General features: G+C 68.9%; 51 protein-coding genes, 2 pseudogenes and 1 CRISPR repeat array (1 of these 54 running past the window's edge). Of the genes and pseudogenes, 20 read left to right on the forward strand and 33 right to left on the reverse strand.

Annotated features, from left to right (window positions below; all coding sequences use genetic code 11):
• Positions 1–599: 599 nt before the first annotated feature.
• Positions 600–2,741, forward strand: a complete 2,142-nt coding sequence (locus RLT59_RS37755) for a DEAD/DEAH box helicase (protein ID WP_399127073.1) — start codon at positions 600–602, stop codon at positions 2,739–2,741.
• A 232-nt stretch (positions 2,742–2,973) separates the two neighbouring features.
• On the opposite strand, the pseudogene RLT59_RS37760 reads toward RLT59_RS37755, so the two are convergent.
• A pseudogene (locus tag RLT59_RS37760) lies at positions 2,974–4,063 on the reverse strand (IS630 family transposase).
• A gap of 722 nt (positions 4,064–4,785) precedes the next feature.
• On the opposite strand from RLT59_RS37760, the gene RLT59_RS37765 reads away from it, so the two are divergent.
• Both RLT59_RS37765 and RLT59_RS37770 read left to right on the forward strand, forming a co-directional pair.
• Complete coding sequence (locus RLT59_RS37765; protein ID WP_311308006.1) at positions 4,786–5,616, forward strand: IS5 family transposase; 831 nt, start codon at positions 4,786–4,788, stop codon at positions 5,614–5,616.
• Positions 5,613–6,035, forward strand: coding sequence for a prefoldin domain-containing protein (locus tag RLT59_RS37770; RefSeq protein ID WP_311308007.1), 423 nt, complete (start codon positions 5,613–5,615; stop codon positions 6,033–6,035). The genes RLT59_RS37765 and RLT59_RS37770 overlap by 4 nt, the downstream gene beginning before the upstream one ends.
• A 40-nt stretch (positions 6,036–6,075) precedes the next feature.
• On the opposite strand, the gene RLT59_RS37775 is transcribed toward RLT59_RS37770, so the two are convergent.
• The 3 genes from RLT59_RS37775 to RLT59_RS37785 all read right to left on the reverse strand — a co-directional run bounded on the left by RLT59_RS37775 (position 6,076) and on the right by RLT59_RS37785 (position 8,295).
• Positions 6,076–6,459, reverse strand: coding sequence for a hypothetical protein (locus tag RLT59_RS37775; protein ID WP_311308008.1), 384 nt, complete (start codon positions 6,457–6,459; stop codon positions 6,076–6,078).
• Between the two features lie 122 nt (positions 6,460–6,581).
• Positions 6,582–6,743: a hypothetical protein gene (locus tag RLT59_RS37780; protein WP_311308009.1), complete on the reverse strand. Its 162-nt coding sequence runs from the start codon at positions 6,741–6,743 to the stop codon at positions 6,582–6,584.
• A gap of 868 nt (positions 6,744–7,611) precedes the next feature.
• Positions 7,612–8,295 (reverse strand): HAD family hydrolase, encoded by a 684-nt coding sequence (locus RLT59_RS37785; protein WP_311308010.1) that lies wholly within the window; start codon positions 8,293–8,295, stop codon positions 7,612–7,614.
• Positions 8,296–8,422: 127 nt separating this feature from the next.
• Between RLT59_RS37785 and RLT59_RS37790 the strand changes: the two genes are divergently transcribed.
• The 3 genes and pseudogenes from RLT59_RS37790 to RLT59_RS37800 all read left to right on the forward strand — a co-directional run.
• The gene (locus RLT59_RS37790; protein ID WP_311308011.1) at positions 8,423–9,625 is read left to right on the forward strand and encodes a helix-turn-helix domain-containing protein; all 1,203 of its coding nucleotides are present in this window, start codon (positions 8,423–8,425) and stop codon (positions 9,623–9,625) included.
• 261 nt (positions 9,626–9,886) lie between these two features.
• Entirely contained in the window at positions 9,887–10,303 is a 417-nt protein-coding gene (locus tag RLT59_RS37795; RefSeq protein WP_311308012.1) for a hypothetical protein, read from the forward strand.
• Between the two features lie 337 nt (positions 10,304–10,640).
• Positions 10,641–10,799, forward strand: a pseudogene (locus tag RLT59_RS37800) (transposase); the annotation flags it as partial.
• A 2,035-nt stretch (positions 10,800–12,834) separates the two neighbouring features.
• On the opposite strand, the gene RLT59_RS37805 reads toward RLT59_RS37800, so the two are convergent.
• The 6 genes from RLT59_RS37805 to RLT59_RS37830 all read right to left on the reverse strand — a co-directional run bounded on the left by RLT59_RS37805 (position 12,835) and on the right by RLT59_RS37830 (position 17,221).
• A complete protein-coding gene (locus tag RLT59_RS37805) occupies positions 12,835–13,518 on the reverse strand; it encodes a hypothetical protein (protein WP_311308013.1) in 684 nt (227 codons plus the stop codon).
• A 228-nt stretch (positions 13,519–13,746) separates the two neighbouring features.
• Positions 13,747–14,532, reverse strand: coding sequence for a hypothetical protein (locus RLT59_RS37810; protein WP_311308014.1), 786 nt, complete (start codon positions 14,530–14,532; stop codon positions 13,747–13,749).
• A 133-nt stretch (positions 14,533–14,665) separates the two neighbouring features.
• Complete coding sequence (locus RLT59_RS37815; RefSeq protein ID WP_311308015.1) at positions 14,666–15,175, reverse strand: hypothetical protein; 510 nt, start codon at positions 15,173–15,175, stop codon at positions 14,666–14,668.
• On the reverse strand, positions 15,172–15,606 hold the full coding sequence (locus RLT59_RS37820; RefSeq protein ID WP_311308016.1) for a hypothetical protein: 435 nt from the start codon (positions 15,604–15,606) through the stop codon (positions 15,172–15,174). Before RLT59_RS37820 ends, RLT59_RS37815 begins: the two co-directional genes overlap by 4 nt.
• 270 nt (positions 15,607–15,876) lie before the next feature.
• A complete protein-coding gene (locus RLT59_RS37825; RefSeq protein WP_311308017.1) occupies positions 15,877–16,092 on the reverse strand; it encodes a DUF6207 family protein in 216 nt (71 codons plus the stop codon).
• 529 nt (positions 16,093–16,621) lie between these two features.
• A complete protein-coding gene (locus RLT59_RS37830) occupies positions 16,622–17,221 on the reverse strand; it encodes a hypothetical protein (protein ID WP_311308018.1) in 600 nt (199 codons plus the stop codon).
• Positions 17,222–17,344: 123 nt separating this feature from the next.
• On the opposite strand from RLT59_RS37830, the gene RLT59_RS37835 reads away from it, so the two are divergent.
• Positions 17,345–17,893 (forward strand): hypothetical protein, encoded by a 549-nt coding sequence (locus tag RLT59_RS37835; protein ID WP_311304304.1) that lies wholly within the window; start codon positions 17,345–17,347, stop codon positions 17,891–17,893.
• Here RLT59_RS37835 and RLT59_RS37840 read toward each other — a convergent pair.
• Together RLT59_RS37840 and RLT59_RS37845 are read right to left on the reverse strand one after the other, a co-directional pair.
• Positions 17,850–18,641, reverse strand: coding sequence for an IS5 family transposase (locus RLT59_RS37840; RefSeq protein ID WP_311308019.1), 792 nt, complete (start codon positions 18,639–18,641; stop codon positions 17,850–17,852). The genes RLT59_RS37835 and RLT59_RS37840 overlap by 44 nt on opposite strands.
• 165 nt (positions 18,642–18,806) lie before the next feature.
• A complete protein-coding gene (locus tag RLT59_RS37845; RefSeq protein WP_311308020.1) occupies positions 18,807–20,102 on the reverse strand; it encodes a hypothetical protein in 1,296 nt (431 codons plus the stop codon).
• Positions 20,103–20,330: 228 nt separating this feature from the next.
• Here RLT59_RS37845 and RLT59_RS37850 point away from each other — a divergent pair, with 228 nt between their 5' ends.
• Both RLT59_RS37850 and RLT59_RS37855 read left to right on the forward strand, forming a co-directional pair.
• Positions 20,331–23,264, forward strand: coding sequence for a DNA/RNA non-specific endonuclease (locus tag RLT59_RS37850; protein ID WP_311308021.1), 2,934 nt, complete (start codon positions 20,331–20,333; stop codon positions 23,262–23,264).
• A 35-nt stretch (positions 23,265–23,299) separates the two neighbouring features.
• Positions 23,300–23,905 carry an SMI1/KNR4 family protein gene (locus tag RLT59_RS37855; protein ID WP_311308022.1) on the forward strand — a complete coding sequence of 202 codons (606 nt, stop codon included), beginning with the start codon at positions 23,300–23,302 and terminating at the stop codon, positions 23,903–23,905.
• Between the two features lie 118 nt (positions 23,906–24,023).
• On the opposite strand, the gene RLT59_RS37860 is transcribed toward RLT59_RS37855, so the two are convergent.
• From RLT59_RS37860 to RLT59_RS37960, 21 genes are all read right to left on the reverse strand, one after another.
• Positions 24,024–24,377, reverse strand: coding sequence for a hypothetical protein (locus tag RLT59_RS37860; protein ID WP_311308023.1), 354 nt, complete (start codon positions 24,375–24,377; stop codon positions 24,024–24,026).
• A 251-nt stretch (positions 24,378–24,628) separates the two neighbouring features.
• Positions 24,629–25,828 (reverse strand): ParB/RepB/Spo0J family partition protein, encoded by a 1,200-nt coding sequence (locus RLT59_RS37865; protein WP_311308024.1) that lies wholly within the window; start codon positions 25,826–25,828, stop codon positions 24,629–24,631.
• Positions 25,825–27,051: a ParA family protein gene (locus tag RLT59_RS37870; protein WP_311308025.1), complete on the reverse strand. Its 1,227-nt coding sequence runs from the start codon at positions 27,049–27,051 to the stop codon at positions 25,825–25,827. The genes RLT59_RS37865 and RLT59_RS37870 overlap by 4 nt, the downstream gene beginning before the upstream one ends.
• A 155-nt stretch (positions 27,052–27,206) precedes the next feature.
• A complete protein-coding gene (locus RLT59_RS37875; protein WP_311308026.1) occupies positions 27,207–27,497 on the reverse strand; it encodes a hypothetical protein in 291 nt (96 codons plus the stop codon).
• Complete coding sequence (locus tag RLT59_RS37880) at positions 27,494–27,742, reverse strand: hypothetical protein (RefSeq protein ID WP_311308027.1); 249 nt, start codon at positions 27,740–27,742, stop codon at positions 27,494–27,496. Before RLT59_RS37880 ends, RLT59_RS37875 begins: the two co-directional genes overlap by 4 nt.
• A gap of 162 nt (positions 27,743–27,904) precedes the next feature.
• Positions 27,905–28,402, reverse strand: coding sequence for a hypothetical protein (locus RLT59_RS37885; protein ID WP_311308028.1), 498 nt, complete (start codon positions 28,400–28,402; stop codon positions 27,905–27,907).
• Between the two features lie 27 nt (positions 28,403–28,429).
• A complete protein-coding gene (locus RLT59_RS37890; RefSeq protein ID WP_311308029.1) occupies positions 28,430–28,591 on the reverse strand; it encodes a hypothetical protein in 162 nt (53 codons plus the stop codon).
• Positions 28,592–28,886: 295 nt separating this feature from the next.
• The gene (locus tag RLT59_RS37895; protein ID WP_311308030.1) at positions 28,887–31,409 is read right to left on the reverse strand and encodes an FtsK/SpoIIIE domain-containing protein; all 2,523 of its coding nucleotides are present in this window, start codon (positions 31,407–31,409) and stop codon (positions 28,887–28,889) included.
• 164 nt (positions 31,410–31,573) lie between these two features.
• The gene (locus RLT59_RS37900) at positions 31,574–32,092 is read right to left on the reverse strand and encodes a hypothetical protein (RefSeq protein ID WP_311308031.1); all 519 of its coding nucleotides are present in this window, start codon (positions 32,090–32,092) and stop codon (positions 31,574–31,576) included.
• A gap of 48 nt (positions 32,093–32,140) precedes the next feature.
• Entirely contained in the window at positions 32,141–32,641 is a 501-nt protein-coding gene (locus tag RLT59_RS37905) for a hypothetical protein (protein ID WP_311308032.1), read from the reverse strand.
• Positions 32,638–32,886 (reverse strand): hypothetical protein, encoded by a 249-nt coding sequence (locus RLT59_RS37910; RefSeq protein WP_311308033.1) that lies wholly within the window; start codon positions 32,884–32,886, stop codon positions 32,638–32,640. Before RLT59_RS37910 ends, RLT59_RS37905 begins: the two co-directional genes overlap by 4 nt.
• Positions 32,883–33,473: a hypothetical protein gene (locus tag RLT59_RS37915; RefSeq protein WP_311308034.1), complete on the reverse strand. Its 591-nt coding sequence runs from the start codon at positions 33,471–33,473 to the stop codon at positions 32,883–32,885. Before RLT59_RS37915 ends, RLT59_RS37910 begins: the two co-directional genes overlap by 4 nt.
• Positions 33,470–33,763: a hypothetical protein gene (locus RLT59_RS37920; RefSeq protein WP_311308035.1), complete on the reverse strand. Its 294-nt coding sequence runs from the start codon at positions 33,761–33,763 to the stop codon at positions 33,470–33,472. The genes RLT59_RS37915 and RLT59_RS37920 overlap by 4 nt, the downstream gene beginning before the upstream one ends.
• Positions 33,764–33,853: 90 nt before the next feature.
• Positions 33,854–34,213: a hypothetical protein gene (locus tag RLT59_RS37925; protein ID WP_311308036.1), complete on the reverse strand. Its 360-nt coding sequence runs from the start codon at positions 34,211–34,213 to the stop codon at positions 33,854–33,856.
• A 64-nt stretch (positions 34,214–34,277) separates the two neighbouring features.
• Positions 34,278–36,986 carry a hypothetical protein gene (locus RLT59_RS37930; protein ID WP_311308037.1) on the reverse strand — a complete coding sequence of 903 codons (2,709 nt, stop codon included), beginning with the start codon at positions 36,984–36,986 and terminating at the stop codon, positions 34,278–34,280.
• A gap of 227 nt (positions 36,987–37,213) precedes the next feature.
• Positions 37,214–37,774 carry a DUF6197 family protein gene (locus RLT59_RS37935; RefSeq protein WP_311308038.1) on the reverse strand — a complete coding sequence of 187 codons (561 nt, stop codon included), beginning with the start codon at positions 37,772–37,774 and terminating at the stop codon, positions 37,214–37,216.
• A gap of 303 nt (positions 37,775–38,077) precedes the next feature.
• Positions 38,078–38,338 (reverse strand): hypothetical protein, encoded by a 261-nt coding sequence (locus tag RLT59_RS37940; RefSeq protein WP_311308039.1) that lies wholly within the window; start codon positions 38,336–38,338, stop codon positions 38,078–38,080.
• Complete coding sequence (locus RLT59_RS37945) at positions 38,335–38,517, reverse strand: hypothetical protein (protein ID WP_124286784.1); 183 nt, start codon at positions 38,515–38,517, stop codon at positions 38,335–38,337. The genes RLT59_RS37940 and RLT59_RS37945 overlap by 4 nt, the downstream gene beginning before the upstream one ends.
• Positions 38,510–38,704, reverse strand: a complete 195-nt coding sequence (locus RLT59_RS37950) for a hypothetical protein (RefSeq protein WP_311308040.1) — start codon at positions 38,702–38,704, stop codon at positions 38,510–38,512. Before RLT59_RS37950 ends, RLT59_RS37945 begins: the two co-directional genes overlap by 8 nt.
• Positions 38,705–38,830: 126 nt before the next feature.
• Positions 38,831–39,325 (reverse strand): hypothetical protein, encoded by a 495-nt coding sequence (locus RLT59_RS37955; protein ID WP_311308041.1) that lies wholly within the window; start codon positions 39,323–39,325, stop codon positions 38,831–38,833.
• 186 nt (positions 39,326–39,511) lie between these two features.
• Positions 39,512–40,375: a hypothetical protein gene (locus tag RLT59_RS37960; RefSeq protein ID WP_311308042.1), complete on the reverse strand. Its 864-nt coding sequence runs from the start codon at positions 40,373–40,375 to the stop codon at positions 39,512–39,514.
• 293 nt (positions 40,376–40,668) lie between these two features.
• On the opposite strand from RLT59_RS37960, the gene RLT59_RS37965 reads away from it, so the two are divergent.
• The 11 genes from RLT59_RS37965 to cas6e all read left to right on the forward strand — a co-directional run.
• Positions 40,669–41,442 (forward strand): GntR family transcriptional regulator, encoded by a 774-nt coding sequence (locus RLT59_RS37965; protein ID WP_311308043.1) that lies wholly within the window; start codon positions 40,669–40,671, stop codon positions 41,440–41,442.
• Between the two features lie 241 nt (positions 41,443–41,683).
• Positions 41,684–42,916 carry a tetratricopeptide repeat protein gene (locus RLT59_RS37970; RefSeq protein WP_311308044.1) on the forward strand — a complete coding sequence of 411 codons (1,233 nt, stop codon included), beginning with the start codon at positions 41,684–41,686 and terminating at the stop codon, positions 42,914–42,916.
• A gap of 1,501 nt (positions 42,917–44,417) precedes the next feature.
• Entirely contained in the window at positions 44,418–47,018 is a 2,601-nt protein-coding gene (locus tag RLT59_RS37975) for a coiled-coil domain-containing protein (protein WP_311308045.1), read from the forward strand.
• Positions 47,015–47,152 (forward strand): hypothetical protein, encoded by a 138-nt coding sequence (locus RLT59_RS37980; protein WP_311308046.1) that lies wholly within the window; start codon positions 47,015–47,017, stop codon positions 47,150–47,152. Before RLT59_RS37975 ends, RLT59_RS37980 begins: the two co-directional genes overlap by 4 nt.
• Before the next feature lie 137 nt (positions 47,153–47,289).
• Complete coding sequence (locus RLT59_RS37985) at positions 47,290–47,838, forward strand: hypothetical protein (protein WP_311308047.1); 549 nt, start codon at positions 47,290–47,292, stop codon at positions 47,836–47,838.
• A 628-nt stretch (positions 47,839–48,466) separates the two neighbouring features.
• Positions 48,467–49,655: direct repeats of the CRISPR family, unit length 29 nt; unit sequence CGGAACACCCCCGCGTCGGCGGGGAGGAC.
• A gap of 239 nt (positions 49,656–49,894) precedes the next feature.
• Positions 49,895–52,738, forward strand: a complete 2,844-nt coding sequence (gene cas3, locus RLT59_RS37990) for a CRISPR-associated helicase Cas3' (RefSeq protein WP_311308048.1) — start codon at positions 49,895–49,897, stop codon at positions 52,736–52,738.
• 599 nt (positions 52,739–53,337) lie between these two features.
• Positions 53,338–54,924, forward strand: coding sequence for a type I-E CRISPR-associated protein Cse1/CasA (gene casA / locus RLT59_RS37995; RefSeq protein WP_311308049.1), 1,587 nt, complete (start codon positions 53,338–53,340; stop codon positions 54,922–54,924).
• A 75-nt stretch (positions 54,925–54,999) separates the two neighbouring features.
• A complete protein-coding gene (casB, locus tag RLT59_RS38000; RefSeq protein ID WP_311308050.1) occupies positions 55,000–55,602 on the forward strand; it encodes a type I-E CRISPR-associated protein Cse2/CasB in 603 nt (200 codons plus the stop codon).
• A 2-nt stretch (positions 55,603–55,604) separates the two neighbouring features.
• Positions 55,605–56,768, forward strand: a complete 1,164-nt coding sequence (gene cas7e / locus RLT59_RS38005) for a type I-E CRISPR-associated protein Cas7/Cse4/CasC (protein WP_311308051.1) — start codon at positions 55,605–55,607, stop codon at positions 56,766–56,768.
• Positions 56,765–57,541 (forward strand): type I-E CRISPR-associated protein Cas5/CasD, encoded by a 777-nt coding sequence (cas5e, locus tag RLT59_RS38010; RefSeq protein WP_124286777.1) that lies wholly within the window; start codon positions 56,765–56,767, stop codon positions 57,539–57,541. Before cas7e ends, cas5e begins: the two co-directional genes overlap by 4 nt.
• Positions 57,538–57,671: the start of a type I-E CRISPR-associated protein Cas6/Cse3/CasE gene (gene cas6e, locus RLT59_RS38015; RefSeq protein ID WP_311308052.1), read on the forward strand. The gene runs 517 nt beyond the window's last position; 134 of the gene's 651 nt are visible here — the first part of the coding sequence; it begins with the start codon at positions 57,538–57,540; its stop codon lies beyond the right edge, outside the window. Before cas5e ends, cas6e begins: the two co-directional genes overlap by 4 nt.

Here is a 57,671-nt window from a genome sequence, read left to right on the forward strand (position 1 = left end):
CGCTGCGCGATGGGAAGTGAACCGGGCTGCTTCGCAGCCCGGCCGAAGTGATGGAAAGCCGCTTCGCGGCTTTCTGATTTCCGCTTCGCTCCAATCCACGGGCCTCCGCTTCGCTCCAGCCCGAACAGCGGGGCGGGTCCGCTTCGCTCCCCCACCCGGTTCCGGCTCCGCCGGAACGGCTGGCTACAGGGTGACGGTGCATCACCGCTGGTCTGTGTAGCATCCCGAGAACACATCTACCCCCGAGCCATGACACCCCATCACCCTGGACCGAGTGCCTACCCCGGACCTGAGGGTGCGGATTCCGCTTCGCTCCACCCGCACCAGACAGACCATCACCCCTGCTCGGGGCGACTCCATCGCCAGGACGAGATCGCCTGAAACTCCCTCTGGTGAACACCGACCCGCTACGATGATACCCGTGCATCAACCTCACATGCGTCACATCATGCATCATCGATGTGCTGTGTAGTATCCCGAACAGATTGCCACTGCCTTTGATGGCCGACCGTTCATTCCTGGATTCTCGGAGATCCGATATGGCGAGTGCAGAGAGATTCACGCTCCGACCTCACCAGATCGAAGCTGTGGATGCTGTCGTGCGCGGGCTTGATATCCCGCCGGGGAAGAAGATCCCACCCGCCGGGCTGCGGGCCACTGTGGTGGCGGCGTGCGGCACGGGCAAGACGTTCATCGCCGCGCACTCCGCGCTCCGCCTGGCCCGCAACGGACGGGTCCTGGTCCTCCTGCCGACCCTGGATCTGCTGACGCAGACCGTGCGGGAATGGCGGGCGGGCGGCCACCACGGCCCGGCAGTCACCGTCTGCTCGCTGGAAGACGACCCGCATCTGTGGGACCTCAAGGTTCGCTCCACCACCAGTGCCCCGCAGCTGGCGCTGTGGCACGGGCGAGGGCCGGTGACCGTCTACGCCACCTACGCCTCCCTGCCCGTCCTGGCAGAAGCCCACGAGGGGACCTACGGGCTGCCCATGGACGTCTTCGACCTCGTGGTCGTCGACGAAGCCCACAGAACAAGTGGATCGGCAGGAAAGGCGTGGGCCGCCGTCCACGACCAGGACGTCATCCCCGCGATGCGCCGGCTCTATATGACCGCTACGCCCAGGATCTGGAAGGAGCGGCCGCCGCGGCTCTCCTGGGCGGAGCGGCAGGACAGGGCAGGGGTGCTGCGGGACCGGTTGCCGCAGGAGCTGGCCTGCTCGATGGATGATCCCAAGGTGTTCGGCCCGGTCGTCTACGAGTTGTCGCTCGCATCGGCCGTGTCCCGGGGCCTCCTGGCGCGGTATCAGGTCGTGGTCGTGGAGCTCACCGACCCGGTCGTCACCCCGGCCCGGCTGTCCGGGCCGCAGAAGCGGGACGAGGACGTCCGCGGCGAGCGTATGGGCGCGCTGCAGGCCGCGCTGCTGGAGACGATGGCTGAGCACGGGCTGCAGACCACCATCACCTTTCACCACCGCACGGCCGAGGCGGCTGCGTTCGCGGAAGGGCTGGGCCGGGTCGCGAGGCGGCTCCACGCGGCGGACTCGGAGCGGTATCCGGAGCGGGTGTGGGCCAACTGGCTGTGCGGGGACCATGAGGCCGACCACCGGCGCCAGGTCCTCGCCGACTTCGGCCGGCGCGCGGGGCATGCGGTGCTGTCCAACTGCCGCGTCCTGGGCGAAGGCGTCGACATCCGGGCCGTCGATTCCGTCGCTCTCCTCGACCCGAAGGGGTCGGCCGTCGACATCGTCCAGGCGATCGGACGGGCGCTGCGGCAAAAGCCCGGAGAGGGGAAGATGGCGACGCTGATTGTGCCTGTCTTTCTCGCGCCGCGTGAAAAGCCGGAAGACATGCTCACTTCCAATTCGTATAGGCCCTTGGTGAAGGTTTTGGAGGGGCTTCGGGCGCACGATGAGCGCGCTATCGAGCTGCTTGCCATTCCGCAGGAACAGCAGAAGGCGGTCGTTGATCCGTCGCCTCCGATCGGCCCCCCGCCGGAGGAAGGGCAGGAGGACACGCGGCCGCTGCTGCGGTTCGCGGCACCCCGAGATCCGGTGATGATCGCGAAGTGGGTGCGGTTCAACGTCATCAGCACCGAGCGCCAGGACTGGCAGCGCGGCTACGACGCCGCCCGCCGCTACTTCGAGCGCGAGGGCGACCTGGACGTGCCCTACGAGCACACCGAGGGCGCCTACCCCCTCGGCAGGTGGCTGTCCGACCAGCGCCGCTCCTACCGGGCCGGGACCATGAACGGCGAGCGCGCCGACGAGCTCGAAGAGCTCGGGATCGTATGGGACACCGCCGACGCCGCCTTCGAGGAGAACCTCGCCGCCGCGCGTGCGTACTACGCGGAGGCCGGAACCCTGGCCGCGCCCCGGCACGCCACCGCCCTCGACCGACCCATCGGCCAATGGCTCACCAACCTCCGCCGGCCTCGGCGGCCTCGGCAAGGACACCGACCGGGCACAGCGGCGGGCGGAGCAGCTCGCCGCGATCGACCCGGACTGGAACCCGCGACTGCTCGGATGGACCGTGGACTGGCAACGCTGCTACACCGGCCTGCACGCCCTCCTAGGGGCCGGGAACACGCTGGAGGACATCCAGCCCGGAGTCACCTACCGCGGCGACGACATCGGCCGCTGGGTCCTCCGGCAGACGCGGGACCGGACACAGCTCAACGCGGAACAGCGGCGGCGACTGGAGGAGCTGGGAGTACGGCCACGGGCGGCTGCAAAGGCCCGTAAGAGTGCAGCGCGGAGTGCGACGAAGGCTGGGGCCGGGAAGGACTCCGAAGCCTTCCAACGAGGCGTACAAGCCCTACGGCAGTACATCGCGCGGGAAAGGAAGACCACCGTCGGAAGACAGCACGCCGAAGAACTGCCCGACGGAACGACCGTGCGCCTGGGTGTGTTCCTCAGCAACCACAAAAACAGGCGCGACAAGCTGAGCGAGGACCAGCTCACCACCCTCGCCAGCCTAGTGTCCTGAGTCGTTAATTCGTGTGCAGTATGCGGCGAGTGTGTCGAGGATGTCGTCGGCGGTCTTCGTCCAGACGAACGGCTTGGGGTTCTTGTTCCACTCGTTGATCCAGCGGCGGATGTCGCGTTCGAGTTCGATGACGCTGCGGTGGGCCGAGCGGCGGAGTTTGCGGGAGGTCAGCTCGGCGAACCAGCGCTCGACGAGGTTGAGCCAGGACGCCGAGGTGGGGGTGAAGTGCAGGTGGAAGCGGGGGTGCCGCAGCAGCCACTTCTTGACCGGTTCGGTCTTGTGGGTGGCGTAGTTGTCCAGGACCAGGTGAAGTTCGAGGTCCTTGGGGACGGCGGCGTCGATGACCTTCAGGAAGCGGAGGAACTCCTGGTGGCGGTGGCGGCGGTAGTGCTGGGCTATGACTGATCCGGAGGCGATGTCGAGGGCGGCGAACAGGCTGGTCGTGCCGTGCCGGACGTAGTCGTGCGTCATCTTCGCCGGCTGTAGTCGGTGCCATCGGCAGGACGGGCTGGGTTCGGTCCAGGGCCTGGATCTGCGACTTCTCGTCCACTGCCAGGACCAGCGCGTTCTCCGGCGGCGACAGGTAAATGCCCACCACGTCACGGACCTTGGTCACGAACTGCGGATCGGTCGACAGCTTCCACGTCTCCACGATGTGGGGCTTGAGGCCGAACGCCCGCCAGATCCGCGAGACGGCCGACTGCGACATGCCCTGGGCCTGGGCCATCGAACGTGTCGACCAGTGCGAATCGCCTGTTGGTGGGCTCTGGCCCAGCGTCCTGGCGACCAAGGCTTCGACCTGCTCATCCGTGATCTTCCGCGGTGCACCCGAACGCGGCCGGTCCACCAGACCCTCCAGCCGGTCCGCGGCGAACCGGGACCGCCACTTGCGCACCGTCTCCCGCGAGACACCCAGGTCGTCCGCGACCCGCGCGTTCGACCGGCCCTCTGCACACGCCAGCACAATCCTCGACCGCAGCACCAGTGCCTGCGACGCCGTCTGCTTGCGTAACCAGCCCCGCAGCACGCTGCGTTCGTGATCGGATAGCTCCAGCGACAACGGCTTCGGACCAGGCATCGCCACACTCTACAACCGCACGCGAACTAACGACTCAGGACACTAGGGCTGGAGTGGGCGTGATTCCTGTTCCAGCTCTGGAGAGCGTATGGAACACCAAGCCCGTTTCGCTCCCTACGATCCGCATCATGAACGAGATCCCCGCTTACCTGTCGGTCAAGGTCAACTGCGGCAACAGCGACTACGACAACGGGAGTGTTCAATGAACGGCGTCTCCTTGATCATCGGATCCGCCGTTCATTGAACACTCCCAATTCAGAATTGCGCGACCCGAAATGTTTCAGCCACGGCAAGGACGCTCCGATATGGGGCCGCTTTAATTCGACGTGCAGAGGCGCCGGAGCCGATCGGCCGCCAGGCCGGGCGGCGGAACCGCCCACCGGCATCAGCCACGCTTCCTTGGTTTTGATCGTCACGGTCGGCACCACCCGAGACTCAGAGCCGCTGCTGCCGCCTACGGTCCGCGCCGGTCCCGCAGAGCCGCACGCGAAGCCGCCTCAGCCCCCACCGGTCACCCGCGAGGGGCTGCGCGACACGCCCGGCCCGCCCTCCGCTGCCTGCCTGTTGCCGATGCGTCGGCGGGTACGGATCGGGGTGGGTTGGCGTACTACAAACACCTAAGAGTACGGGATGTGGCGTTCTGCCGGTCTTGTCATCGCTCGATGGTGTGACGTTGGGGCATCGTCGCCGGTCAGGCGTTCGAGGTTCGCTTGGGTTGTGGCATGAGCATGCGCAAGCCGTACCCGAGCGATCTCACCGACGAGCAGTGGGAGCTCGTTGACCCCGTGATCACGGCGTGGAAGGCCCGGCATCCGTCGGTCAGCGGGCACCAGGGCAAGTACGCGATGCGGGAGATCGTGAACGCGATTCTCTACCAGAACCGCACGGGCTGTCAGTGGGAGTTCCTGCCCCACGACATGCCCCCGCCCGGAGCGGTGAAGTACTACTTCTACCTCTGGCGCGACGAGGGCACCGACCAGGACATTCACGACCTGCTGCGCTGGCAGCTGCGGGAGAAGCGGAAGCGGTTAGCCGACCCGAGCCTGGTGGTCCTGGACACGCAGAGCATCCACGCCTCCGTCGGCGTCCCCGCCACGACGACCGGCAAGGATGCCGCGAAACGTGTGCCGGGCCGGAAGAGATGCCTGGCCGTGGACGTCTTGGGCCTGGTCATCGACTGCGTCGTCCTGCCCGCCTCCGAGCACGAGAACACCGCCGGCATCGCCCTGCTGGACGGCGTCGCCGAGCAGTGCGACACGGTGACCAAGGCTCTGGTCGACCAGGGCTTCAAGAAGAGCGTCGTCGAGCGCGGCAAGAACCACGGCATCGACGTCGAGATCGTCGAACGCAACCCGGACCAGAGCGGGTTCGTCCCGCAAGCCAAGCGGTGGATCGTGGAGCAGACGAACGGGATCCTGATGTTCTACCGCCGTCTCGTCCGCGACTACGAACACGCTCCCGCCTCCTCCCGCTCCCGCGTGCTGTGGGCGATGGCCTCCGTCATGAGCCGCCGCCTCACCGGAGCCACCCTCGCCTCCTGGAGGACCGCATGAGCGAGAACCCACAGGTCAAACCCATCCTGGAACACATCGAGACCCGCGAGCGCGAACTGGCCGACCAAGCCGAGCAGTTCCGGGCCCGCATCGAGGACCTCACCCGGCAGCTCGGCGAGATCGACGCGGAGAGCGAGAACCTGCGGATCACCCGCAAGACCCTCCTCGCTCTCCCCGCACTCTCATCCGGCACCGAGCCGGACCGCCCCGACATCCCGGACCACCCCGCCTACCAGCAGATCCTCACCGCCCTGGCCGACGCGGGCCGGCCGATGCGCGCCCGCGACCTCTGCCAGGCCCTCGACCTGCCGATTCTCCCGAAGAACACCGAAGGCATCCGCTCCAAGATGAAACGCCTGGTCAGCCGGGGCATCCTCGTCGAACCCGAACCCGGCCTGTTCGTCCGACCCGGCGCATGAAGGCCGCCCCTCGCCCGCGACCAGCACCCCTTGCCCAATCTCAACTACGAAACGGACAAGAACCAACGTTCCGCACTCTGAGAGCGACGTCGATGGTCTGGGGGTCGTACTTCTTGCGCAGCCGGTCTTCGCTGAGGTTCAGCTTGGCTGCGAGGGGGCCGAGTGGTTTGCCCTCGGACCTCTGGCGGACGACGAGTGCGGCGACGGCTTCCTGCATGAGCGTGTCGAGGTTGTTGACGAAGGAGAGTAGTTCGGTGGCCGGTGCAGCGGTGTCGGAGGTGCGGTTGATGAATGCGTCAGCGACCACGATGACGTCTTCAGCGATGTCGCGGAGCCCTTCCGTGCAGCGGGTGGCCCGGTTGGCGTCGATGGCGGGGCCGTTCCGGGCGGGCCGATCGGAGCCGGAGTGCGAACGGATGGACACGGGAGTCCTCTTTCGGGGGTGCTGGGGCGGGTATCTGTGCCCGCCCGCCCGGTTGGCGCGGTGATGGATCTGAGGCTCGTCGTGGGGCGGGAGCAGTACTCCCGCCCCACGACGTCGTCAGGTCAGCGCAGGCGGACCCGGCGGCGGACCAGCAGTGATCCGTGAGAGGCCGTCAGGAAAAGCGCCAGGAAAGGCAGCACCCCGGAGGCGAGAAAGCCCGGGATCGCGAGCATGGGAAGAGAAATCAGGACGACGAGCAGACTTCCGCGCACCGTGACAGCCATGACATCCCACTGTGACGTTTGAACCAGGCGCAGAGCAGGGATGATACGTTCACGGCTCAGATTCCGCGCAATCGTAGAAGCGTGTGCCGGAAGATGAGTTTGGCGTCGGTGGAGAGACACAAGGATTCCTTTTCCTTCGGTTTCGAGCTGATGTTGAAGAGCGACAAGAGACCCCGGTGAGGCGACCAACCAGCAGCCGGGGTCTTTGCCTGCCCGGCCAAGACCGGGTATCGGAATGTACTACCTTCCGCACGCGCTTGGTGCCGGAAAGTAGCGTCGTGGGTATGGGTGCCCACCCCCTCTACAGTGATCAGATAGCGGAATTCCGTTGCGAAATGGGTCACCAACCGATCGGATTCGGTCAGCGGAATCGGGCAACAGCGGCGAAGACATTGAATTCACCGATCCCGAAGTACACCCGCGTGAAGCACCGCCACCCCTGCGCTCCCCCTGCGATCCCCCTCAAGCGACCTGCGGGGTCCGCGAACTTGTCAACGAATCCACCGCAGCCGTACACCCCCGGTACCTCGAACGGGTGACGGGCACGGCCTCAACACCGGTCTGCGGATCGGGCCGAGTGACGAGCTGGCTGCTGCGCTGCCACGAGAGGCCGCAGAGTCGAACCCGGTAGGCGGAGCAAAATGCGCTTCTCCATGCGGTTCAGCAGTCGCAGCGCCCCGCCGGGATGAGTGTCCATCCCGTATCTCAGCGTCGTTGAAGACGCGAAGGACGGACTTGACTCCCGAGCTCCCCACGCGCGTTCGGCGCGCGCCGGAAGGACGGGCGCGGGCGCCTGGTCCGATCCCGCGTCACGGCCGGCGCAGCTTCAGGTGATCACCGTCTGTTCGCTGGCTTCGCGTCGAGAGGGTCAGGTCAGCAGCGCAAGCAGCGGCGCCAGGTCCCGGAGATCGGTGACCGCCATGGTGGGCTCGGCCTGCTGGAGTTCGGGGAGTGCAGTTCTTCCGGTGGCGACCGCCAGGACAGGAACACCGGCTTCCCGGCCGGCCGCGATATCAGCCGGAGTGTCACCGATCAGCAGGACATCAGCCGGGCTCAGCGGTGTTCCCCATGTCCGGGCGGTCCGTGTCATTGCCGTTCGGACGAGTTCGGCCCGTTCATCGTGGTCCTCGCCGTAGCCGCCGCAGGAGAACTGGATGTGAGCGTCGAGTCCGAAGACGGCGAGCTTGATCTCGGCAACCGGGCGGATGTTGCCGGTGACGACGCTTTGCAGGGCGTCGTCCATCTCGGCTACCGCCGCGAGCGCGGCGGCCGCGCCGGGCAGGGCGTGGCCGCGGTCGCGCAGCTCGTGGGCGTGTGCCTGGTGGCGTTGGGCCGAGCAGCGGGCGAACGCTTCGAACTGGGCCCGGTCGGTGTCGATGCCGTGGAGGCGTGCGGTCTCGCGGAAGATGACGGGTTCGGTCATGCCGTCGACCAGGGCCTGCTGCTGCATGGGCTGCCCGGTGACGTGCTCGAAGCACTGGCCGAACAGCTCCCGCCCGACCCCGCGGGTGGCGATCAGGGTGTGGTCGATGTCCCAGAGAACGAGCTTCACCTGCGGCCTCCGAGTATCTGCGGTCAGTAGCGGAGCTCTACGGTGTCACACGTTGGGTGAATGCCGGTCCCCCACGTCCAAGGCGGTTCTACGCTGGCCGGACACCTGCGATCGAGGGAGGGCCACGATGGACCGGCCCACGCTGCCCGTCAGCGACCGTATCCGTCAGAGTCGGATCGAGCAGGGGCGCACCCAGGCGGTGGTAGCCGGCCTGTGCGGGATCAGTACGGAGTACCTGTCCCAGATCGAGCGCGGCCTGAAGACCCCGGCCCGTGAGGTCATGGCCCGGCTCGCGGCCGAACTCCGCCTGCCTGTCGCCGCTCTGATGGGCGGTGTCCCCGTGACCGCGGAATCCGTACCGCCTGCCGTGGGGTCCCGGGTGACGCAGGCTCTGCTGGGATACCACGGGCCGCCGTCAGCCCCGCTCACCGCCGCCAGCCTGCGGGAGCGGGTCGAGAGTATCTGGCGGATCTGGCAGTCCTCCCCCACCCGTTTCACCGTCGCGGAGAGCCTCTTACCGGACCTGATCCGCGACGTCGAGGGAGCCGTCAGGGCCTTGCGCGCGAGCCCCGATGCCGACGAGCGGCGCGACGTACTGCGTTCGGCCGCTGATCTCTACGGCATGCTGCGGTCCTACTGTCGCCGTGCCGGCCGCACAGACCTGGCGCTGATGTCGGCCGACCGGGCGCTGCGCGCGGCGGAGGACGCGGACGACGCTTTGCGTATCGCGGTGGCGCACTGGAACGCGGGGCACGCGCTGCTCTCACAGCCCGGCAGTGAAGCCGACGCCGTTGACGTCGCGATGACCGCCGCGGCCCAGCTCGATCGGGCGACCAAGGACACGACCGAGACGGTGGCGGTGAAGGGGGCGCTCGAACTCGTCGTCGCGGTGGCCGAGGCGAAGACAGAACGGTCCTGGGCGGCCCGCGACCGGCTGAACAAGGTGCTGCCGCTCGCGCGGCGGGCCGGAGAGGGCAACGTGCTGCGGACTGTGTTCGGGCCCACCAACGTCCAGCTCCATGCCCTCTCGGTCGAGATGGCGGACGGCGACGCCCTCGAAGGGCTTCGCCTCGCCGACCAAGTGGACATCAGCCAGATCCCCTCCAACGAGCGGACCTTCACCTTCGGCATGGAAGTCGCCGCCTGCTACGACCTGCGCCGCGACTACGCCGCCGTCCTGGTCCACCTCCTGGAGTTGGAACAGCTCGCACCCGAGGACCTCGAACGCAGCCCACTCGCCCACACCCTGGCCACGTCACTGGTCCGGCAGGCGCGCCCGACCTACCGCCGGCAGGCCGTCGCCCTGGCCGAACGGCTGCACCTGCTGTGACCGCGGCCCGTACTCGTACGGGCAGTACGCCCGTACCCCGAGTACGAGCCGTCGTACGGGCCGGTCCCTACGGTCGCCACTCACGCCGTCGACCAGGGGACCGTCATGAAACACACTGCCAGCACCACTGAGAACGGAACCCCCGGCGCAGCCGGAACCCGCATTGTGGCCGCGGGGAAAGACTGGGACGCAATCCGGGTATCACGGTTTCTCGGCCTGCAGGCTCTCGAACGCCTCGGCACCGCAGCAGGCCCCGTTCTCGTGGACCCCGCCGCTCGCACGATGTACTTCCTCGTACCGGCCGGCAGCACCCGCGAATGGGACATCCCGCAGACCCAGCCGCTGGGAGACACGAACCACGTTGTCGTACCCCCGGAAACCCGGCAGTCACCCCCGGGCCCCTACTGGCTCGTCAGCGCGCACCGCCCCCTCACCAGCACCATGGTTCTGCGCGAGGCACTCCAGAACGTGCAGGGTCCTCGTACAGCCCTCCCTCTCGTCCTGGAGAGCCTGACGCTCGACCAGATCAGAGGATGGAACTGCGCGCTCTGCAACGCCCGGCTGCGCGCCGACCGGCCGCTCGGGACCTTCTCCACCGGCCTTGGAATCCTCACCGAGCCGACCGAACTCTGGGCATGCGCACCGGCCTGCCGGGCCGTACCCACCACCGCACCCTGAACCGCCTCTGTCGGGCCGAACGCGGGAGCCCGTTCGGCACGCTGGCTCATCCGGACAGCAGTTGGCCCCGCGCACGTGCGAAGTGACCGCGGGGCCAACCCAGAGAATGCCGTCCTGTCAGGGCACCCCTCCCGACCGTACGGTCAACCGTCCCTGACCGCTCATCGAGGACAGCTCGTCAAGCCCACACCCGTCCATAAGCTTGTCGTTTATGGTCCGCCGTCGAACGCGGCTCGAACTTGGTGGGTGTCTTCGCAGTTCACCGGACGTGGAAGCGGCCTTCGGCTGATCCTTTGCTCCGTCACAGAGGCAGAGGATCAACGCGAAGGCCGTGGTCATGAGTTTGGTGCATCAGGGTGTCCTGCGGGATGCGTTCGCGGAAGCGTCACACTTCCGGTCGGAGTTGTATGCGTGTCTGACCGCTCGGGGCGACGCGTTGTTCGAGTTGTGCGACGCACTGTTGTGTACGGACGGGCCGGTGCGGACGCTGGTCGACCCGTTCATCCGTTCATCCGTTCATCCGTTCATCCGTTCATCCGTTCATCCGTTCATCCTGCCAGCACCGGACCAGCGCTTCCGGCATGCAATGACCGCCGGCCACACCACAGGCTAGGACACACAGACGGTGTCAGCCTTTTGGGCCTCACCTGACGTCTGTCACATACCAATCCGTTCAAAAGCGACACGAAAAGATTCTATTGCCGACTCCGGCATAATGTAGCCCTTTATGCGCGTAGCCTTTGGCACACTCGAACCACTTTGGGACCGAATAGGGGGAGGCAATTCAGATGACCATTTCCCGGTACCCGCCCCCCTGGATAGAGCTTTCGTAATCGCTGTAGTGCGCGTCCGGAGAGACGAATCCCCTTGCAGGTCGTCTACACAGACCCAACCGTTTCCCTCAGCAGCCCTGCGAAGCAAATCGACAGAGCTCTCAGGCAAATCACGCAGCAAATGTTCGGCTCGAGTTGCCGTCCAGTCGCCATTGTCAGCAATGTTCGCTGAATTCACAATTTTCGAAAGGAGGCCGGCGAGCTCCCGAGCGAAATCATCTGGCACATCCTCTATAATTATGCGCAACTCATTCTCCGTGCACCAAATCAGCCAGGGTCGGTCATCACTCCGCGAGAAGCGTCCGATTTTCCTATGCTCTACCCGCTGGATCAACAATCAATAGTAGTTCGAAGATCACTCGGTGTCTATGGCCATGCTTTTCGATACCCTCCCTTGTTTTCAAATGTCCTGCCAGGCACCGGACCCTTCTTCGGGGCCGGGGGCGCCGGCCCACCTCCGGGACAGGCGTTCTTCAGCGGGTAACATCCAGGCGATCACGTCAAGTGCCGTGACCGGCAGTGCAGTTCAGGGCCACGTCTCAGATCACAACTATTGCGCATGCCTAGAATCCCACCCGCCCGTACGAAACCTCCCGATCCGGCAAAGGCGCAGGGTGGCACGGGCTGGCGTGGACCGCAGCGGGCGGTGCCGTCCACCGGTGCGGACAGGTGCCCGTCGGTTTCGCGGAGGAACTTCCGCGAGGGGTGCCGTGGCCGTCGCTCTCGCGCAGTGCGACGGCGAGCGCCCATGCCGTGGCCAAGCTCGGAGCAGCCACAGCGCCGAGGCCGAGGCCCGCTCGGACTGCGCCGAGGCCAGCCCCCCGGGCCCGCCGTCGTCATCCGACTGGACAGCGCTCGCCCCATCATCGGGTGGGGCAAGCACCGTATTTCCCCGACCGAACCGCGCCGGAGCTCAGCCCGCGTCCGGACCTGCCGCAACTACCAGTTCAGCTGGTGGTTGCGTACTCAACGTGGCGCGCCAGACGCACTGCCTGAGTTCACCCAAGAGGCCTGGCGCGGTGAGCAGATGTCCCTGCTTTTAGGCCTCGCCGCGTTGAGCGTCCGCCTCGCCATCAGCGGCAAGTCCGCGAACGCCTCCCCGCCTCTTCGTCCTGAGAGCAGAAAGCTGCGGCTGCTCACAGGGATTGTGTTCGTGAGCAGCCGCAGCACTATTCACCTGCGGTCAGACTTTGCTAACACGCCAGGCGATTGCTCCTGTTGCGTTGGATTTTCCGGAGACTTCGAGCAGTAGGTCAGGAGAACCTGGGAATCGAACCATCTCCATGGACCGATCGCATGGAATAGTCTTGGACTTCGTTCCCTCCGCAGGATCGAATGAGACCTCCACGTCGCCGCTCCCGACGCACGCGACCGCCACGCGGTACTCAATCCCCTTGCTCAGTCCGAGCTGCGTATGCAGTCCATCGTGGACGCGCTCCGTGCCCGAAGCGACGAACTTCCCCTTCTCAGCAGCAGCTGTGGTGTCCAGGACACCCTGCGCCTGAGCAATGAGCCGTTGCTCTGCTGCTTGCTGTGATGGCGCCGTGCTGCTGGCGGAGGGCGAAGGTGTGGTCTGAGTGGCCCGGCTGGATGCGTGTTCGTCATGGGCCGATGAGCAGCCCACGAGGAGCAGACTCGACACCAGGGCAGCCCCGACCGTGAGTTGACCACGCCCTATCAGTAGGCTGCCGATGGATGTCACGATGCTGTCTCCCAGTACTTCCATCCCATGGACTTCGTGGGAAGCTTCGCGGTCCCTGTCGAGACCTTGACTATGTGGCAGCGGTCGGCGCTGCTTGCGTACTTTGCCCACGAAAGCTTATAGCCCCAGGAACCATACTGGAGGTGCCCATACTTCTTCTTGCCGATATCGTGGGTGTATGTATGCCCAACCGCAATGGCGAAGCTAGCCGCGATTGAAACGCTTACGGTGGTCTTGGCCTTCGCGATGATTGCGCCCGCCGAGAATTCGCCGCTTCCCGTCACGGTACCCGTGATGGTACCGGTCTTGGTGACACTGACGGTCATGCTTCCCCCCGGCCCGTCCTTGTATTCTGTACCATTCCACAAGGACGGTACGAAGTAGGAGGACTTCCCAGTGATGCCGTAGTACGGCTTGATCGCGGGGCCATCGCACCGGCTCGGGTCGTTATGCGGAGCCTCCGTGATCGGAGTCTCTACCGTGTCGTCCTCCGGGCCGTCGTTGTTGTCCACAGGGTCCGGGGCTTCAGGTTCAGGCGTCGGCTCGTCCGCGGTTTCCGCAATCTGAGCGGCGGGCGATGTCGGCTCGGTGTCTGCCGCCGCCGTCCCCGCCGCACCAATGCAGAGCAGCAGGGCAACTGCCGACGAAGTCATCACCGTTTTGCGTGCATAGATGCCCATGGGACACCTTTCCATATGACCACCCCCCCGGCGGTCGAGTATCTGGAGACTATGCTTTTGTCATATGCGCTTCAAGTAGTGGATCACCTCCTTGAGCATCACCTGAGGTTGATGGCGTACCGAACTACCGCAAACCTCCTCGAAGGCACAGTTGAACAGCGCCAGCCCGACCGGGCCCCAGGGCTCTCATGGCGAAACCCCGGGGCCCGTGATGTGTCGGACGTTCGGTCAGGCTGTGGGGTCGTCCGGGTCGGTAAGCCAGGTGACGACGTCGGCGTCGGTCATCCTGATCGCCTGCGTCTCCTCAACCTCGCCGTGCTGGATGACATGGAAGCGGCCCGGGTGCGGGCGCTGCTTCGGGGCGGGGCCGGCCATCGGGGCGAGGCGCTGCCAGGTGTCGCCCGTGAACCGCGCCAGGATCACCTTGGCGAACAGCTCGTGAGCCGCCCCTGCGAGGACGGTGGCCTGGGGCCGTCCGTCGAAGATGACGTGGATGCGGGCCGCGTGTCCGACCCAGAGGGCTTCCTCGAGGGCGGCGATGGCGGGGGACGTCTTCGGGTCGTCCTTCTGCCGGAAGGTCTCCCAGTAGCGGGCGAGCTGGCGCAGCGTGGTGTTGGCCTCGTCGACCGCGACGATCAGGCGCGGTACGTCGTGCAGGTCGCCTTCGAGGCTGAGGCGGCGCTCCAGTTCGGAGGCGAGGTGGACCAGGGCGTCGTGGATGCCGGCGATGTCGCCGCGGTGGGTCACCGTGGGCAGGGACTTGGCCCACAGGTGGGAGATCCGCTTGGGGGCGAGGACCAGGGCGTGGGCGGCTTGGTGGAGGAACTGGGCGGTGAGGGAGCGCAGCATCGTGGTGCTGCCGCCGCCGGTGGCGGTGCAGACCAGGACGTGCGGGGATTCGGCGTCCAGGTCGACGGCGATGGCCCGCCCGGTGGTGCTGATGCCGATGAGCGCGGTCCCTTCGGGCAGCGCCTCTATCTGCTCGCGCAGGCCGGGGTCGGTGAAGTGCAGCATCTACGGGAGCGCGGTGGTGTTCGTCATGGTGCGGTGTTCCTCTTCTGTGCGGTGCCTGGTGAACCGGGCGTTCTCCAGGACGAGGTGATCGTGTCGGCTGAACCGGACAGGGCCCGCTCCGGCAGATTCGGCTTCAGCCCTCTTCGGTCTGCGGGGCGGCGGCCCACGCTGCGGCTTCGGTCTCGCTCATGAGCAGGACCTGCGTGGGGTGGGCGGTGGAGCGCTGCACGGTGTGGAAGCGGCCCGGGTAAGTGCTGGCCTTGGGGACGGTGGCGACCTGCGGGGCGGCCTGGCTCCAGGTGCGGGTGGCGACCCGGCCCAGGAGCACGGTGGAGAACTGCTCGCGTCCCAGCGCGGCGCTGTAGTTCTGGGCACCAGCGAGGATGTGGATACGGGCCTCGCGCCCGGCGAAGAGGAGCTCCTCGTACGCGTTCACGGCCGCGGACGTCTTCGGCTCGCCCTCCTGGCGGACCTTGTCCCAGTGGCGGGCCAGCTGCCGCAGGGTGTGGCCGGCGAACTCGAACACCACTGCCGGGTGCGGCAGATCAGCGGTTTCGCCGTGCTCGTCGACGTGGCGCGTCAGTTCGGCGCGGAGGCCGAGAAGGGCGTCGTGGATGTCGGCGATGTCGCTGTTGTACGTCACCCCCGGCAGACCGCGCGCCCACGACTGGGAGATGCGCTTGGTGTCGAGGACCAGGACGTCTCCGCCGTGGTGCAGGAACTGCGCGGCCAGGGTCCGCAGGACGGTGGAGGTGCTCCGCCGGAGGCGGAGCAGACCAGGACGTGCGGCGAGTCGGTGTCCAGGTCGAAGCAGACCGGCTGCCGGTCGGTGCCGAGGCCGCCGAGGACCGGGGAGGCGGGCAGCGCCTCCAGCTGCTCGCGGACGCCCGGGTCGGTGAGGCGCAGCTGCTGCGGGACGGTGCTCTTCTTCGTGGTCTTCCACATGGCGGGGTGTTCCTCTTCTGTGCTGTGCCCGGTGAACCGGGTGTTCTCCGAGGCGAGGGGCCGTGTCGGCTGGAGCGGACGGGGCATGACAGCGGCAACAGCTGCCAGACCCAGCGCAGTACGGCGCATGGACATCTCCTGATGTTGTGGGGGGACAAGAGGACACCAGCAAACCGCTCAACCACGCTGCGCGCTACGCGCGTTGACTAACCCAGACGACAACATTCCATTTTCGTTACTCAACCTCCCCCGCCCACACCCGCGGGCGTGGGCACGTATCCCCTGTCTCGAGACCGGTTGGCCGGTTGGCCCGTGCGTGAACTGCTGCCAGATCGGATAGACGTGGTCCTGGGCTGCCTCATCTCACGGTCTCCCCCGGCTCATACCGGCAGCGACGGGTTACGGCTCATCAGTGCCGGCACGCCGGAGATCCGCGTACAGGCGCGCCCGCACCCCCACCTCCCCCGGGACACGCCAGACAGGGACAACGCCCGAAGTGGCCCACAGTCGACCGAGCTCCTGCATCGCCTGCAGAGCCGTGGCTTCATCGGCGGCGGCGATGTCGAGAACGACCAGGCCGGGCTCGGACACATGCTCTCCAGTGATCTTCTCCATGACGGCCACCACGCAACCAGAGGCGGACTCGGTTCGCGATGCTCCGGGGATTCACCCGTAGGGGCTGCTCGCAACACCGCGGCACATCGAGTCGTACGCGCGAACGCCATATCCCTCGCGACCCGAATTGCGTACAGCATCGACGACCTGACGGTACGAACTGCACGACGGTCATATGTGAGCTCATCGGGAACCACCCACGACGAGCTCTCCGCAGAAGGACGCCAAGGGATGAACCTGACGAACCGCGAGATCGTGATCAAACGGTAGATCACCAGCAGTTCGAGCCGTTCGATTCTGCTGTGAGAGCGATCCTAAGGATCAGGCCGTTTCGCGGCCTGACGCCGAACTGCGACTGAGCGGGCTAGGTAGGCAGGGTCTGTGTCGCTCAATTGCCGATCCCGTCGAAGGTCCTGCCGCGGGGACGACAGCGGAGCACGCGAAACACAGAGACACCGACCAGGAATGCAACGGCGACGCTTTCGATCCGCGACCGAGCGCCCCTTCTGTGCCTGGGACTGGGCTGCTGTCAGTCAGTGCGGGTGAAGGTGAGCGATCGGGGACGTTCGCCGTCAGCGGGGGCGATTTCCACCTGCATGGTGGATCCCAGAGGCCGGGACATGACGCGCGTAGGGGTGCGGGTGCAGAAGTTCTCAGGTTCGGAGGAGGTCACGGATTCCGGACCAAAACGCAGGTTCTGGTCGATGGAGACGAGGACGGAGAAGCCTCGGCAGTGGTGGACATCGCCGTCCCAGGCAAACTCTGCGCGTGCACGGCCGGGGGCGCCCTGGCGAATGGTGACGCGGACGGAGGAGGTGGCATCGGCGCCGTCCTGGGCCTCCCAGGTCCCCAGGAATATAGCCGGGATGGTCTGGGCCGCGGGGGCGGTGCGCCGGAGGGTGTAGGTGGTGCCGTCTGTCTCGACGGTGATGGCGGAGTCGCTTCGGTGGCTGAGTGTGAGGGGGTCGGTGGTGCTGCACTGGCTGTCAGATGTGGAGCTGATGGGGCGCGGGGCGAGGACGAGGTGTGTGCCGGAGGTGGTGAGGGTGGCCGTCGACCGGCAGAGAGCGTGAGTGGAGGAGGTCAGGATGTCGGCGGTCCGGGTGCCGTCGGTGCCTTTGCGGATCACGAGCCGTCTCAGACGCTGTTGTCTTTCCGAGTCTGACGACTGTGTTTTCGCTGGTCAGGGGTAGGGGCGGCGTCGGTGTGGGAGTGATGGGGTGTCGTTTCGTCGCTCTCGTGGAGGCCGTGGATGCCGTCGGTTGTCGGACTGCTGGAACAGCACGAGCTTGCCGCTCGTCGTCGTGTGGACGGGCTGCGTGAGGAAGCGGACCGCATCCAGGCCGAGCTCGCGGTGGCCGAGCAGGAGTGGTCGGAGTGGACGATCGCCCGCGAGCGTGTCGGTGCGGTGCTGTCCGCGCCGGGCGGTGACTCAGCCGGCGTGGGCGCCATTGACGTGCCGGAGGGTGTTGTGACGGGAACCGAGGTGGAGGCGTCTGCACCTCTGGTGGTGAAGGCGAGGTCGCAGGTTCCGATGTGGCGCGAGGGGCTGGCCGGGACGGCACTGTCGGTGGACTACCAGCGCATCCTGGCCGCGATCGAGGATCGGGGCCGTCTCGGTCAAGGGCCGCTGACCTGTCAGGAGATGGCCACTGCGTTCGGCCTGGACGTGGTGCCTGCCAAGGTGGAGGGGCTGCGGTCGAAGGCGAAACGCCTGGTCGCGCGGGGCTGGCTGGCCGAGTCGGCACCGGGCCGGTTCACCCTCGCGCGGAGCGTGAGCGGGCCAGGCGGCGGGTCATGATCATGGTCATCGACCAGTAGATCATCGCCTCGGCGCTGCTAATGGATCGTTCGAAGTCACGCACCAGACGGCGGCTTCGCATCAGGTGGGCGAAGAGCCGCTCGACGATCCACCGCTTGGGCAGCACCACGAAGCCGCGCATGTCGTCGCTCCGCTTGACGATCGCCAGGACCAGCGCGAGCGCGGCCAGGCAGTGCTTGACGAGGCTGCCGGTGTAGCCGCCGTCGGCCCAGACGAGTTCCACCCGGTGGTGAGCGTCGGTCACCCGCTCAAGCAGCACCTTCGCGGCGGCGCGGTCGCCGATGTCCGCCGCAGTGACCATCACGCCCAGCAGCAGGCCGAGGGTGTCGACCACCACGTGCCGTTTGCGGCCGTTGATCAGCTTGCCGCCGTCGAAGCCGCGGCTGTCGGCGCCGACGACGGCGTCCGCCTTGACGGACTGCGAGTCGATCACGCCGGCCGTCGGTTCCGCATCTCGCCCCGACTCCTCGCGGACCCGGCCGCGCAGCCGGTCGTGGAACTCTCTGACCAGCGCGTGGTCGCGCCAGCGGCGGAAGAACGCATAGACCCGGTCCCACGGCGGGAAGTCGGCCGGCATGGCCCGCCACTTGATCCCGTTGTCGACCAGATAGCGGATCGCGTCCAGCATCGCCCGGTGGCAGTACGCCTCCGGCTGCCCGCCCCGACCTCGCAGCCAGCCCGGCACCGGCAGCAGCGGCCGGACCACGGCCCACTCCGCGTCCGTCATGTCCGAGGGATACCGCCGAACACGCTCCGGATGGTCGGCCGCATTCCCGAACCGGTGAGCGACACAATCACACGACAGAGCAGCCGAGTTGAACTCCACCGGCGCGAGCACGTACAACTGCGGCAACAGGGTCTCCTGGATCTCGGTTGGCTTCGCAACCCCGAGCTACCAAGAGGCCCTGCCTTCATGCCCGCAGCCGGCCACGGTCACCCGATCGAGACTCCCGTTCGACGCCCACCCCGCACGATCGGAACGACAACAGCTACTCAGGGTGGCCAGTTGCTCTCCGGGCGCGTCGTATTCGCCTTCCCACGTGCCGAGGAAACTCTCGGGGCCGGTCGTGCCGACGGTGTTCCGCGCATGAGGTGACGAGGAAGTGCGGGGCGGGGGCGAGGTGGTGGTGGATGGTGAGGGGCTGGACGGCGGAGAGATGGACGGTGGGAAGGGGGTCGGACTGGAGATGGCGGGCGGGGGCTGCTTGGCCTGTTCGGTCCGGGGGTGCTTGGCATCGGTGAGGTTCAGGGTGGTGACGACTGCGGCGCCCGAGGCAACGGCGATGAGGGTGAGCGTGGCCGCGACGACAGCGAGGATGCGTCGGCGGGGTGAGTGTGAAGGTGACGCGGTCCCGGGTTCCCTCGGGGGCGGGGCGGGCACGTCGGCGGGGTGGGTTGTGGCCACGATCGCGGTGCCGCCGCCGACGGAGCGGGCGGTGAGAAGTCGGACCGCGCTGTACTGCTCTGCCAGTGCTGTGCGGGCGTCGGAAAGAAGGATGGCGGTCGGGCGGGAGGCCTGGGTGCCGCGGGCGGGCAGCGAAGTGCCTTCGTCACGGCTGGACAACGCGTCTTCCGGGTCCGGTGTGGTCTGGGGTGCGGCTGTTTCGGCTTGGTCGCGTACGTGGCTGAGCGTGGTGTGGATATCGCGGACCTGGTGCAGCCGCTGGTGCGCTTCCCGCAGCCAGTCGGCGGCCTGATCGTCCGCGGTTCCCGGAGCTGGAGAGGTCTGGTGGACCGCGGGGTCCACGGGGGTGGGGTGAGGGGCGTGCATCTGCAGACCGGCGATGACGCCGAGCAGCATGTGCACGAGACGCTCCGCGCCTTCCATCGTTGCGGATGCCTGCGCCACGGCCTCGAGCGGAGTGACGCCCTCGCCGGTGGGCTGTGGCTGGACTGGCGGCTGCAGGGCGGCCGTTGCCTGGGCGTGGAGGTACTGGGCCTGCTCCCACCGCACGGTATGGGAGCGCGGGTCGCGGACCAGGTCGTCGACCAGACGCTTGAGAAGGTGCAGGTGGATCGTCTTGTTCCCCGAGCGGTACTCGCCCCAGCTCGTCTTGCTGATCTTGTACCGCTCAGCCAGCTCCCGGACCGTGAAGTCCCTCGTCAGATCACGCAGGAACGCCGCTAGCTCGTTGGCCTGTCCGGTCTGCCCCTTGGATCCGCCCTGCGGACGGCCAGCCTTCACCACTGCCGCACTCCCCCGTAGTTGTCCGCGTTGTCCGCTGGTTTCCCGCTTCCCATCTGCGGTTATTGGTAACGGCTGTTGATGGACAATCAGACCAGGTCACACGGTGGGTCTCCAGCACTTCCCAGACAAACTGTGGAGCATCCTGTGATCTGTCTTCCTTTCCGGGGCCGGCCCCGGCGGTCCGGACCTGACAAACCCCCAGCGGTTCTGCGTCGCATCGGTGTCATCGTGGCTGGCGCGATCGCCGCCGGGTTCCTTTCGTCCTTCCCCGCTCTGGCCGACGAACCAGCAGCCATGGCCCCTGTCGCACTGGGGTCGGTGACCGCGACCGGAGACGACCACCTGTACGGGCTGGCCGCCGACCACTCCGCGGTCTACCGGTGGAACGGCCAGGGCACCGACTGGACCAAGGTCGGCGGCCCTGCCAAGGACCTGTACGCCGGCGGGGCCGGACTCTTCGCGACTGCCCCAGACACCGGCAAGATCCTCAAGTACGACGGCGCACCCGACGCCTGGTCGCAGATCGGTGAACCCGGGGCGGACTTCGCTGTCACCGGCGACCGGCTCTACGCGCTGAATCCCGACCGCACAGCTGTCTACGAATGGGCTGGCACCGGCACCGACTGGACCAAGGTCGGCGGGCCAGCCAACGATCTCGACGCAGGCGGAGCCGGGCTCTTCGCCACCGGCCCCGACGGCAAGATCTTCAAGTACGAGGGCACCCCAGAAACCTGGACACAGATCGGTGAACCCGGTGCTGGCTTCGCCGTCACCGGCGACCGCCTCTACGGCATCGCCGCCGACCGCACGGCCGTCTACGAATGGGCCGGGCACGGCACCGACTGGAGCCGGGTCGGCGGCCCCGCCCAGGAGCTCTACGCCGGCGGCGCCGGCCTCTTCGCCACCGATCCCGCAACGGGGCAACTCAGCAAGTACGACGGAAAGCCCGACGTCTGGACCAAGGCCGGCAAACCCGGTGCAGGCTTCGCGGTCAGCGACACCCACCTCTACGGCCTCGCCACCAACCACACCTCAGTCCTGCAATGGACCGGCACCGCAACCGACTGGGCACCGCTCGGCGCACCCACGACCCCTCCGGCCCCTCCCCCCGCGAAGGAAACTCCCCCGCCCGCCCGGCCACAGCCGCAGGAGAGTACGTCGGCTGCACCCCAGCCGCAGGAAGTCGTTCCCGCCCCGGCTTCGTCGGACGCGCCTGAACCCGCGGAAGGCCCGGCCGCTGCGGAACCCGAAGCACCCCTGCAGGGCGAGTCCGGTCAGCGAGAGATCACCCCGGCACGGGTCCAGCCCACCGCACCGGCCGACACGGTGAACGAACACACCGTCCGAATGGCCGTCACCGCCCAGGACGACCTCTACACCCTCGCCGCCGATAACAGCGCCATCTGGCAACGCGGCAGCGACGGATGGACACCGATCAGCGGCTCCGCGAACGCCGTCTACGCCGGGGGTGCGGGTGTCTTCATGACCGGCCCAGACACCGAGCAGGTCAGGAAGTACAACCCCACGAGCGCCAGTTGGGATCCGATCGGCGGCGCCAGCGGCCACTTCGCCGTCACCGGCACGCGCCTCTACCGGCTCACATCGGACGGCATCGGGGAATGGCACGGCGACACCTGGACCACCATCGGCGGCCCCGCGAAGAATATCTACGCCGGACGGGCCGGACTCTTCGCGACCAACCCCGACACCGGCGATCTCTACAAGTACGGAGGCAAGCCCGACAGGTGGACCCGGATCGGCGGCCCCGGTGCCACGTTCGCCGTCGGCGGCGATCACGTCTACGCCATCAACCCCGACCACACCGGCGTCTACGAATGGACCGGGAAGAACACCGACTGGACGAAGATCGGCGAAGCGGCCACAGATCTGTATGCGGGCGGTTCCGGACTCTTCGCTACCAACCCTGCCAGCGGAAACATCAGCAAGTACAACGGCGCCCCAGGGCAGTGGACGGAAATCGGCGGCCGAGGCAGCACATTCGCGGTCAGCGACACCCAGCTCTACGGCCTCTCCCCCGACCTCGCCACCACCTACCGGTGGAACGGGACGAGCAGCGACTGGACACGCATCGGCGGAGCCGCCGACGTCGCACAACAGCGCCAGGACGAACAACTCCTCGCCCAGAACTGCGAAACAGGCCGGGACTGCGTCAAGGAATACCGCGACGCCAAGAAGCTCCTCGAGACCAGCCTCACCGACTGGCTCCAGGACAACGAAGGCCAGATCCTCCTCGACACCTTCGGCGTCACAGCGACCCTGGAGTGCGTCGAGGACCACGACTTCTCCAGCTGCCTCGAAGTAGCCGCCGACGCTGGCACCACCCTCCTCGGCGTCGGCGTGTTCAAGAAGAGCTACAAGATCACCAAATCCGTCAAGCACGTCGCCAAAGAACTGCCTAAGTTCCGGGACCGGGCGCAACAGGCGCGGAGCACGTACGACCGGCTCAACCACATCATCGAAAACGCCCACAAAGCCGCGGAACAGGCCACGGACCGGCCCGATATCCATGACAGCCACTCGCCTGACTGCCGCGTTCAGGGCATGGGATGGGTGGCCCCGGGCACCCGAGACGCCGCCCACGGCAACCGGGCCACCACGATGAACGCCTGCCTGGACAAGGCGTGGATCGACACCCATCCCGGTACACGCACCGATCCCAAGAGGGGAAAGGGAATCGTCCCGCCTGGCTACAACTGGGCACGAAGCTACGCCGGCTATCTGGGCGGTCGAGTCAGCGACGTCAACGCTTGCCACCTGCTGGCGGCGCAACTGAGCGGCTCAGGCACCGACCTCGCCAACCTGGCGACCTGCGGATCTGACGCCAATTCCTACGTCGGCAAACCCACTGAACCGCTTCCCGCGATCGACAGCATGCACAACTTCGAAAACACCGTCCGGTCCCTCACCAATTCCAAGCATGTCGTGCGGTACACGGTGACGCCGAAGTACCGCGGCGAACGAACCGCACCGTATGAGTTCGACATGTCCTACACCGCGTGGGACACGGACGGGCACTACACGGGAAGCGACAGCACCACCATCTCGAACCTCATCTACACCGCCGGCCAGGGATGGAAGAACCTGGGCACCGTAATCCACAGCGAAACCGGTGCCGACGTCCCCCTGGCGGGACAGCCGTGAACACGGAGACGCACCCGACCCCGATTGGACCCGCCATGCCGCACCCCGCCGTCGCCCGTCTGCTTGCCCTGCTCCCGCCCCCTGACTCCGGGGGCGACACAGTGGACTGGGAGACGATCGAGCAGCAAACCCACGTCCGGTTCCCCGCCGACTACCGCGAATTCGTGGAAACGTACGGCGGCGGCGAGATCGATGACTACTTCTCCGTGGACACGCCCCCGGTCCCCGGCTCCCCCTACGGAGACCTCCTGGACAAGCTCAACCCCACGCTTCACGACTCGGACCGCCGTGAACTCGTATCCCACCTGCCGGGAAAAGACCTGCCACCACTCCTGCCCTTCGCGGGCTCCGCGAGCAGCGATGTCGCGTTCTGGCTGCGCGAAGGCGCTCCCGACGACTGGCGGGTGGCCGTCTTCCGGAGGCAAACACCTCAAGGGAAAGACACCTGGAGCATCTTCGACGGAGGTATGGCGGCGTTCTGCGTGGCGGTCCTGACCGGCGAAGCCGACCCCTTCAGCGCACCGATCGACACAGCCGACCAGCACGTGTTCGTCAGCTGGCGACCACGTACTACCAGGGACGGCCAGACGGCCGCCGGTACGGGCCGCACCGGCGGAACCACCCGCCCGACAACCGGCTAGGCGCACACTAAAGCCCGCGACCGATCACACTCCCCCGCCCGGTCGTGACCAATGGGCTCGATGCAGGGCGGGGAGAGCCAGTGACCTGTGCCAGTGAATGTTGATACCCAAGTCCCGGCTAGGGCACGGGAGGCGCATAGGTGATGCCGACATCACCGGCCGACGTCGCGGCGAGGGCCACCACCCGCCAGATCACTTCGGAAATGCCACCCCCGGGCCCGTCGCAGGCATCGTTGAGAAGATCTACGACCAGCGACACGGATGCGCCGTCCGGCCCCTTAGCCGAGAACTTGACGTGCTGCGCCGTCCAGGGCTGCTCTCCGGGCGACGCAAACTCCACCAGTGCGTGGTAGACCACGAGATCCGCGCCGTCCTGGGTGAGGACGAGCGTGCCCATCTGGAGGTCGAGGCCGACCTCCACTTGGCTGTCCTCATGCGTAACGACAGGTTCGCCGGTGGCGCTCAGCTCCACGCTGCTCTCCAAAAAGAGGAAGACGGGATCGGATGCCGAGCATCGCAGCAGGCCGTCTCCTGTAGCGAACATTGCCGAGCACGCCAGTAAGCCGACGTGCTGGGGTTCCGGGATCTCTGGGCTCTTCGGTGGAGTCGTGCGACTCGTCCAGTGGGTGCCCGTCCCGGGCGCCTGTTGCACACCGGGCTCCTGGGCGTGTGACAGAGCCGCCCCGCCCCCACAGCAATAGGGGAGCGGGGCGCAGCGCTCCATCAAGTAGATGTGTTCTGGGACGATTCGCTGCCCAGCTCCTGATCCCTCAGTTTGTTGAGTGCTCCCGTCAGCATGTGGCGGTCGAACTCCCCCATCTGCGCAACCACCGCATTGAATGTCGGCTCCCAGCCTCCGGGCGGAAGCTGCCAGGTCGCGCCAGCTCGGTCATCGCCAACGTCCACGCTCGACTCTGGTGTCTGCTCAACCGTTGTCGCCGAATCATCGAAGTGGCTTCGCCGAGGTTCCGGCAGAGTCGCTTCGCCTTCATCCTGGCGCTCCTCTGTGACCGATCCGCTGGAGGACGGGTGCTGCGAAGGGTTCCCCTCCCGGACCTTGGGTGCCGCACTCCCTACCTGCTGCCCATTGTCGGCATGGGTGTCCGGTTCGGTCAGCGGCTTTACCGCGGTAAAGCCGTCGGCCAGCTGGGGTGTCGATGGCTTCTGGTTGGTGGGCGAGGGCCGGCGGGTCCTGGGACGCTCTTTCTCCTTCTCCCGCTCCAGTACGCGGTTCTGCCAGGTGCTCAGCTGTCTGTCAGGCGGCAGCTTCACCAGGGTGCGTGTCTCGCGGACGGGCAAGTCCCCGCTGCTTACAAGAGCCTGCAGTTCCGGGGCGAGGTTGAGGAGATACATCTGCTGGGTCACCCAGCCGCCGGACTTCTCGTAGTGCTTGGCAACTTCGGCGTTGCCGCCGAGCTGCTCAACCATGGTCTGGATACCCAGGGCCCGTTCGATCGGGTCGAGGTCTTCCCGGTCGTTGTTCTCGGAAAGGACCGCGTCGAGGAAGGTCGCGCGGGACTCGGCGATGCTGTCGTCGACAATGACTTCGAGGGTTCCGCTCCCGGCCTCTTTGGAGCCGCGGAAGCGCCTCTCCCCGTTGGCGATGACGTAGCGGGCCGTTCCTACGCTGTCGGCTTCCTCTTCCCACAGCATGAGGTACGCGTCCCGTGTGACGGCAACAGCTGGCGCCAACTGCTTCTTCTTGACCTTCAGCCCGAACTCGAGGAGTTCCTTCTTGCCACCGAAGTTGCGGCGCGGGTTGAACCGGGTCGGAACCAACTGCTCAAGTGGGATGGTCCGCAGCCGACTATCGGGAGCCCCGACGGTTGCTGCTCCGGTGGCGGCAGCGACAGCCGCCCGGCGGGCGCTGACCCCCTGAGTATTGGCGAATCGGCCGGCACCGAGTTCGTCGGCCTTGCTCATGAGATCTCCCGTGCGAGTGCACGCATGGCCACGGCCTGCTGGCTGCGTGGTGCGTAAGAGAGCAGCGGGCGCTTCACGCGGACCGCTTCCTTCTGCTCCTTCAGATCGCCGACGAGGCCGACAACGCGCGGATCCTTTATGTCTACCCAGCCTTGGAGGGAGGAGGTGGCGATGTATCCGCGGCGCCCGTCGTACAGATTGACGACGATGCCGAGGTAGTCGATGACGATGGCCAAGTCGCCGCGAAGGTCTTCGAACTGGGTGGTGAGGAGTTCGTAGGCGTCGGCGCTGCTGTCCTCTGCCTGGACCACGATCAGGGCGCCGGACTGGCCGGGGGCTTCTCCGTCGCGGCGGCGGCCGTAGTAGGCAGCGGCGTCCATGCTGAGTCCGAGGCTGGGCGGGCAGTCCACGATGATGACGTCGTAGTCCGCTTCGAGTGGTGCGAGGGCGCGTTCGAGGGCGGCTTCGCGTGCGCGGACTGCGGAGAGGCGTACGTCGAGGAGGAACGCGTCGTTGCATGCGGGCAGGAGGTGGAGGCGTCCGCCGAAAGTGTCTTCCTCGACGGAGACGACGAGGTCGCGGAGATCGCCCTTGGGGTCGCCGGCCATGTGGTTGGTGAGGCTGTCACCGGTCATGGGGAGCGGGGTGGCGCCGAGTTGGTTGGTGAGGTGGCACTGAGGGTCGAAGTCGACGAGGAGGACCCGCAGGCCCAGGCCGGGCAGGTTTTCAACCTCGAGCGGGCCTTCCTCCCCGGAGGCCGCAGCAAGCTGTTTGGCAATACGCACGGGGTGGAGGGCGTTGGAGTCCTCTGCCATCGCTTCGCCAGTGCCCGCAGTGATTGCGGTTTTACCGACACCGCCCTTCTGATTGCAGACGACGATCCGGCGGCTGATCTCGGGACGTTCGATGTCGGGGGCGGGGTTGGTGTCGAGCCACAGCTGGACGGACTGGGCCAGTCCCTGGATGAGCGAGACGCCGCGGTCGGCTGTCGTCTCCCGGAAGGTGTCCCACAGGCCGTCAGGGAGGAACGTGGCGAAGGAGTCGGCACCGCGCGTATCGACGGTGCCGAGGCTGGCGGCCAGGTTGCACCACGCGTTGATGCCTTGCTCGACTGCGGTCTGGATCTCAACGCCGTGTTGGGCGGCGCGAACTTTCAGGGTCTGCCGGAGTGATCCGGGCAGCTTCGATACGACCTTCGGGCGGTCGCCGGCTGGAGAGCTCATAGGGGACACCCTACTAACGTCCATGATCCTCTGAAGTATTTAGACGTTAGTTGCATCCCGCGTGTCTCCTTCCGGGGCTTTACCGCGGTAAAGCCCCCAGGGACTCACCTCCCTCGCCAGCCCTCTTCGACGCTCCCGGCCGGGGGCGGTGGTGTTCAGAAGGGCGGCTCGTTCCAGGCCGGGACGGGCAGGAGCCGAATACGGAGCTCTCGTCGCTCGGACCAGCAGCCGCACGTCTCCGTCTCCGGGAACGGCCCGCCGGTCCACCAGCCGCCCTCGCCCCGGCAGTCGGGGCAGGAGCGGCGGGCGACGGGCGTGAGGTGGATGCGGTGCCGGTCGGCGTACAGCGTGAGGTGGCGGGCCTTGAGCACGACGGCTGCCGTCGTCGCGGTGAGAGGGAGGGCGGCGGCGAGCAGGAAGGCGGCCCGCAGACGGCGAACGGTCACCTGAGCGGGATGGCGCGGCAAGTGGTGGCGTGGTTGTTGGCGTCGGGCCGGATACGGAACAGGAAGTCCTGGTCCGGGCAGTCGGAGGAGTCGCCGCAGCCGGTGCAGTGCCAGCGGTTGTCCCGGGAGTGCTCGCCGGTGCCGGTCACGTCGACGAACGAGGCGCCGGTGGTGATGAACCGGATCAGCAGGTCGTTGGGGCGGTCGGGCTCGGTGAAGGCGGAGGCGCGGATGGCAGTGGTCATGGGGTGGGTGTCCTCTCGGATCAGGTGGCCAGCAGGTGCTTGGCTGATGCTGCGGTCGTTTTGAAGCCCGCCCCGGCCTGTGTGGCCGGGGCGGTGTCGTGTCGGAACGGGGGGGGTGCGACGTCCGGCAAGGCCGGGCGGGGCGAGATGCCGGGTGTGTGGCTACGCGTCCGCTCGGCCCCGCGACGGCAGGGGCGTGCTGGCGCAGTGCGGGCCGCCGCTGTCGCCGTCGTGCACGGTGTGGCCGTCGTTGCGTCGCAGTTCGGTGAGGATCTCCAGCAGGTCGTTCTCGTCCTCCAGCTGCCAGCCGACGTATCCGCGCTCGCAGGCGCAGGGAACGAGCAGGGTGAGGACGTCGCGGTAGTCGGCGTCGTCGGTGACGGTGTGGTGCAGCCACAGGCCGCCGCTCATGTTGGCCACCGCGCTCGGCTCGAACCCGTTGTCGCGCAGGGCGGGGTAGCCGGTCCACGTGTCGTGGTCCACCGCCTGGCCGAGGGTGTCGGGGTAGGCGGTGTAGACGTGGTCGGCGGCCGCGGTCTCCGCCCCGTCGCGCTCCTCGTCCGTGGTGAGGCGGGCGGTGGTGGCGACGATGTCGAACAGGAGGGCCAGCGGAGAGCCGGCCGCCGGGCTGATGGCGGGCGGCGTGAGGGTCTCGGTCATGGTGATCGCTCCTTCGAAGGTGGGTGTTCAGGCGGCCAGCCGGTGCGTGACCGGCGTGGTGGTGGTGACGTAGGTGCCGGGGGTGGGCTCGTAGCCCTGGGCGCACGGGTCGCAGCAGCCGACGGTGCGTAGGGGTTGGCGGAAGTAGTACCTCCGGCAGCGCTGGGGGCAGGTGGGCCTCGCGGCCATGGTCCGGTCCAGCGCCCATTTCTGTGCGGCGTGTTGGCGGGGCGGGGTGGATTCAGCGCTGGGGTCGAGGTGTTTCGTCTTCTCTCGTTGGTGACTTTGCGTGAGGTTGTATGGGGTGTTGGGGTTGTCGGGGGTGGGGCTGTGTGTATGGGTTGTCTGGGGTCCGCCGGGCGGGATTCTGGGGGCCCTTCTGACCCCAGACAACCCATACACGCAGGTCATGACCCCATACAGGTGCGGCATCCCCGACAAGGTGTCTGGGATGCCGCTGTAGGGGTTGTATGGGGTGCGGTGGTCACCCTCGGTATCTGTCGATGGCGGTGGTGAGGGTCTCGGCGTAGTAGCCGAGGCCGGGCTTGTCGGTGCCGGGGACGCGGAGCTGGCCGCCTGCCGGGCGCTCGACGTCGACCTCTCGGAGGAGGTTGTTGAGGGCGATTCCGAGCTTCCGCGAGTCCTGGTATCCGAGGGCCTGGGCGAGGGGTCCGGTGTGCATCCGGCCTCCTGCGGCGAGCACCGTCTTGTGTGCGCGCAGCAGCAGGATGGGCACGCCGTCGGCGGAGACGAACTCGTCGTCCTCGTTGCTATCGGGGAGGTCGGCGTCGTTGTCCCAGGCTTCGGTGTCGGAGTCGATCTCGTCGTCCAGGTCCTCGCCGAACTCCTCGTCCTCGTCGACCGGGGTGGGCGGTCGCTGGGATGCAGTGTGTCCGGACGGCGGGGTGTGGTGGGTGCGCATCGCCGCCTCGATCGGGTCGGTCCACTGCCCGCGCAGCCGTCCGGCGGCGGTGCGGGTGCGGGTGATGGTGTCGATCAGGGTGCGGAGGTCGGGGCCGTCGAGCCAGAGGGAGCGGATGCGGCGGTAGCGGTCAGCGAGGAGGATTCCCATGCCGCGGATCGCCGGGTCGAGGGTGGAGGCATCCCAGCCGGCCTTCGCCGCACCCTGGGAGAGTGCCATGTTGGACTCAGTGGTCTCGGTGACCCGCATCGCCCATTTCCAGGTCACGTTGCCGGTGACCAGGCGGGGCAGGACGCCGTCGGCGCCCTTGGTGACGACCTGGGTGGCGATGACGAGGATGATGCCGAACGCGAGGCCACGGGCCGCCAGCGAGGAGAGCGCCTCCTTAATCGCCGCACCGTGCTTGCGGTCGCCGGTGATGGCCGCGGCTTCGTCGATGACCACGAGCTCAAGGCCGCCGAGTTCGGCGATCAGGGCGGGGTCGTCGATCTGTTCCATGCCGTACCGCTTGAGGATCGCGGCACGGCGGTCCAGGTCGGCGACCAGGGCCTCCAGCAGAGCCTTTGTGCGCTTGGCGCCCTTGGTGCCAGGTTCGTCGATGAAGGTGGCGGCCAGGTTCCTCCAGCGGTCCTGCCCCGGTGCTTTGCCGTCGACCAGGCGGAGGTTCACCCGCAGGTCCAGCAGGGCGCCGGCGATGATGCCGCGCAGGGCCGCGCCCTTGCCGGAGCGGGAGGCCCCTCCGAGCGCCAGGCTGGTGTCCTTGAGCACCAAGTTGACCAGGGCGCCGAAGGCGTCGAACGCCACTGGAATGCCGTCAGTCCAGACGTCGACCGACTCCATGTCGGCCAGGGGAGAGGTCCGCGGCGTGGTGAACGGGTCTTCCTGGAAGGCGGCGACGGCGATCGTCTTGGCGTTGCCGCCGGCGGAGGCGTGGACCGGGTCCATGAAGAAGCGGGCGCGGTCCAGGCCCATCTCTCCGGCGATCTGGCCGAGCTTGGGCAGGACCGTCTCCACGGTCACTCCGTCGCCCGTGGGCAGGCGGACGTGCGCGAGCCATCCGCCCGGCACTCGGGTGATCGAGCCGGGCCGGGTGAGGCGGACGGTGCCGCCGCTGATCGCTCCGGCGGCGAGCATCGCCTCGGTGAGCTGATCGGTCTCCTCGCAGTCCAGCTCCCCCTCGACGGGCTCGGCCGGGGCGGGTGAAGGAGTGTCGGCCGGTGTCCAGGAGGCAGTGAAGCCAGGGGCGGCCCCGGCCGGTTTGGTGAACCCCGGCCCGGCCGGGGCGGCCTGATTGGGGATGAAGGCCGCGCCGGGAGGGCTCGCGGCGGCAGACGCGGACGCGGTGACCGGGGCTGCGGGGGCGGCGTAGTCGAGCTGGGGGGCCTCGGGCGGGGCTGCGCGCCAGGTGGTGAACCGTCCCTTCGCCCAGCCGACGGCCACCAGCCCGCTCAGGAGGCCGCCCAGGAGCGTGGGGCCGCCGAACTGGAGCATGCCCCACCCGGCGGCCACACCGGCTGCAATGGACTTCCAGCGGCGGCGGTTTCCCATGCGTTTGCGGTGGGTGGCGAGCTCCGCGGCGGTGGGCTCGCGGTGTCCGGTGTAGGGCTGGAGCTCAATCTGCCGGACGCGCTCGCGCCATGCGGCGGCCTCGGAGCGCAGCGCCTCGGCGCCCTTGCTGGCGCGTTTATGGTCGGCCGGGTCGGCGTCGTCGGTACTGCCCTCGGCCAGCTTCTCGTCGGCCGACTTCTCCAGCGCTTCGGCCTTCTCCGTCAGGCGCTGTGCCTCGCGGGCCTGGTCCTGCTGCCAGGCGGCGTGCCGGTCGTTGAGGAGGTCGACGCGGACGTGGGCGTCGGTGACCAGGGTGCTGTTGAACCATCCTGTGCGCTCGTTCGTGAGGACGCTAAGGCCCTCGCGGACGGCGGTGGCCTCGCGGAGCGCGGCCGCGCTGAGGAAGGTGGCGGTGCGGGCGACGAGACCGGAACGGTCGGCGGCATCGGCGTTGGTGTCGGTGGTGGTACTGGTGGTGGGCTCGTCGTCGACGAATTCGGCGTCGACGACGATCCGTTCGGGCAGACGGGATGTCACGGTGCTCCTCCAGGGGCACGGGATGGACAGGCAGATGGCCGGGGGCCGGGCGGTTACGGCCGTCCGCACACACGGCCCGCCCCTGCCGCCAGAGGCGGAAAGGGGCGGTGCGAGGTGGGTGCGGGCGACCGATGGCGCCGGGACACGGCGGTGGGGGAGTGGGGTCAGCCGACGTTTCCGAGGAGCTGCGTCCCGAAGTTGTTGACGGTGGGGATCACAGTGGCGGCCACCGCGCCGCCGAGGACGGCGGACAGGCCGAGCAGGACACCGGCGACGATGCCGCGTTTGGCGAGCTTCTTCTCCTCGGACTTGATCGCCTTCCACAGGCCGAAGACGACGACGGTCAGGAGGAAAAGCAGGATGTTGCCGTCGGCGGTCAGCTCGACCGGGGTGGCGCGGACGGCCCGGGTGGCGTCCCCGCCGGTGATCCCCCACAGCGCGAGGCTTCCGGCGCCGTTCCCGAACAAGGTGATGGCCCCGGCACCGAAGGCGATCAGGCCGCCGGTGCACATGGAGGCCATGCCCCCGTAGGCCATGCCGCCGGCGAAGGGGATCAGGGTCTTCCAGTCCTTCTTCTTGGACCTGAAGTTGGCCTTGAGCCAGTGGGCGGCGAAGTGGACCGGGATGGCGAGACCGATGGCCAGGCCGCCGGCGGTCAGGGTGGAAGTGGGCAGGTTGAGCACGGTGACCTCCGGTCACATACGAAAAAATGAGGGACGGAAGAAGAGGGGTTACTGGAAGGGCAGGGCGGCGGTGATCTGGTCGCCGAGGTGGTTCACGGCCGGGATGAGGGTGAGGGCGGCCAGGCCCGATGCCGCCGTGGTCAGTCCGGCTGCCGAGCCGGCCAGAGCGCCGGCCGTGATCTGGCGGCGCAGTTGGTTGTCGCAGCAGCGCCAGGCGAGTACGAGGACGGCCAGGAGTACGGTCGTGGCGACGGCGCCGCCGGGGCTCATTCCGGACGGCGCGGTCTCGGGCAGCAGCCGACTGCTGCCTGTGCCGGCGACGGCGTTGCCGAGGGGGTTGGTGAGGGTGGTGACGGTGCGGCGGGCGGCCCAGCCGAGCAGACCGCCGGAGCACAGGGCGCTGAGCAGGCCGATCACCAGACCCCCGATGATGGCGGCCGCCGAGGGGGCTTCGCGTCCGGTGCGCCACCACCGGGCAAGCGTGAGCACCAGGACCGCGGCCGCCAGGCCGAAGCCGCCGAGCGATAGTTGGGCCGGTGTCACGCTCACGGCAGGGCCACCGCCACGACGGACGCCATGAGGCTGTCCAGGCCGCCGAGCAGCGGGCCTGTGCCGAACACGATGGCGGCGCCGAGCATGGTGAGGGCACCGAGCACGATGCCGAGCGCGGCTGCTTCCCCGACGGCCCGAACCCGGAGGAAGGCCAGAGCCGCCCGGTGCTTGCGGAGGAGCAGGCTGGTCAGGAGGCCCAGGGGAAGGGTGCCAGTCAGAACAATGGTCTGGGCGCCGGTCATGACCACACCCCGGTGAGGAGATAGCCGTACAGGTGCAGGCCGGCCGGGGTGGCCACAGTGGAGACGAGGATGTTGCAGGTCAGGACCCGCACCAGCCACGACCGGACACGGTCGTGGCTGGTGCGCAGTTCCAGGATCCCGGCGACGGCCAGGGCGGCCATCATGACCCCGGGCTCGTCCCCGCAGATGTGGAAGACCTTGCCGGACACCGGGAGCAGAGTCAGGCCCGCGACGAGGGCGGTGCCGTTCCGTACCGGGCTGAGGCGGGACAGGCTGAACCGGGGCGAAGGGGCGGGGACCTCAGGGGCGACCGGGTAGTAGTGGTTCGTCACGTAGGTGACCGGCGCCGGCCCCGGGGGTGCCATGGCCGCCACACCGCCGCCCGGCCGCGGCGAGTGCGGAGGAACGGCCGGGGGGCCCGCGGGAGGCGGCGTGGGCGGGGTCCTGCGCCGGGGCGGCGGCAGGAACGGATCCGGCACGTCCATGGGCGGCGGGGGAGGAGGCGTCGTGTCGGTGCGCTCCCCGGAGAGTTCGACGACGGTGGGTTCGATCGGCTGATCGTGACGGGCCTGGGTGGTGTCGGTCATCGCTGGCGTCCCCGGTCGTCGCTGCTGGTCACGGTGTCGCTACGGCCGTACTGGTTGTAGTGGAGCCAGGCCCGCACCCGTGCCTCGTTCACGTCCGGGCCCGGGGCGGCCGGGGCGGCAAACGCGGGGACGAAGCCGGTGGGCAGCGCAGTGGTGGTGGGGAGTGGGGCCGGTGTCGGGGCGGGCATGGGGTGGCTGGGGAGGCGGGTGACGGTGAGCAGGGGATCGGCCAGGCACCGCGGGTGGCGCAGGCAGCGGGGAAGGCGGATGTGCAGGCAGGCGAACAGCACGAGCGCTCCAGAATGCGAATGAGGCGGAGGGCCGCACCGGGTATCGGTGCGGCCCTCCGGGAATGTGCGGGGGGTGTGGGTTCGTGCTGGTCAGCGGGTACTCCACCAGCCGCCGCGGTCCTGGCGGGCGCGCTCGGCGTCCTCCCATGCCTGGCCCTGGCGGGCGGCCTTCGTCGCGCCGGTGCGGTGGTACCTCGCGCGTCGCTTGCGCGCCGCCATCTCACTCGCGGACGGCCCGCTGTAGTCCTGTGCGAGCTTCTTGTCGTTGCCGATCAGTCCGAAAAGGGCCATGGTGATACCGCTCCTGACGTGGTGTTGGGGGTGCGTGGAGAAGCCGCTCCTGGCCGGGCCGTAGGAAGCGGGCCGGGAGCGGCTTTTTTCGGCCTGGCGGCCGTGGCCGTCACCAGATCCGCCCGCCAGGAGGTCGGGGGCGGTGCTGGTGGCGGCCATGGGTGCCAGGACCTGATCGAGGTCCACTGACCGGACCGCCGGACCGGACGGTCCGGCGGTCCGGTCAGTGGACCGGGTGCTGTTTGAGGGCGACGGAGATCTGTCCGGCGCGGTCCGTGGAGATGGACCCGCCCTCGGTCCGGACCGCGTGGGCGATGGTGGTCCGGTTCAGCGGCTGGTTCGCGGTCCGCAGCCGGTCCAGTGCGGTCCGCTCCAGGTCCGTGAGCGTGATGACGGTGAGGTCCGGACCGCCTTGCACGTCCCGGTCCGGACCGGAACCTGTGTCCTCACCCGGGCGGGGGACCGGTCCGGACCGGTCCGGCTCCTGCGGTCCGGAGGCGGGGTCGGCAGTCCGGACCGTGACCCTCGCCGCCGCAGGTGCGCCGTGGGCGGCGGGCACGGACCGTCCGGTCCGGTCCGGACCGGACGGGGTCCGCTGGTCAGCGCCAGTGTGACCGGCCGGACCGGACTCAAGGGCGAGCGCCGGTCCGGCGGTCCGGTCCACGGCTCCGGCGGTCCGGACCGGACCATGGACCGCGTCCCCCTGGTCCGGACCGGTGCGGACCGGATAGGGGCCGTAGTGGACCGGGCGGACCGGGGAGGGAATCCGGTCCGGTCCGGACCGGTCCGCGCGGGTGATGGTGAGGACGGTGGGGATGGCTGCCGGTCCGTGGTCGCCGGTCCGGACCCGGGGCACGACCACACGGTGCAGGGCCCGTCCGGTCCGGACCGCCTCCCGGTCCGCGAGGCGTGCGGTCCGGACCGCGTCGCGGTCCGCGAGCCGGGCACCGGCCGCGGTCCACGCCCGGTCCAGCGTGGTCAGGTTCGCGTCGGTGATCGCCAGCGACCAGGCGGTGAAGGAGTGGACCGGGTAGCGGGCCCAACGGACCAGCCCGATCGACGGCCTCGCCTTGGCGACCCGTCCGTCCTCACGCAGCTTGCGCCGGTGGATCAACGTCGCGTACAGCTCCCACAGCACCATCCCCACGATCGACATGGCGGCGAACGCGACGGCCTTCGGCGTGAAGTGCCAGTAGGTGATCTGCTCCGTCCACACCTGGGCCTTGTCGTCCCAGACGCGGCTGCCGGGCACCGGCTCACCGGAGGCGTGCCAGAAGTTCATGACCGCAGCCCCGAGGGCGAAGATCCACGTGCTGACGCGGTAGAGGGTTCCGGCGTCGCCGCCCTGGCGGGCCTGGTGATACATCCACCCGACGAACGCCGTGGACAGTTCCCAGGCGGCGGCGAACAAAATGGTGAAGGGGACGACCCAGCCGAGGATGTCCTCGGCGAACCCGGCCTGCCCGGTCCACGCGACCGCCATCGGCGCGGTGATCGGACCGATCACCAGCAGCCTCTCCGCGTTGACCTTCACGAACTTCCGGGCCCGGGCCGCCTTGGTGGGCTGGCCCTCGCGGGCTTTCGCCTTCCGGGCATCCTGCGCGTCCCTGCGCTCCTGTCGGGCCTGGCGCTTGAGCCGCTTGCGCTCCAGGGCCCGCTCGGTGCGGTCGGTGGCCCGCGTCATCCGGGCAGCGGCCTCGGCCACCAGGTCGTCGGCGGCCTTCAGCGTGACCTCGGCGTCGGCTTCCCGCAGCCGGGCCTGCGCCAGGGCCTCCTCCGCCTCCTGGAGGTCCGACGTCCTCTTCGTGCGGGCGTCGGCCAGGACCCGCTCGGCCTCCTCCCGCGTCGTGCGGGTCAGCCGTTCGGCATCCTCGGCCGCCGTCGCCAGCTGGCGGGAGGCGTCCTCCTCGGCCAGCTTCCGGGTACGGTCCGCGTCCTCACGGGCCGCTTCCAGCTCCCGGGCGGCGTCCTCACCGAGCCGCGCCGCCTGCGCCCGCACCCGGCGCAGCTCCTGCTCCGCGTCAGTCGCCGCCTCACCACGGACCCGGTCCGCGTCCTCGGCAGCCGCCGCCCGCGCACCGGCCACCTCCCGCGCCGCGTCCTCGCGCAGCGCGGTCACCTCCAGGACGGTCTTCTGCCGCAGTGCGGCAACCTCCTGCTCGGTCTCCTCGCGCTGCACGGTGAGCTCCAGGACGGTGCGGGAGTGCAGTGCTTCGGCTTCGGTACGGGCAGCGTCGAGCTGCTGGCCCGCCTCAACCCGCGCCCGGTCCAGCACCCCGAGCGCGTCGACCCGAATAGCGGCCGCCTCCTCGGCGGCCTGCTCCAGCAGCCCCCGGGCCACCTGCTCGGCGTCGTGGCGGATCCGGGCGGCTTGCTCCTGGGCGCGGCGTTCGATGGCCCGGCCGGCCCGTGCGGCCTTGGCACGGTGGCGGGCCGCGACCGCACGCGCGGCCACCTTGGCCTGCGCCGCGTCGGCGTGCGCCTGGTCGCGGATCTGCTGGGCCTCCTGCTCAGCGCCGGTGCGCAGCAGGCTGGTGCGGGTGGTGGACTCGGCCAGCCTGCGCCCGGCTTCCTCGGCGACCTCGCGCATCACCTGGCGGGCGTGACCGTCCGCGGCCGTGCGCAGCACGGCCGCCTCCCGGCCGGCGGCGGTCAGGAGGCCCTGGGCGCGGGTCTCGGCTCCGGCCACCAGGACGCGCGCCTCCATGCGGGCGGTGTCGCGGATCAGGTCGGCGGCGTCCGTGGCCCGGTCGCGGGCGTCCGCGACCAGGGCCAGCGCCTCCATATCCACCGTCACCTCCGCCACCGGCCCGGCCGGGACCGGGACGGTGTCGGGGGAGGTGGCGGTGGGCTGCGGAGCCGGGCCGGTCGCCACCGGCGCCGGCTTCTTGCGGGCGGGGGGCCTCTTACGGGCGGTTCGTGTGGCGGCCACGCCGCCTCCTTCCAGGTCGATGCCGCCCTCACAGGGGCAGCGGGGTTCGAACGAGAGAACAGGTGGTCCGGGCCATGCCCAGAAAGGGAGGAGCGAAGAGCGGGCATCCCTGCGCGCGGGCAGCCGATGCCGGGAGGGCACCGGAGGGCGGGCGGCGAACTGGCTGCCGCTCCCGGCTGGCGGGAGCGGCAACCAGATGCCGCAGGCCCCGGGGCGGGGCCAGATAGTCAGGCCGCCGGAGTGTCCGGCACCTGCGGAACGGGCTCGGCATCGCCGTAGGCGCGGGCGAACACCGCCGCGGCGGCGAGCAGGCCGAAGACTTCCTCGACGGTGCGGGCGGGGTGCTTGTCCCAGTCGTTGTAGTCGGCGTGGGGCGCGCCGGTCAGGGCCCGGATGAGCAGCGCGAAGATCCAGCGCAGAGCTACTCGGGTGTCGGTGCTGAAGCGGTGGTCGGGGTCGGTGTTGATGGCGTGGGTCAGGGCATCGCTGATGCTCCGGCCGGCCGAGTAGGTGGGGTTCCAGCCCGCAGTGCGCAGGATGGTGATGGCCGTCTCGGCGTGGGCGGCGATCTGCTCGCCGGTCATCGGCATGCCACTGGGGCCCCAGCGCAGCCAGTCGGTGTAGTCCTCGGCCAGTGCCCAGGCGCGCTCGATCAGCGAAACCGGGGTGCTGGACGGGGTGGAGGCGGCGATCGTGCCGGCGACGAACGTCTCGATGTCGCGGACGAACTCGTCGGCGGTGGCCTCCAGGTCCTGGCTGCGGTGCAGGCCACGGTTCAGCTCGAACATGTGCTGGTCCTCTCGACGGGGTGGTTCCGGGCTGTCCGGCTCCCCTTCACCGCCGCTGCCCGCCCCGCACACGGTGTGCGGGGCGGGCAGCGGCGGATCAGGCAGCCGTCAGACCGTGGCGACGGTGGTGGTGCCGGGCTGGTGGCTGCTTTCCATGGGGCTCTCCTCGAGGAGGGAAGCGGTCCCGGGAGTGTCCCGGGCTGGAGGCATGCGAAAGCGCCGGCGGCCCGTGGTGCGGGCGGCCGGGGTGGGTGGAGCAGCGCGGTGCGGGAGGGGAGTTGGGTTCCTGTCCCGGGGTGCGGGTCAGGCGGCCGAACGGTGGCAGTCCCGGGCGTGGTCCTCGGCGAACGCCTTGGTCACGTGGAGGGTCCAGGCGTATTCGCCGCAGCCGGTGCAGTCACTGCTCAGGGAGCCGTCGGTGTCCTGGTAGACGTACACGACGGCCCCGGCCGGGGTGGGGAGGCTGTCCACGGTGACGGGCGCGGACGGGGGGACGTACACGTCGGGCTCCGGCTCGGCGGCCGGGCCGGCCAGGGCGGGCGCGAACGTGAGAATGGAGGTCATGGTGTGCCCTTCTTGGCGCGTAAGTGAGCGAGGTAGTCGGTCTGCAGCCGGGCGAACTCCTCGAAGAGCGGGGTCCCGGCCGGGCAGTGACGCCCGGCGGTGCAGCCCTTGCAGCCCTTGCGGTGAGTGCGCCAGATATCGCTGGCGGCCATGTAGCGGGTGTGGAGGCTGTCAGCCACCGGTGTTCCGATCAGTTCGTACGGGGTGGAGGTCGGTGACGCGGTGACCGGCTTCCCATGCCTGGGCGGCCGCCGTGGCGGCGGCCGCGAGCAGAACGTGGGTGAGCGGGTGGGCCAGACCGCATACGGTGGCCGCCCGGCCCGCGAGGTGCTGCGCGGTCCGGGCGGCGTTTATCCGGTGAGACACGGTCAGCAGGGGCGACTCGGACGGGTCCTCATCGGCGGTTGTTCTCCGACCGTTTGTTCTGCTCCGCGTTCTTGCGGGACAGTTCCTCGCGCTCAGCGTCGGTGAGCGCGACGACGACGATCATGATCATCGCGAGGCCACCGCCCTCACGGACGTGGCCGGGGCGGCGGAGCTGCCGCAGCGGCAGGTCCAGTACCCGCACAGCACGCAGGCGTCGTCCGCACCCGCCCGGGACATGGTCGGGGTGAAGGTGAGCTGCCGGGTCATCCGGAGCACCGGCTGCAGGGTCTGGCCCGGGGCCATCTCGGCGAGGGTGCGGCGGGTCTGACGGCCGGCCCGTACGGCGCGGTCGTCGCCGTCGGCGACGAGGTGCTGGACGATCTGGTGGAACTGGTCGGTCTCGTCGCGCTCGAAGCCCTTGCGGTCGTCTTCGCGCCGAATGTCGTCGATCGCTCCGGCCTGAGGGGCAGGGACAGCTCCGGTGCAGGTGCAGGACTCGAAATCGCCGTGGCAGTGGGGGCACTTGCCGGTGAGCTGCGGGTTGAGCGTGGTGACGCTCATGCCGGTGATCTGCTGCTCGCCGGCGGCCCAGCGTGTGTGCCGGGCCTGAGTGGATGTCATCCTGTGCATGCGTAGATCCCCTTCGATGGAGGGTGCTGCGAAGACGAACCCCCGGGGCCGTAATCCCTGGGGGTTCGTCGTGTTCCGGGGCCGGTTGGGCTCCGGAGCTGCTGTACGAGCAGCCACTGCCCGCCGCCCTCGACGAACCGAGGGCGGCGGGCAGTGGTCGTTCGTCCCAGGTGCGGGTCAGGCGAGCAGAGCCGCCAAAGTCTTCCGCCGCGCGTGCTTGCCCAGTTCGGCCTGCCGCCGGTCGTACGCCTCAAGGTGTTCCGGCTCCGTCGGCACGTCGGCCTGGGCGGGTGCCTCGGGCCGGGCGGGCGGGACGGGCACGTCCGCCCGGCGGGTGTCGGCGTCCTGCACCGCCGGGAGTACGGCGGCCCACTGGGACTGGCGCTTCGCCGGGGCGGCCGCGGTGTGCTGGCGACGCTCCTGGTGCTTCAGCTGCTCGCGGGCGATCGTGCAGGAGGCTTTCGTCTCAGCGAGCCGGACCTCCAAGGCACGGCCCGCGTCGCACCTTCCGCCGGTCCTGCAGAGGGAGCAGGCAGCGCGGTGCTGGGCGGCGGCGTAGCGGGCGCGCTCCAGCAGCGGGAGCAGGCGGTGCAGGGCCGGTGTGCCCTGCGGCCCCCGGTCAGCGAGGCGGTAGATCGGGGCCGGTGCTGCGGTGGTCTTGGGCTTGGGCAGTACCTTCGTCGGCCGGCGGGAGGCGACCGTCGGGGACACCTCGGTCCGCTCGGTCAGTTCTGCCCGCCAGGCGTCGAGCTCGGTGTTGAGGTTGATCCGGCGGTTGCTGCTGGAGCAGCGGCGGGGGGTAGTGGTGCGGCCGTGGTGCGGGGTGGTGTGGTGCGGGACCAGCACCGGGGTGCCGAGGACTCCGGTGATCGGCGTCCAGTTTTTGCAGGTCGGGCAGATGGTGTGTTCCTTGCCCGGCGTCAGGTCGATCTGGCTGGCCGTGAGCTCCGAGGCGAGGATCGCCGGGAGGCTGCTGATGTTCTTCGTCCGGGTCTTCCGGCGGCGCTTGCGGGCCGTGGGCTCCGCAGTGGTCGTGGCCATGGGGGACTCCTCCGGTATAGGGGAGAGGGGGGCTGCGTCGCGGGTGAACTCTCCGACCGCCAGGCGCTCGGCCAAGGCCGACGTCCTGGTTGATCGGACAGCGCATCAGCGCTGCGACGTGCGACAAGAGGCATCCGGCCAGGTGACCGGCCCAGGGGATTTGGTGGAGCTATCAACCCTGGTCCTCCCCTTCGGGGAAGAGCTTCCTGCGGTGGGCGGACGCTCGGCGGCCGCTCACAGTTCCAGAACTATGCACCACAGTTCTGGAGCTGTCAACAGTTCCGAAACTGTGGTTGACTGAGCTCAACCGAGATGAGGAGAGAGGAGGGCTCATGCCTCCGAAGTGGCAACGTCTCGCAGACGAGCTGGCGAGCCAGATCGCTGACGGCACCTACGCGCCGGGCGACTACCTGCCCCACATCAGAGAGCTCGTGAGGCAGGGCAAAGGGTCGATCACCACGGTCCACGCGGCCTACAAAGCTCTGGAAGCAGAGGGACTTGTGATCAGCTCGAGAGGTCACGGGACGCGAGTGCAACCGCAGGATGCAGCCCCGCAAAGTGCTGTCAGCGGCCTTGGACGTCTCAACCGGATGCAGCGAACTGGTCGCCCGTACGGGCCACGGGAAACCTCGACGGATCACGTCGTGGCGCTGAGGTCCTGCGCCGACCAGGAGCTTTCCGACCTGCTGGGTATCGAGCTCTACGACGAGATCCTGTTGCGCGGGAGAACCTTCGTACGAGGCGACAAGCCCACTGTGGTCGCGCTCTCCATCATCCAGCTGCGTGCGCTGAGCGCTGTGCCGGAGCTCCTCCGAGAGGAGCGGATGCCGCGCTTCTGGCAGGAGCTTTACACCGAACGCACGGGCGTGGAAATCAACGCCGATCCGGAGCAGCGTGGAGCGCGCCTCGCCTCCGAAGACGAGCTGCGCAGGTTCGGGATCAGCGTTCCGAGCGATGTAGCGGTGCCCGTTCTCGTCCTCCGTAGCGTTTTCAGAGACGAGGAGGGGCCTATCGAGGTCTGGGAAGACGTCTACCGCCCAGGCATGTGGCAGGTGGGCAGTGAGTAACTCTGATGTCGTCATGGCGTGTACCACTCCCTCGGGGACTGGTTCACCGTCCATGAGGTTCATCACCACAGAAAGTGACAAGTGGGGGTGACATTCGAGATGTCACCCCCACTTGTCACCTCCGCGCGATCAAGGGGCCGTGCCAAGCTCGGCCACAGAAGGGCCAGTCCTCCGATCCGCCGGCACCGAGCCGGTGGGACGCAGACCGCGCCGCCGTACCGTACGAGGAAGGAGATCGGCGATGGATGTACGTCCTGAATGGGCGCGCCGGATGGCGGAGGAGCGCGCGGCGCGTGACTGGTCGCAGCCCGACGCCGTACGGGCGCTGATGGCTCGCCTCCCGGACGACCAGATCGTGAGCGAGCACGACCTGCTCCGGCAGTGGAAGCGCTGGGAGGCTGGCGACGCGCAGCCGGTGAAGTACCGGACCGCCATCGCTCAGACCTTCGGCACGACCACCGGCGCGTTCTTCCCTGAGCGGTCTCGTCGTGACGGCCGCGCGGAGATTTTGCAGGTCAGCGGCATGGACACCGTGGATATCATCGCCCGTCTGCGCGCCTCCGACGTCGACGTGGCCACGCTGGACGCGCTGCGGATCACGGCGGATCGGCTGTGCTGCGAGTACGCGTACATGCCTGCCGACCAACTGCTCCTGGAGGGCAAGGCGTGGCTCGCCCGCGTCGTCGGTCTCCAGCACCAGCGGGTCAGCCTCGCGCAGCACCGCGAGATCATCGCGCTCGCCGGGAAGCTGTCGCTCCTGGTGGGCTGCGTCGAACACGACTCCGGCCGCCCCCGCGACGCCGAAGCCACCCGCCAGGCCGCGCTGATGCTTGGTCAGGAGGCCGGGGAGCTGAGTGTGCAGGGCTGGGCACACGAGATGAGGGCCTGGTTCGCACTGACCCGGGGCGACTACCGCGGCGTCATCGTGGCCGCGGAGGCTGGCATCGCCGTGGCACCCACCGAGAGCGTCGCCGCGCAGCTCTACGCGCAGAAGGCAAAGGCGTGGGCGCGACTGGGTGACCGATCGCAGACCGAAGTCGCGCTCGACAAAGGTCGTCAGATCCTCGAACTCCAGCCCTATCCCGAGAACATCGAAAACCACTTCGTGGTGGACCCCGCGAAATACGACTTCTACCGCATGGATGCGCTGCGCCAGGTCGGCGGCGACCTCCGGCTCGCCGGCCAGCTGGCCAATGAGGTCATCCGGTCCGGCACAGATTTCGACGGAACCGAGCGTTCGCCCATGCGCATCGCAGAGGCCCGCGTGACGCTCGGCGTGGTCGCCGCGCGCGAAGGCGACCTGGACACGGCGCTCGCGTACGGGGAACGGGCCCTGGCGGGGGAGCGGAAGTCACTGCCTTCGCTCGCGATGGTGGCCAGTGACCTGGGTCGCGCTCTCCAGACGAACCACGGAGATTCTTCTGACGCACAGGAGTTCGTCACTCATCTTCGCGAGTTGCGAGGCGGCCAGTGATGTTCCCGTACCGCGGGCAATTCGCTTCGGACTTCCCGTCAGGCGGGAGCGGCATTCGTGATGCTGAGGAATTTGTGCGAATGCGTCCAGCGGTTCTGTCGGGTAGTGCGGTTAGGCTGTGCGCAGACATGATCCATAACGTCGAGAACCCCAGGGACCGGGCAAGGTCCGCTGGGGCTTCTCAAGCGAGGCTGAGCCTCGTTGGGCGACTCACCTGGAAAGGAGGTGATCGCGGGATGAAGAGTACCCGCCTGCGCGGAACTACACGCGCAACTACGCCGTTTCACCCTCGCGGTCACGCCGCCAGGTGCGCCGCTTTCGGGCAGGCCGACTCCACCTTCGGGATCGAGGGGGTCGGGATGACCTAGGTCATCGGCCGCGCGCGCCAATGAGGTGGACGGGAATCCACTTCGGCCTCGCGCGGCCCATCGCGCCGACTTTCAGGTCGGCCGCCTGGTCTCCGGTTCATACCCGGCTCCAGGCTCCAGCTCACTGAGCTGGGTCTTTCTCCTAGCACAACCCCGCCCTGGCAGGCGGGACCCTGTCCGCTTTGGCAAGCGGACCACATCAGCTCTCCATCGACTCTTCAGGAGTCCCTTTGGCAGGGGGCTCCTGAAGGTCGGTGTCAGCTACACCACCCCGGGTTCCGGCGGTCTTGGCAGGCCGTCGGCGCTCGGGGCTCCGTCCGTACGAGCGCTCGGTCGCGGTCGGGTCCCTTGATAGGGGCCTAGTCGCGGTCGGGGCGTCCATATGAAGGTTGGCGTCCCCGTCATAGTGCCTGATCTCCCGGTTTATGGAAAGCGGACCCCTGCCCGTTTCGAGCGGGTTTGGTCGCCCGGATCGTCCCGTGTGACGGGATCGCCAGTCAATTCATCCGCCTCTGCCCCTTATGCGACGCGCTTCTCTCCCCTCGTAAGAACGCACGTGTACGAGTCAGTCACCCGGTATAGCGGTGGTGCCCTGTGAGCGGGGGCACGGCGTCGAAGGCCGTGTTCGACCACCCTCTGCCCGAACCAATCGACGACTCGGCCGACGAGGCCCCGAGCGGGATTCCCGGGCAGCGGAACGAGCGGCGGTCGAGGGCGGCCGACGGTTCTGTTGTAGCGGACGTCGATCGAGGCGTTCCTCGCCAGCACCACCAGCACGACGGGAGCCCAGGCAGGAGCGACGGGGCGGTCTCGAAGGGCTCGGTCGCGGCGTCGACCGCCCCGCTCGTGCACCCGCTCGCGGAGATCATCGACAACCGCGTCGATGACGCCGTCCACACCGATGGCTTCCCGTGTGGCGGGACGGCTTCCAAGATTCTTGCCCGCCGTGCGGGAGCGTTGGGGGGTATTGGCGCTCGCCGGGCCCTGTCCACAGGCCGTCTGGTGCAGGGTCAGCGGGTGGATGACGGATCGCGCATTTTGGCTGCTCAGGGAGGTGTCCGCTTTGGCGTGTACACCTGCCCGATGACGAAGGTGCGCACGGTGTCCGCCGCTCTTGTCACGGCAGTGGGCCGATGAGCGCCGTGGCGGCACCAGCCGCCGTGCTCCCTCTCCCACGCACGGAGTCCGCCGGCGGGTCCTCGCGCCGTCGGCTGCGGTCGGTCCCGGTGCAGGCCGGTCCGGTCGTCCCGCTGGAGCTGGGCAACCCGCTCCAGCTGTCCAAGACGATGCGGGCCCGGCTGCTCGCCGCGGTGCGCGCGCTGGTGTCGTCTCCGGCGCTGGCCGATGCGACGGACGGCGCGCGGCTGGCGTCGGTGGTGCTGACGGCGAAGGCGAAGGTGCGCGACGACTACCAGGCGAAGATCTGGGCGGCGGAGCTCGGTCGGTGGCTGGGGGTTTCCCAGTCGACGGTCGCGCACACCGTGCTGCCCGAGCTGCGCGGCGCCGGGTTCCTCGGCTCGAACGTCGCGACGAACGCCTTCGGGCACGCGACGGGCCTCGAGTGCTGGGTCATCCCGATGCGCCAAGCGCAGAAGGCCGGCGACCGGCGACACGCCCTGGCGCTGTCCCGCTCCGAGCTGGCGGTGCTGTTGAGCCTGTGCGAGGTGCTGTTCGGTCCGGGGTGGGCGCCGAAGGACAAGGCGCCGATCCCGGCCGGGCTGCTCGCCGGGCGTACAGGCCGGGGTGCAGCGACGGATCGGCTCGGGTTGCTGCTGATGGTCCTGACGACCGGTTCGACGGGCTGGCTGCAGCTGCGCCCCGGGTCGGTGGACTCCGGCCGGGGACGTCCGGCGGCGACGGTCGGCGGACTCCTGGGCTGCACGGCGGCGGCCGGGGCGAAGGTGCTGGCGCGCCTCCAGGCGCACGGCGTCGCGGACGTGGTGCGGCAGGAGACCGGCTCGGGCCTGAACGCGAAGTCGCGGGTGCGTCTGGTGCCGGTGGCTCGGGCCCACGGTGTAGCCGTGCGGGAGGCCCGGCGCACGGCCAGTGCCGTGTTTTCAGAGCTCGCCGGTACTGCATCCGGAGATCTTGAGTGCGGCGGGGCGGGCGAGACCCTTGTGGTTACTGGGGTGAAGGGTGCCGAGCAGGGCGAGATGGCCGGATCGGCAGACCTCGCCGCAACTGCACAGCACCACGCTCTCCACGCTTCTGCGGTTACTGCTGGTGGTTCCCCGCAGCTCTCTTGTGGCTTTTCCGGCGAAGGCCGTGGGGCTGCGGGCCGTCGGCCGGAGCGCGTGTGCGTGCGCGAGGACCAGGCCGTCGACGGCGAGACCGCCGTTGCCGGGACCGGGTCGCCGGTGGCTGAGGGCGGCCCGCTCCGCGGGGAAAAGCCGAAGGATTCCCCGGTCGATGAGCGGGTGTGGCAGCGCGCTGCTGGGGCTGGTGCCGGTGGCCGGCCGAAGGCCGCGGGGTGGGAAAAGGCGCAGCAGCACAAGCGGGTTGCCCTTCCGGCTGATCTTGGTCTGCGGGTGGCGCTGGGGCCGGTCTCGTGGCTGTGGAAGCAGCTGAACGGCTGGCAGCAGAACCGTGTCGAGGAGGCCGCGAGGGCGGAGCTGGCCAGTCTGGAGGGCCTGCTTGCGGTGCCGGGTGGTGCGCCGCGGCTGCTGGCCGACCGACTTGCTGACCGCCTGAAGGAGACCGGCGGCGAGGCCCTGATCAACAAGCCGTTGGGATGGCTGATCGGCCGGGGTCTGGTGCGGCGGCCGTCGTGCTCGGACCGGCGCTGCGATGACGGCACCCGCCTGGACACCGGGGCTGAGTGCGAGAACTGCGGCAACGTGGTGCACATCCGGCGGGCGAGGCGGGCGAAGACCGCGGCGCAGATCGAGCGGGAGCTGCCCCACCTGGGCGACGACGAGCACCGGCGCGTCCTCGAGGAGCGGCTGCGTGAGCAGGCGGCCATCGAGGCGGAAGACCAGGTGCGACGTCGCGAGCAGGCCCGTGCGGAGAAGGCCCGGCGCGAGGAGGCCCGCGCGGCTGACCAGGAGCGGGCGGAGCGCGAGCGCGCGGCCGCGGCTGCCGCTGACGAGGTCCGTCAGGCGCTGGCGTGCGAGGACTGCGGGCAGCAGCAGGCCGGTGGGCTGTGCGAGGCGTGCGGCTACCGGCGCCGGGCCGAGGCCTTGATCGTGGAGGCCGGGATGGTCGTGGCCACCTGGGCGGCCGACCTCGCCGACCAGGGCGACGTCGACGCCGTCGACGCCGATGTCCGGGCCTCACTGGCGGCCGATATCGAGCGCGCCCGGGGGGCGTTCCTGGACTCGGCACCGCCCGGTGAGCTGGAAGCCGACCCGATCGGCGCGGCGGCCGTGCTCGCGTTCGGCGCGCTTCGGGCCGTGGAGGCGGCGCTGCCGGAATTCCGCAGCAGCGCGCTGGGGCGGCTGGCCCGGACCGAGGAAGCTGACGCGGAAGCCTGGCGGGCCTACAAGACCGAGCAGAGGCGGCGCTGGTTCCGGCACAACCCGAACGGCGCGGACGCCGTCGCCGCCGCGACGAAGGCCGCCGACACCGCCCGGGAGCGCACTGCCGAGTGCCTGCTCGCGGCACGGCTGGAGCAGCTGCGCGAGCAGCGGGCGGCGCGCACCGAGCAGGCCGCGGCCGCCCCGTGGACGGACCGGCTGCCCCAGCTCGCTGCCCGCGCCCTCGATGGCGACACCGCCGGGGCGGTGATCGCATGACCACTGAGCTGAGCGGCGTCGACCTCGCCCGCCAGGCGCTGGTTACAGCCCGGGAAGCGGCCGAAGAAGAACGGCTCCGCCACCAGGAAGTCGAAGCGGCGCACCACCACCGTCATGTCCCGGGACGGGCGTGAGCCGCTGGGACTGGGCAGCGCGATCAGCCGCATGATGACCGAGCGCGGCATGGTCGCCCCGGCCGCCGGCGGAAGCGTCCTCGCCCAGTTCGACGCCATCCTCGCCGCGGCCGTGCCCGAGCTCGCCGGACGCGTCGGTGTTCGACGCGGACACCGGCCGCCTGGACGTCGTCCCCGACGCCCCAGCCGTCGGCACGAAGCTGCGCTGGAGCGCGCCGAAACTGATCGAGGCGGCCAACGAGCGGGTGCGAGGCGCGAACATCTGCGCCCTGCACGTCCTGGCGCCCGCACCCGTGAAGGCCGACCCCGCCGTATCAGTCGCCGCCCCGGTCCCGCAGCCGACCGCACCCGCCGCGCCGGTGCAGCGACAGGTTCCGCCGGAGGGCTACCGCGAGGCCCTCGCCTCCCACCGCGCCGCCTGGACGAGGCAGCAGCACACCAACCCGAAGATCCAGGAAGCCGCCGAACGGCAGCTCCGAGAGCGGCTCCGGGAACCGGCGGAGAACTTCGCCGACGGCCGCCAGGCCCTCGAGGAGCTCCGAGCCAAAGTGGCCGCCCAGCAGCAGGTGCGTCCCAGCGACGCATCCCGTGCACGGGCTCTGCACCGTCTCGCCGCCGAACGGGCCGGACTGGCCACCATCGCCCAGGCGACGGCCGCCTCCCAGCGACTGGACCGTACGGCGTGACTTCGCGGTATGCACCGGGTGGGTAATCAGGGTGATCGGCTGCGAGGCGAAGGGGGTCGGCTGTCACGCTTTGTTCAGAGGAACAGGAGGGCGCGTGCGGCGTGATCGACGGCAGATCCAAACAGCGGTTCTCGGCAGTGCGGATTCGGAGGATCCACTCGTCTTGCCGCTGGAGGCCATCGAGCTGGACGCCTTTCGCCTCCGTCACGAGCATCACTCCTTCTGGTGCGGCATCCGCCTCGGGGGCTGCGGGGGCCAGTTGACGACGAAGCTCTACACCGACCGAGTCTGCCACTTCGCGCACAATCCAGGGCCCGAGGGGCACCGGCCTCTGTGCGGCCGGTCCGGTTGACCGCAGCCCCCCGGCCTCTCTGTGCGTTCTGGCCGACCTTTTGCGGTGCGCTGCGGGCCGGAACCGCCTTCGGGGGCAACTTGACGTCCGACTCCAGGTAGCGCTCGTAGAGCTCGTCGTAGGTCGAGCCAGCTTGGTGGTTGTCGAGTGGACGGTCGCCGTCCCACACAGCAAGGTCATAGCTCACAGGCGCATCGTCGCAGGCAGCAGTTCTGCCGACGCCAGCAGGCCCTGCGATCGGACCTCCACCAGTGATCCGTAAGAGGCCCCCTAGTTCGGAACACCCCCGCGTCGGCGGGGAGGACCGGGCCAACGTCGCCGCCCCTCGCCCCTCACGCGGAACACCCCCGCGTCGGCGGGGAGGACGGCTCCTCGACCTCCTCGGCCAGCTCCACCCCCGGAACACCCCCGCGTCGGCGGGGAGGACGTCGGGGGCTTCGCGGCCGAGGTAGGAGGCGACGGAACACCCCCGCGTCGGCGGGGAGGACGCTCCGTCATTCGTCATGACTGTGACGTGACGCGGAACACCCCCGCGTCGGCGGGGAGGACTGGAGCGTCGCGCCGCCTCGCAGGTCGTCCAGCGGAACACCCCCGCGTCGGCGGGGAGGACTCGGATGCGCCGTCGCAGGTCTGCCCTGCGTGCGGAACACCCCCGCGTCGGCGGGGAGGACGGCACTGGTCACGGCGGGGGTGGCCCTGTGAGCGGAACACCCCCGCGTCGGCGGGGAGGACACGCCGACGACCGACGCCTCCGTCGGGCTGAGCGGAACACCCCCGCGTCGGCGGGGAGGACGCGGGCCTCGAAAGCACGCTGCCGGTGCGACCGCGGAACACCCCCGCGTCGGCGGGGAGGACGAATTCGGGGCGTACGCCACGGGGAAGGAGCGCGGAACACCCCCGCGTCGGCGGGGAGGACGCCGCGATCCGCATGCCGACGCGGGTGACCGGCGGAACACCCCCGCGTCGGCGGGGAGGACGTCTCCGAATAGGCCGTACACCGATCCCACTGCGGAACACCCCCGCGTCGGCGGGGAGGACAGGCTCAGCTTGAGCTGCTTGGGGTCGCGTATCGGAACACCCCCGCGTCGGCGGGGAGGACCTCCTGGCCCTCCTCGCCCCTGCTCTCTCCGGCGGAACACCCCCGCGTCGGCGGGGAGGACGGCTACGCACCGGTCGGCGCGGACGTCCCCAACGGAACACCCCCGCGTCGGCGGGGAGGACGGCACCGGCGAGCAGGGCCCCGGCCCGGTGGCCGGAACACCCCCGCGTCGGCGGGGAGGACGTCGTTCTGGGTGGTCTCGATATCGAGCTGGGCGGAACACCCCCGCGTCGGCGGGGAGGACCAGAACGGGACGGCCCACGCGCGCTCGAACCGCGGAACACCCCCGCGTCGGCGGGGAGGACTACGTCAACACACCCGCGAAACTGGCCGCGTACGGAACACCCCCGCGTCGGCGGGGAGGACACTTCCTGACCTGCACCTCAAGAAGGGCTTTGCCTTTTCTTTGCCGTTCTCGACGGGGTGCCGCGCTCGGTAGTTCGCACGGCAGACACCATATCCGGTGTGGCTTGTGAAGGTGCCAAGGCGAGTGCGGAGCGCGCCACGCGGCAGTCGTTGTCAGTGCCGGGTGCTTGGATTCGATCGGCAGCGGAGTTCCTTCCGCTGCCGGGCCGGGTCCGAGTGGCGGAGCGGAGGGGGTAGGCGTGCTGCCCAGGCAGAGCGTGCTGAATGAGTCGGTGTGGGGAAAGTCCCGTGGGCTGGATCCGGCGCTGCCTCCCTACCCGCTGGTGAGGCACCTTCTTGACACGGCCGCGATGGCGCTTCACTTGTGGGACGTGTACCTGGTGGGCAACCAGAGGGCGCGTATAGCTGAGGGAGTGGGACTGGTCGGGGAACTGGATCGTGCTCGCGCGCTCGTTGGATTGTGTGCCGGCCTGCACGACATCGGGAAGCTGTCGGGGTTCCAGTTCTGTTCGCGGCGAGCTGCGCTGTTCCTCAGCAGTGATCTGACGGCAGGTAGCGAGCGGATGAGCACTGAGCGGGCCGGGCATGACGTGGCGGGCATGACGGCTGCGGCCGAGGTGCTGGAAGTGCTGGGCTTCGAGGACGACGAAAAAACGGGCGCCGCTGAACGCGTCGCTGAGATCATCGGCGGTCATCACGGCCGTTTCCACCTCTTGGAGAACGGCGTCGGGCCCGATTTCCTCGGCGGCGCGCTGTGGGCCGGACAGCGAGCCGCGCATGCCACGGCGGTGCACGACGCGCTGGGGGCTCCTGCGGCGCCCGGGTCGTTCGAGGCTTCGGCTGCCGTGTTGGTGACGGGCGTGGTGATTCTCGCGGACTGGCTGGTAAGCCAGGAGGGATACCTGCGGCAACGCCAGCGGACACTCGATCCTTCGCTGACCGATCACTTCCGGCGGGTGCAGGCCGACGCGGCCACGTTGCTGCGGGATGCCGGGCTTGCTCCCGTGGAACTGGTGCGCAAGGATTTTGCGGAGGCGTACGGCATTGCGGGGGAGCCGAATCCCCTGCAGCAGTCGGTGATGGACGAATTGCTGGCTGCGGTGGGTGCTGGGAGTCGGGGCGGCATCATGTTGGTGACTGCTGCACCCGGTGACGGTAAGTCGGAGGCCGCGCTGGAGGCGGAGCGGATCTTGTCGAAGGCCTTCGGTACGCACGGGTACGCGTTCCTGCTGCCGACGATGGCCACCAGCGACCAGATGCACGACCGAGTCGCCAGAGCCTTGTCGAACCAGTCCGGGGAGGATGCCGGGCTGACATTGGTGCACAGCATGGCTTGGCTCAGCAGGGCTTACGCCGACGAGGACTTGGACGGCGAGGCGGTGGTGACCTGCGACGGCGACGAGGCTCCGGCCGGGCGCCGCCGCCGGGAGGCCGACATGCGGCCGGGGCGGTGGCTGCGTGGTTCGAAGCGGCCGCTGCTGGCGCAGTTCGCGGTCGGGACGATCGACCAGGCGCTGATGGCTGTCCTGCCGGTGCGTCACAACGCTCTGCGGATGTTGGCCCTGTCGAACAAGACGTTCATCGTGGACGAGGCGCATGCCTACGATCCGTACATGCAGGTGCTGCTGGGTCGGCTGCTGAACTGGCTGGGGTTCTACGGAGTGCCGGTCGTGTTGCTTTCGGCGACGCTGCCGAGGTCGGTCGGCGACCGGTTGATCAAGGAGTATCTGCGGGGTGCAGGTCACAAGCCGAAGGCGCTGAAGGGGCAGAGCTTCCCGGCGCCCTATCCGGGCTGGCTGTACGTGGACGGTGAGACGGGCAGGTGCGCGCAGATTTCCCGGGATCGCCAGATTCAGCAGGCCCGCACGCGGAACATGCGGCTCGGGGTGGACGTCGAGCGGGTCGTTCACGGGGGGGAGGGCGGGGTGGCGGACCGGATCGCGGTGATCGGGCGGCTGCTGGATCCGGTCGCGAGGGGTGATGGCGGTACCGCGTTGGTGGTGTGCAACACGGTGGGCGACGCGCAGGAGACATATCTGCGGATCCGCGAAGGGATCGACGGCCGCTCCCATGAGGAGGGGGGCGTTGTGCAGCTGCTGCATGCGCGTTTCCCTGGAGACGTGCGGGAGGAGCGCACGGCCGAGGTCACCGAGGGGCTGGGTCGGAGCGGCCCGAGGCCGGTCCGGCGGATCGTTGTGGCCACGCAGGTCGTCGAACAGTCTCTGGACCTGGACGCGGACATCGTCATCAGCGATCTTGCCCCTCTGTCGTTGTTGCTGCAGCGGGCGGGCCGCTGCTGGCGGCATGAGAACTACTGGCAGAGGCACGGGTATCCCGACGGTCGGGGCCGACCCGGATGGGCGGATGGACCGCGTCTTGTCGTTCTCGATCCTTTGGTGGGCGGGGGGAGGGTGCCGGTGCAGTGGGGTGAGGTGTACTCCGAGCACCTGCTCGGCAGGACCTCGCGGAAGCTGGCCGAAGTCGAGGGTGGCGGCATTGCCATTCCGGAGGATGTGCAGGGGTTGGTCGAGGCGGTTCACGGTGGCGGTGGGGACTTCGACTGGGATGCCCCCGGCGGTACTCGCGAGGCGAAGGCTTGGGCGGAGCACACGGGTATGGAGACTGCGGAGCGGAGCATGGCCGCGCTGCGCGCTGTGCCCCGTGCCCGGCAGGTTCGCGAGCTCCACGACCTGCACAGCCTGGAGGGTGAAGAAGACGAGTGGGAGGTGTCGACGCGTCTGGGCGCGGACTCGGTACGCCTGCTGTGTGCCTACGCCCAGGGGGACGGTCTACTCACCCTCGACGTCGCGGGTACGCAGCCGCTGCCGGAAGCGGATGCGCGTGGGAGGATGCCGGCCGCGTCCGTCCGGCAGGTGATGCGCCGCACGATACCCGTCCGCGCCGACTGGTTCCGTGACGCCGGGCCGGACGCCCTCAGCCCGCCCTCCTCGTGGGTTGAGCACCCCATGCTGGGCGATGTCCGAGTCCTTCGTCAGCCGGTCCTCCGGGGCGAGTCCCAGGCGGTGAAGGTCGGTGACAAGACGCTGTCCCTGGACCAGGACCTGGGCCTCGTCCGCTTCTGAGGGACTCGGCTCAGATGGAGCACCCCCACATCGGCGGGGAAGGCGTTGAGCTGTTCTCAGCCCCGCGTTCTCCAACTGGAACACCCCCGCGGCGGCGGGGAGGCTGCCGCACGGAGTACGGCGGCGCCTTCCCCGAGGCTAGCGGGAGAGGCCGCGGTACGCCTTGCCCGCCCCGGCCAGCAGGAGCAGGCACGACCCGGTGGTAGCCGGTCGGGCCTCATGCCTACGACGATCACGATGATGGCGATCATCAGCACCCAGGGTGCTGATGAAGTCCAGGACGCGGGTGCGGCTGGGACTCGGCACACGACGTCTCATCGGGTCAACTCTGTTGTTTTGCAGCAGAGTTGCAGCGGTCCCGACCTGGGGAGCAAATCGATCTTGCACCCCTCCTCTTAACATACTCCGCCCCCCGATCTCCAACCTTCCGTGATCCCGTCCCATGCATCACCGGATGGTGCTCTACTGATTCGGCAGCAATGGGGCAACCCGCTGTCAGTGGTGCTGCTTGAATGCGAGGCGTGATTCAGGCAGCGGCCTACTGGAGGGCCTTTGTCGTGCTGCTTCGCGCTGTCCGTGTTCGTTGAGAGGGATGGTTGATGTCTGGGGGGTTCGACCTGCGGGAAGAGCCGTGGGTTCCGGTGCGGTTACTGACTGGGGAGTCGGTGCGGCTGGGCCTGCGTCAGGTGTTCAAGCAGGCGCATGAGATCGAGGATCTGGAGTTGCCGGTGCCACCGGCGGCCGCGGGGCTGATGCGGATCCTGGCAGCGATCACCGCCAGGGTTGCCGTGGACGGAGGCGACCGTCTCGATGACCTCGACGTCGCCGAGAACTTCAAAGACTGGGACGATCTGCGCCAGCGGATTCTGCGGGCCGGCCGCTTCGATCCTGAGGCCGTGGACAGGTACTTCGACAAGGACGTGCCGTCAGGCAGGTTCGATCTGTTCGACGCGGAGCGGCCGTTCCTGCAGGACCTGCGGCTTCGTACCGAATGTGTGGACGCCAAGGGCGCGCGGAACCCGTCGGGTGTGAACAAACTGGTGATGGGCCGGCCGACCGGCATCAACGGGGCGGTCTTGTTCGGTCACTTCACCGACACAGATCCTGTTCCCGTGCCGGCTGAGGAGGCCGCCTGGCATCTGATCGCCCAGCTCTACTTCGGGCCGTCCGGACAGTGCACCCCCCGGCGCATCACCGAGGACCGGACCGGCAGTGGGGACGCGGGACCTCTGCGGAAGTCGGTCTCGTACTTTCCATGGGGCCGTGACCTGTTCACTTCCCTGGTCCTGGCCGTGCCGAGTCTGCAGGACGAAGGCCTTGGGGAGGATGAGGATGTCTGCCCGTGGGAGGGCGAACTTCTTCACCCGCTGAAGCCTCTGCCTGCGATGACGTGGCCGGGGCGGATACTGACGGGCCGGTTCCGCCACGCCGTTCTGCTCGTTCCGTCGTCCGACGGCCGGCAGGTGACGGATGCGTACCTCACCTGGTCCACACACGCCCGGCCTCCTATGGTGCGGGACCCGTACCAGATCCTCGACCGGCGCAAGGACGGGAATTTTCAGCCCCGTGAGGCCGACGGTTCCCGCGCCCTGTGGCGTGACCTGGACGCCCTGCTGCTGAAGGACGACCGGCAGGGTGCCCGGCGGCCGCCCGCCTTCGGGGCACTGCCCAAGACGGTGCTGCCGACTCTGCGCGTGCGGGCCTACGGTTTCGACCAGGACGGCCAGCAGAAGGACAACGTCTGGTTCACGTCGACGACTCCCCGGGTCCTGACCTGGCTGGAGGAGAATGACGAGGAGATGGCGCACCACATCAAGCGCTGTCACGCCTTGGCGGAAGAGGTGGGCGACCGGCTGGATTTCGCGGCCCGGGTCGCCTGGAAGATCGCCACGGACTCCCACGTCGATCCCTCGCCGAAGGCGAAGGTCAAACTCGACGCCCGCAAGCCCGGCCCGTGGGCCGCGGCCGCGCTGACCCGGTTCTGGCCGAAGGCGGAGACCGCGTTCTGGAAGCTGACCGAGCCTGAGCGGCGGACGGACCGCCCCCGCGAGCTGTTCGTCCACGCCGCGCTGTCGGCGCTGGACGAGGCGATCGGCCCATCCAGCCGGGCGGACATCAGGGTGGCACGCGCCCGCCACCGCGCCCGCTCGATGCTCCTCGCGCTCCTGAGCCCCAAAGCCAGCTGAGCCGGCTCCGACCATCCTGCGCAACGCCGATGACCTGTCGGCGTTCTCACCCATTGCCCGTACCAGGGATGCCTCATGACCGATTCCACGGCGGCCGCTGCTCCGCCGAAACACGACAGGTTCGTCTCCTACGTCCACGACCTCTGCCAGGACAACCGCACCCGTGCCGAGCTGCGCCGGGGCCTGGGGCTGCCGGTCGAGCGGTGCAACTACATGCACCGCTACCTCGTGCCCTGGCTGCACCAGCACGACGACGTCAGTTATCCGGACACCCGCCGGGCCTACTACGGGGTGGCCTCGCTTATCGCGGCGCGCCCGCGCGTTGCCCGGCAGACCGAGCCGACGGACACCTCGGCCACCGCCTGGTATCGGCGCCCGAATCTTGGGTCTGTGCTCGGCGAGGCCGTCAAGAGGGACGTGATGAAGCCGGGTACGGCGGAGAGTGCCTTGCATTTGATGTCCCGGCAGGGAAGCGATGCCGTTCACCGGACTCTCCCATCCCTGTCACGGCAGCTTCTGCGAGGTGGCATGACGGTCGACTGGGCGGTCCTGGTGAAGGACTTGTCCTGGTGGACGCAGGACCGCGACGCCATTGCCACCCGCTGGCTCGACCAGTACTTCCGTCTCTCCATTCCCACCGGCGTCACCGACACCATCACCCTTCCCGAGGAGAACTAGCGATGACCCTCTACCTGGACCTGAATGCCCTTCAGTCGGTGCCTGCCGCGAACCTGAACCGCGACGACCTCGGGTCGCCGAAGCAGGTGCGCTACGGCGACGCCCTGCGTATCCGGGTCTCCAGCCAGTCCTGGAAGCGGCCCATCCGCCTCGATGTCGAGACGGACCTAGGGGAGAAGGCGGCCCGGACCCGCCTCGTGCCGGTGAAGGTGCAGCAGGCGCTTGAGCGGGCGGGCTGGCCTACCGAACTGGCCGCGTTCGCCGGCTCCCAGGTAGCGGTGAGCGCCGGCAAGAAGGGCATCGGTCTGGAGGCCGCCGGCCACACCTCGGTGCTGCTGTTCCTGCCGGAGGCGGCCATCGAGGAGCTGGCCACCGTGTGTGCCGAGCACCGCGAGGCCCTGGAAACCGCCATGAACAAGGCGGCGAGCGCCAAGAAGGGCACCAAGGCCCCGCAGACGCTTCCCCCGAACACGATCGAGGAGATCCTCAAGCGGCGCACCGCCTCCATCAGCCTGCTGGGACGCATGCTCGCCGAGCTGCCGGACGCCAACGTCGACGGCGCCGCTCAGGTCGCGCACGCCTTCACCACGCACGCGGCGGAGCCGCAGCGGGACTACTTCACCGCGGTCGACGACTGGCTGGGGGAGTCCGAGACGGGGAGCGGACACCTGGACACCGCCGAATTCGCCGCCGGCGTCTTCTACCGGTACGGGACCGTCAACGTCACCGACCTGCTGAAGAACCTCGAAGGTGACGTCAAGGCCGCCCGTACGGTACTGGCCTCGTTCGCCGAGCACTTCCTGATGTCGTTGCCGCAGGCCAAGAAGAACTCGACGGCTCCGCACACACTGCCCGACCTTGCATACCTGGCGGTGCGTGAGCACCGGCCGCTGTCGCTGGCCGCCGCCTTCGAAACCCCGGTCACCGCCGACCGGAAGGGGGGCTTCTCCAAGCCGTCCCGCCAGGCACTCGACACCTACACCGTCAACATCAACCGGCTCACCGGTGACCGCAACCGCCCCTTCCACGGGCACACGGTCATCGACCCGGAGGAGAAGCACCTGGGACTCGGCACCGCCCACGAGTCCTACCACCAGCTCGTGGAGGCCGCCGTCGAGGCCGCTATCAGCGCCGCCGACCACACGATCGTGGGAGCACAGCAGTGAGCGGACTGCTGCTGAGGCTCGCCGGTCCCCTGCAGTCCTGGGGTGAACGCTCGGCGTTCACCCCAGTGCGGGAGACCGCCCTCTTCCCGACCCGCTCCGCACTGGTCGGCATGTTCGCCGCAGCCCAGGGCATCGCCCGCGGCGACACTGCCAGCCTCAAGAAGTACGAGCAAGTGCGGCTGACGGTGCGAGTCGACCGGCCCGGCACACTGCTGGAGGACTACCACACCGTCGGCGGCGGCTTCCCCAAGGAACGCACCGCCGCCACCAGCGGCGGCAGCAACAAGGACGCGGCCGTCATCACCCGCCGCCAGTACCTGGCCGACGCGGCCTTCGTCGTCGCCGTCACCGCCCCCGACAACCTGGCGAAGCAGCTCGCGGCCGCACTGCGGCGCCCCTACTGGGCTCCGTATCTGGGCCGACGCTCCTGCGCACCCGACGAGCCGTTCCTCCTACGCCGGCACGTCGACGATCCCGAGACGGAGCTGCTGACCGGAGTACCGCTCACCACCCCCGAACCCCGCGACGGGGCAGGGGAAACCATCGCGGTGCAGTTCCTCCGGGAGCAACCTCTTCCCCACGGTGGTCCCGGCGCGGCGGCCGACGTCATCGAGGTCAACGACATGCCAGTCAGCTTCGCCCCGCACGGACGGGCCCACGCCAGCCGCCGTCTTTACCGCACCGTCGAGCCGGTGAGCCGTGCTCTGGCAGGACCTCAGAAAACCCTGCTCACACGTCTGATCGACTACGCCCACGCCGAGGACCACGCATGAACAACGAGCCGGTGATCGCCCGCATCCGCCTCAACCCGCACAGCCGCGACGTGCAGAGGGATCTTCGCGACGCCACCGAAATGCATCGCACGGTGATGCGTATGGTGCCCGACGGTCTCGGCGACTCACC

Source organism: Streptomyces sp. ITFR-6, assembly GCF_031844725.1.
In the GTDB taxonomy this organism is placed as follows: domain Bacteria; phylum Actinomycetota; class Actinomycetes; order Streptomycetales; family Streptomycetaceae; genus Streptomyces.

Bases quoted from the DNA above. Each gene is read 5' to 3' on its own strand.
- RLT59_RS37940 (WP_311308039.1), bottom strand. From the start codon at position 38,338: ATGACCTCCATTCTCACGTTCGCGCCCGCCCTGGCCGGCCCGGCCGCC.
- RLT59_RS37765 (WP_311308006.1), top strand. From the start codon at position 4,786: ATGAGCATGCGCAAGCCGTACCCGAGCGATCTCACCGACGAGCAGTGG.
- RLT59_RS37770 (WP_311308007.1), top strand. From the start codon at position 5,613: ATGAGCGAGAACCCACAGGTCAAACCCATCCTGGAACACATCGAGACC.
- RLT59_RS37925 (WP_311308036.1), bottom strand. From the start codon at position 34,213: ATGGCCGCCACCAGCACCGCCCCCGACCTCCTGGCGGGCGGATCTGGT.
- casA (WP_311308049.1), top strand. From the start codon at position 53,338: ATGTCTGGGGGGTTCGACCTGCGGGAAGAGCCGTGGGTTCCGGTGCGG.
- RLT59_RS37870 (WP_311308025.1), bottom strand. From the start codon at position 27,051: ATGAGCTCTCCAGCCGGCGACCGCCCGAAGGTCGTATCGAAGCTGCCC.
- RLT59_RS37790 (WP_311308011.1), top strand. From the start codon at position 8,423: ATGGACCGGCCCACGCTGCCCGTCAGCGACCGTATCCGTCAGAGTCGG.
- RLT59_RS37935 (WP_311308038.1), bottom strand. From the start codon at position 37,774: ATGTTCGAGCTGAACCGTGGCCTGCACCGCAGCCAGGACCTGGAGGCC.
- RLT59_RS37970 (WP_311308044.1), top strand. From the start codon at position 41,684: ATGGATGTACGTCCTGAATGGGCGCGCCGGATGGCGGAGGAGCGCGCG.
- RLT59_RS37915 (WP_311308034.1), bottom strand. From the start codon at position 33,473: ATGACCGACACCACCCAGGCCCGTCACGATCAGCCGATCGAACCCACC.
- RLT59_RS37825 (WP_311308017.1), bottom strand. From the start codon at position 16,092: ATGGAGAAGATCACTGGAGAGCATGTGTCCGAGCCCGGCCTGGTCGTT.
- RLT59_RS37855 (WP_311308022.1), top strand. From the start codon at position 23,300: ATGCCGCACCCCGCCGTCGCCCGTCTGCTTGCCCTGCTCCCGCCCCCT.
- RLT59_RS37890 (WP_311308029.1), bottom strand. From the start codon at position 28,591: ATGGCCGCGAGGCCCACCTGCCCCCAGCGCTGCCGGAGGTACTACTTC.
- RLT59_RS37960 (WP_311308042.1), bottom strand. From the start codon at position 40,375: ATGGCCACGACCACTGCGGAGCCCACGGCCCGCAAGCGCCGCCGGAAG.
- RLT59_RS37865 (WP_311308024.1), bottom strand. From the start codon at position 25,828: ATGAGCAAGGCCGACGAACTCGGTGCCGGCCGATTCGCCAATACTCAG.
- RLT59_RS37975 (WP_311308045.1), top strand. From the start codon at position 44,418: ATGAGCGCCGTGGCGGCACCAGCCGCCGTGCTCCCTCTCCCACGCACG.
- RLT59_RS37810 (WP_311308014.1), bottom strand. From the start codon at position 14,532: ATGCTGCACTTCACCGACCCCGGCCTGCGCGAGCAGATAGAGGCGCTG.
- casB (WP_311308050.1), top strand. From the start codon at position 55,000: ATGACCGATTCCACGGCGGCCGCTGCTCCGCCGAAACACGACAGGTTC.
- RLT59_RS37980 (WP_311308046.1), top strand. From the start codon at position 47,015: ATGACCACTGAGCTGAGCGGCGTCGACCTCGCCCGCCAGGCGCTGGTT.
- RLT59_RS37880 (WP_311308027.1), bottom strand. From the start codon at position 27,742: ATGACCACTGCCATCCGCGCCTCCGCCTTCACCGAGCCCGACCGCCCC.
- RLT59_RS37910 (WP_311308033.1), bottom strand. From the start codon at position 32,886: ATGACCGGCGCCCAGACCATTGTTCTGACTGGCACCCTTCCCCTGGGC.
- RLT59_RS37955 (WP_311308041.1), bottom strand. From the start codon at position 39,325: ATGACATCCACTCAGGCCCGGCACACACGCTGGGCCGCCGGCGAGCAG.
- RLT59_RS37885 (WP_311308028.1), bottom strand. From the start codon at position 28,402: ATGACCGAGACCCTCACGCCGCCCGCCATCAGCCCGGCGGCCGGCTCT.
- RLT59_RS37805 (WP_311308013.1), bottom strand. From the start codon at position 13,518: ATGGGCATCTATGCACGCAAAACGGTGATGACTTCGTCGGCAGTTGCC.
- cas7e (WP_311308051.1), top strand. From the start codon at position 55,605: ATGACCCTCTACCTGGACCTGAATGCCCTTCAGTCGGTGCCTGCCGCG.
- RLT59_RS37835 (WP_311304304.1), top strand. From the start codon at position 17,345: ATGCCGTCGGTTGTCGGACTGCTGGAACAGCACGAGCTTGCCGCTCGT.
- RLT59_RS37820 (WP_311308016.1), bottom strand. From the start codon at position 15,606: ATGCGCCGTACTGCGCTGGGTCTGGCAGCTGTTGCCGCTGTCATGCCC.
- RLT59_RS37780 (WP_311308009.1), bottom strand. From the start codon at position 6,743: ATGGCTGTCACGGTGCGCGGAAGTCTGCTCGTCGTCCTGATTTCTCTT.
- RLT59_RS37840 (WP_311308019.1), bottom strand. From the start codon at position 18,641: ATGACGGACGCGGAGTGGGCCGTGGTCCGGCCGCTGCTGCCGGTGCCG.